This window comes from Streptomyces sp. A0958, assembly GCF_004795035.1.
Taxonomy (GTDB): domain Bacteria; phylum Actinomycetota; class Actinomycetes; order Streptomycetales; family Streptomycetaceae; genus Streptomyces.
In genome coordinates, this window is sequence record NZ_SSBK01000044.1 from 1 (window position 1) to 45,798 (window position 45,798).

At 72.3% G+C, this 45,798-nt stretch carries 43 protein-coding genes, 2 rRNA genes and 2 pseudogenes; 10 read left to right on the forward strand and 37 right to left on the reverse strand.

The features are described 5' to 3' along the window. Positions 1–177: 177 nt before the first annotated feature. Positions 178–393, reverse strand: coding sequence for an I78 family peptidase inhibitor (locus E6P78_RS28775; RefSeq protein ID WP_136206573.1), 216 nt, complete (start codon positions 391–393; stop codon positions 178–180). 680 nt (positions 394–1,073) lie between these two features. Between E6P78_RS28775 and E6P78_RS28780 the strand changes: the two genes are divergently transcribed. Next, positions 1,074–1,856: a hypothetical protein gene (locus E6P78_RS28780; protein ID WP_136206574.1), complete on the forward strand. Its 783-nt coding sequence runs from the start codon at positions 1,074–1,076 to the stop codon at positions 1,854–1,856. Between the two features lie 152 nt (positions 1,857–2,008). After that, positions 2,009–2,359 carry a hypothetical protein gene (locus tag E6P78_RS28785; RefSeq protein WP_136206575.1) on the forward strand — a complete coding sequence of 117 codons (351 nt, stop codon included), beginning with the start codon at positions 2,009–2,011 and terminating at the stop codon, positions 2,357–2,359. A gap of 125 nt (positions 2,360–2,484) precedes the next feature. On the opposite strand, the gene der is transcribed toward E6P78_RS28785, so the two are convergent. The 5 genes from der to aroH form a co-directional block, all read right to left on the reverse strand. Beyond that, positions 2,485–3,954 (reverse strand): ribosome biogenesis GTPase Der, encoded by a 1,470-nt coding sequence (der, locus tag E6P78_RS28790; RefSeq protein WP_136206576.1) that lies wholly within the window; start codon positions 3,952–3,954, stop codon positions 2,485–2,487. A 64-nt stretch (positions 3,955–4,018) separates the two neighbouring features. Next, positions 4,019–4,681: a lysophospholipid acyltransferase family protein gene (locus E6P78_RS28795; RefSeq protein ID WP_136206577.1), complete on the reverse strand. Its 663-nt coding sequence runs from the start codon at positions 4,679–4,681 to the stop codon at positions 4,019–4,021. Further along, complete coding sequence (gene cmk, locus E6P78_RS28800) at positions 4,678–5,394, reverse strand: (d)CMP kinase (protein WP_136206578.1); 717 nt, start codon at positions 5,392–5,394, stop codon at positions 4,678–4,680. The genes E6P78_RS28795 and cmk overlap by 4 nt, the downstream gene beginning before the upstream one ends. Before the next feature lie 109 nt (positions 5,395–5,503). Next, complete coding sequence (locus tag E6P78_RS28805) at positions 5,504–6,589, reverse strand: prephenate dehydrogenase (RefSeq protein ID WP_136206579.1); 1,086 nt, start codon at positions 6,587–6,589, stop codon at positions 5,504–5,506. Beyond that, a complete protein-coding gene (gene aroH / locus E6P78_RS28810; RefSeq protein ID WP_136206580.1) occupies positions 6,586–6,948 on the reverse strand; it encodes a chorismate mutase in 363 nt (120 codons plus the stop codon). Before aroH ends, E6P78_RS28805 begins: the two co-directional genes overlap by 4 nt. Before the next feature lie 127 nt (positions 6,949–7,075). On the opposite strand from aroH, the gene E6P78_RS28815 reads away from it, so the two are divergent. Then, positions 7,076–7,792, forward strand: a complete 717-nt coding sequence (locus tag E6P78_RS28815) for a nucleotidyltransferase domain-containing protein (RefSeq protein ID WP_136206581.1) — start codon at positions 7,076–7,078, stop codon at positions 7,790–7,792. On the opposite strand, the gene E6P78_RS28820 is transcribed toward E6P78_RS28815, so the two are convergent. The 14 genes from E6P78_RS28820 to E6P78_RS28885 form a co-directional block, all read right to left on the reverse strand. Then, a complete protein-coding gene (locus E6P78_RS28820) occupies positions 7,781–8,572 on the reverse strand; it encodes a nucleotidyltransferase domain-containing protein (protein ID WP_136206582.1) in 792 nt (263 codons plus the stop codon). The two genes, E6P78_RS28815 and E6P78_RS28820, sit on opposite strands and share 12 nt — an antisense overlap. 3 nt (positions 8,573–8,575) lie before the next feature. Continuing rightward, the gene (locus E6P78_RS28825) at positions 8,576–9,592 is read right to left on the reverse strand and encodes an ADP-ribosylglycohydrolase family protein (protein WP_136206583.1); all 1,017 of its coding nucleotides are present in this window, start codon (positions 9,590–9,592) and stop codon (positions 8,576–8,578) included. Continuing rightward, on the reverse strand, positions 9,589–10,323 hold the full coding sequence (locus E6P78_RS28830) for an NUDIX domain-containing protein (protein WP_136206584.1): 735 nt from the start codon (positions 10,321–10,323) through the stop codon (positions 9,589–9,591). Before E6P78_RS28830 ends, E6P78_RS28825 begins: the two co-directional genes overlap by 4 nt. Continuing rightward, positions 10,320–11,399, reverse strand: coding sequence for an AAA family ATPase (locus E6P78_RS28835; protein ID WP_136206585.1), 1,080 nt, complete (start codon positions 11,397–11,399; stop codon positions 10,320–10,322). The genes E6P78_RS28830 and E6P78_RS28835 overlap by 4 nt, the downstream gene beginning before the upstream one ends. Continuing rightward, complete coding sequence (pnuC, locus tag E6P78_RS28840) at positions 11,396–12,049, reverse strand: nicotinamide riboside transporter PnuC (RefSeq protein WP_136206586.1); 654 nt, start codon at positions 12,047–12,049, stop codon at positions 11,396–11,398. Before pnuC ends, E6P78_RS28835 begins: the two co-directional genes overlap by 4 nt. Before the next feature lie 161 nt (positions 12,050–12,210). Beyond that, positions 12,211–13,371 (reverse strand): pseudouridine synthase, encoded by a 1,161-nt coding sequence (locus E6P78_RS28845; RefSeq protein WP_136206587.1) that lies wholly within the window; start codon positions 13,369–13,371, stop codon positions 12,211–12,213. Continuing rightward, positions 13,371–14,018 carry an SMC-Scp complex subunit ScpB gene (gene scpB / locus E6P78_RS28850; protein WP_136206588.1) on the reverse strand — a complete coding sequence of 216 codons (648 nt, stop codon included), beginning with the start codon at positions 14,016–14,018 and terminating at the stop codon, positions 13,371–13,373. Before scpB ends, E6P78_RS28845 begins: the two co-directional genes overlap by 1 nt. After that, positions 14,015–15,157 (reverse strand): ScpA family protein, encoded by a 1,143-nt coding sequence (locus E6P78_RS28855; protein WP_240799407.1) that lies wholly within the window; start codon positions 15,155–15,157, stop codon positions 14,015–14,017. Before E6P78_RS28855 ends, scpB begins: the two co-directional genes overlap by 4 nt. Positions 15,158–15,263: 106 nt before the next feature. Then, the gene (locus tag E6P78_RS28860; protein ID WP_136206589.1) at positions 15,264–15,848 is read right to left on the reverse strand and encodes a hypothetical protein; all 585 of its coding nucleotides are present in this window, start codon (positions 15,846–15,848) and stop codon (positions 15,264–15,266) included. Further along, positions 15,845–16,963 (reverse strand): ParA family protein, encoded by a 1,119-nt coding sequence (locus tag E6P78_RS33930; protein ID WP_136206590.1) that lies wholly within the window; start codon positions 16,961–16,963, stop codon positions 15,845–15,847. The genes E6P78_RS28860 and E6P78_RS33930 overlap by 4 nt, the downstream gene beginning before the upstream one ends. 367 nt (positions 16,964–17,330) lie before the next feature. After that, entirely contained in the window at positions 17,331–18,446 is a 1,116-nt protein-coding gene (gene ald, locus E6P78_RS28870; RefSeq protein ID WP_136206606.1) for an alanine dehydrogenase, read from the reverse strand. Positions 18,447–18,588: 142 nt separating this feature from the next. Beyond that, entirely contained in the window at positions 18,589–20,652 is a 2,064-nt protein-coding gene (locus tag E6P78_RS28875; protein WP_136206591.1) for a tetratricopeptide repeat protein, read from the reverse strand. A 183-nt stretch (positions 20,653–20,835) separates the two neighbouring features. Then, complete coding sequence (locus E6P78_RS28880) at positions 20,836–21,456, reverse strand: NUDIX hydrolase (RefSeq protein ID WP_136206592.1); 621 nt, start codon at positions 21,454–21,456, stop codon at positions 20,836–20,838. A 91-nt stretch (positions 21,457–21,547) separates the two neighbouring features. Beyond that, entirely contained in the window at positions 21,548–23,221 is a 1,674-nt protein-coding gene (locus tag E6P78_RS28885; protein WP_136206593.1) for a CTP synthase, read from the reverse strand. A gap of 403 nt (positions 23,222–23,624) precedes the next feature. Between E6P78_RS28885 and E6P78_RS28890 the strand changes: the two genes are divergently transcribed. The 4 genes from E6P78_RS28890 to E6P78_RS28900 all read left to right on the forward strand — a co-directional run bounded on the left by E6P78_RS28890 (position 23,625) and on the right by E6P78_RS28900 (position 26,772). Continuing rightward, positions 23,625–25,427 (forward strand): glycoside hydrolase family 15 protein, encoded by a 1,803-nt coding sequence (locus tag E6P78_RS28890; RefSeq protein WP_168712730.1) that lies wholly within the window; start codon positions 23,625–23,627, stop codon positions 25,425–25,427. Positions 25,428–25,688: 261 nt separating this feature from the next. Beyond that, positions 25,689–26,066, forward strand: a complete 378-nt coding sequence (locus E6P78_RS33675; RefSeq protein WP_240799408.1) for a TnsA-like heteromeric transposase endonuclease subunit — start codon at positions 25,689–25,691, stop codon at positions 26,064–26,066. After that, complete coding sequence (locus E6P78_RS33680; RefSeq protein ID WP_240799409.1) at positions 26,063–26,359, forward strand: hypothetical protein; 297 nt, start codon at positions 26,063–26,065, stop codon at positions 26,357–26,359. The genes E6P78_RS33675 and E6P78_RS33680 overlap by 4 nt, the downstream gene beginning before the upstream one ends. After that, positions 26,356–26,772: a hypothetical protein gene (locus E6P78_RS28900; RefSeq protein WP_136206594.1), complete on the forward strand. Its 417-nt coding sequence runs from the start codon at positions 26,356–26,358 to the stop codon at positions 26,770–26,772. Before E6P78_RS33680 ends, E6P78_RS28900 begins: the two co-directional genes overlap by 4 nt. Positions 26,773–26,783: 11 nt before the next feature. On the opposite strand, the gene E6P78_RS28905 is transcribed toward E6P78_RS28900, so the two are convergent. Genes E6P78_RS28905 through E6P78_RS28915 form a run of 3 tightly spaced genes read right to left on the reverse strand, consistent with a single transcriptional unit; the run spans position 26,784 to position 29,124 of the window. Then, positions 26,784–27,698 (reverse strand): NADP-dependent oxidoreductase, encoded by a 915-nt coding sequence (locus tag E6P78_RS28905; RefSeq protein WP_240799410.1) that lies wholly within the window; start codon positions 27,696–27,698, stop codon positions 26,784–26,786. Further along, on the reverse strand, positions 27,695–28,156 hold the full coding sequence (locus tag E6P78_RS28910; protein ID WP_024494953.1) for a cupin domain-containing protein: 462 nt from the start codon (positions 28,154–28,156) through the stop codon (positions 27,695–27,697). The genes E6P78_RS28905 and E6P78_RS28910 overlap by 4 nt, the downstream gene beginning before the upstream one ends. Before the next feature lie 14 nt (positions 28,157–28,170). Beyond that, positions 28,171–29,124 (reverse strand): helix-turn-helix domain-containing protein, encoded by a 954-nt coding sequence (locus tag E6P78_RS28915; RefSeq protein ID WP_024494954.1) that lies wholly within the window; start codon positions 29,122–29,124, stop codon positions 28,171–28,173. A gap of 645 nt (positions 29,125–29,769) precedes the next feature. On the opposite strand from E6P78_RS28915, the pseudogene E6P78_RS28920 reads away from it, so the two are divergent. Beyond that, positions 29,770–30,021 (forward strand): annotated as a pseudogene (locus tag E6P78_RS28920) (IS5/IS1182 family transposase); the annotation flags it as partial. 465 nt (positions 30,022–30,486) lie between these two features. Here E6P78_RS28920 and E6P78_RS28930 read toward each other — a convergent pair. The 6 genes from E6P78_RS28930 to E6P78_RS28955 form a co-directional block, all read right to left on the reverse strand. Continuing rightward, entirely contained in the window at positions 30,487–31,368 is an 882-nt protein-coding gene (locus tag E6P78_RS28930; RefSeq protein ID WP_136206596.1) for a sulfurtransferase, read from the reverse strand. 109 nt (positions 31,369–31,477) lie between these two features. Beyond that, positions 31,478–32,563 (reverse strand): glycosyltransferase family 4 protein, encoded by a 1,086-nt coding sequence (locus tag E6P78_RS28935; RefSeq protein WP_136206597.1) that lies wholly within the window; start codon positions 32,561–32,563, stop codon positions 31,478–31,480. 414 nt (positions 32,564–32,977) lie between these two features. Further along, positions 32,978–34,723 (reverse strand): DNA repair protein RecN, encoded by a 1,746-nt coding sequence (recN, locus tag E6P78_RS28940; RefSeq protein WP_206307943.1) that lies wholly within the window; start codon positions 34,721–34,723, stop codon positions 32,978–32,980. A 74-nt stretch (positions 34,724–34,797) separates the two neighbouring features. Beyond that, positions 34,798–35,703 carry an NAD kinase gene (locus tag E6P78_RS28945; protein WP_136206599.1) on the reverse strand — a complete coding sequence of 302 codons (906 nt, stop codon included), beginning with the start codon at positions 35,701–35,703 and terminating at the stop codon, positions 34,798–34,800. Continuing rightward, positions 35,700–36,515 (reverse strand): TlyA family RNA methyltransferase, encoded by an 816-nt coding sequence (locus E6P78_RS28950; RefSeq protein ID WP_136206600.1) that lies wholly within the window; start codon positions 36,513–36,515, stop codon positions 35,700–35,702. The genes E6P78_RS28945 and E6P78_RS28950 overlap by 4 nt, the downstream gene beginning before the upstream one ends. Before the next feature lie 7 nt (positions 36,516–36,522). After that, positions 36,523–36,780: a hypothetical protein gene (locus E6P78_RS28955; protein WP_136206609.1), complete on the reverse strand. Its 258-nt coding sequence runs from the start codon at positions 36,778–36,780 to the stop codon at positions 36,523–36,525. Positions 36,781–36,835: 55 nt separating this feature from the next. Here E6P78_RS28955 and E6P78_RS28960 point away from each other — a divergent pair, with 55 nt between their 5' ends. Next, the gene (locus tag E6P78_RS28960) at positions 36,836–37,183 is read left to right on the forward strand and encodes an SCP2 sterol-binding domain-containing protein (RefSeq protein WP_136206601.1); all 348 of its coding nucleotides are present in this window, start codon (positions 36,836–36,838) and stop codon (positions 37,181–37,183) included. A 155-nt stretch (positions 37,184–37,338) separates the two neighbouring features. On the opposite strand, the gene E6P78_RS28965 is transcribed toward E6P78_RS28960, so the two are convergent. The 4 genes from E6P78_RS28965 to E6P78_RS28980 form a co-directional block, all read right to left on the reverse strand. After that, positions 37,339–38,148: an ABC transporter ATP-binding protein gene (locus E6P78_RS28965; protein ID WP_136206610.1), complete on the reverse strand. Its 810-nt coding sequence runs from the start codon at positions 38,146–38,148 to the stop codon at positions 37,339–37,341. 47 nt (positions 38,149–38,195) lie between these two features. Continuing rightward, positions 38,196–39,269: an iron chelate uptake ABC transporter family permease subunit gene (locus E6P78_RS28970; protein WP_136206602.1), complete on the reverse strand. Its 1,074-nt coding sequence runs from the start codon at positions 39,267–39,269 to the stop codon at positions 38,196–38,198. Then, positions 39,266–40,225: an iron chelate uptake ABC transporter family permease subunit gene (locus E6P78_RS28975; protein WP_136206611.1), complete on the reverse strand. Its 960-nt coding sequence runs from the start codon at positions 40,223–40,225 to the stop codon at positions 39,266–39,268. Before E6P78_RS28975 ends, E6P78_RS28970 begins: the two co-directional genes overlap by 4 nt. Positions 40,226–40,544: 319 nt before the next feature. Continuing rightward, the gene (locus E6P78_RS28980) at positions 40,545–41,573 is read right to left on the reverse strand and encodes an HAD-IIA family hydrolase (protein ID WP_136206603.1); all 1,029 of its coding nucleotides are present in this window, start codon (positions 41,571–41,573) and stop codon (positions 40,545–40,547) included. Between the two features lie 71 nt (positions 41,574–41,644). Between E6P78_RS28980 and E6P78_RS28985 the strand changes: the two genes are divergently transcribed. After that, positions 41,645–42,925 (forward strand): DUF1015 domain-containing protein, encoded by a 1,281-nt coding sequence (locus E6P78_RS28985; protein ID WP_136206604.1) that lies wholly within the window; start codon positions 41,645–41,647, stop codon positions 42,923–42,925. Positions 42,926–42,991: 66 nt separating this feature from the next. On the opposite strand, the gene E6P78_RS33090 is transcribed toward E6P78_RS28985, so the two are convergent. From E6P78_RS33090 to E6P78_RS29000, 4 genes and pseudogenes are all read right to left on the reverse strand, one after another. After that, entirely contained in the window at positions 42,992–43,825 is an 834-nt protein-coding gene (locus E6P78_RS33090; RefSeq protein WP_240799412.1) for a tetratricopeptide repeat protein, read from the reverse strand. Between the two features lie 615 nt (positions 43,826–44,440). Further along, positions 44,441–45,352 (reverse strand): annotated as a pseudogene (locus E6P78_RS34045) (hypothetical protein); the annotation flags it as partial. 112 nt (positions 45,353–45,464) lie between these two features. After that, positions 45,465–45,581, reverse strand: a 5S ribosomal RNA gene (rrf, locus tag E6P78_RS28995). A gap of 112 nt (positions 45,582–45,693) precedes the next feature. Further along, positions 45,694–45,798 (reverse strand): 23S ribosomal RNA (locus E6P78_RS29000); the annotation flags it as partial.

The following is a 45,798-nucleotide window of genomic DNA, read 5'->3' on the forward strand; positions in this document are numbered from 1 at the left end:
CCGGTCACCCCGGCCGGCAGCCGCCGCCCGCCGCACGCGGACCGCGCGCCGCGCGGGGGTGCGGCTCCGGCCCGGCCGGTCGCCGGCGGCTGACGCCCGTCGTACGTGTGGGGGCCCCGACCTTGCCCGCTTGCCCGGTCGGGGCCCCCACACGTACGACGGGGTTCCGCGGCGCTCTCAGCCGGTCCAGCAGCGTCTGACGACGCCGCCGTCGACCTCGAAGTTGATCCGGCCGGCCTGGAACTCCATGGTGACGACCGTGCCCGGCGCGAGGGCCCGGACGGTGGACCAGCCGCGCTCCCGGGCCCGCTGTTCGGCGGGCTCGGCGGCGAGCCCCACGTAGGCGCCGGTAGCGTCGTCGGGCTGGGCGGGAGGAGTCGGTAGGGGTGCCATACCTCTCACCGTAGGCGCCCGTGCACCGCACCGGTAGCCGGGGCCGCGCCGGGGCGCACGGCATCCTCACGTTCCTCACCGGTCACACTTTTGTCACAGGATCACGACACGTCTTCCGTTCGACCGCCTTCACCCGAACGTGCGATTCACAACCGGACGCACAGTAATCACACAGCCTCGCAAACGATCATCACAGAGGGCCGTAAAAGGCGGTGGCACGAGGGCGGATATACGCCTCGCGACGAGGCCGAATTCCCCGCCGGATAACGTCAAGCAAAGGCGGGCGTCGCCCGTCATTCGCTCTCCCTTATCGCGCCCTTATCCCGCGGGAACGATATCCACACCATCGGACAGGCCGGCCCGCACACGCGGGACCGTATAGCGGACAACCCGCTCCCCCGTTTTCCGGCGCCCGAGCGGGTACCGGTCGCGCCCGGGCGGATGTGCCCGGCCCCGGCCCCGGCCCCGGACCGCACCTCTCCCCCCGCCTCCCCGCCCCGCCCCGCCGAACAGGCCCGCGCGGGCGGCTTTTTCCCGCTTTGTCGGCTGATCCCCTCCCGCTCCGCTCGACCCGGTTCGATTCCGTTCGCCTTCCCGCGTGACCCCGGCAGCGGCTCACCCGTTGTCATCTCATGAGCCGGGAACCGCCCGGCGCACGCACCGAGTTCGAGGAGCCACCCGTGCCGCGCATGCTCGACGTCAGCGAGGACGTACGCGCCGAGATCGGCGACGCCGAAGCCGACCGGCTGCTCGTCGGCGACAACGCCCCGGGCAGTTACGACTGCACCTCCTGCCGCACCCCCGGCGACTCCGAGCAGGAGCGCACCAGCACGGTGCTGTTCGTCGGCGACGAGACCGCGGTCCTCGCCTTCGCGCACGCCAGCTGCATCCCCTCGCAGGTCGTCCAGGTCGCCGAGGAGCAGCTTCAGGGGGCCGTCCGCAGCATCACCGGCGGCGAGCAGGCGGAACCGGCCCGGATCAGCCCCCAGCAGGCCGTCCTCGGGATCACCAGCGGCCTCGTCCTGATCGACGACGAGCTGCACCCCGCCCTGGTGGTCGAGCCGACCGGGGCGATCGCCCGTCCCGGCACGGACGGCAGCGACGGCGACCAGTTCCTCCAGCTGCTCCTGGAACAGGGCTTCCACCCGGTCAACCGCATGGACCAGGCGCCCGAGGTGCTGCACGGCTGGTCGATCCTGCTCGCCATGGGCCAGCTGCACGCCGTGCTCCAGCCGGGTACGGGGGGCGGTGCCCCGGTGGCCTGGTGGCAGGCGCACGCGCCCCTCCAGGTCACCGAGGGCTGGCGGACCGCTGTCAACAAGTCGCAGACCGTGCTGGTCTACGCCGCTCCGGCGGGCTCGATCGGCCAGCAGCCCCGCGAGGACCTGCTGCGCGACGCGCTGGAGAAGGCCTCGGCCGACGGGCTGCTGGTCGCCGCGGCCATGCCGCTGGCCGGGACCTGACCGTGCCCGCGCATCCGGCGCACCGCAGGGGAACAGCTGTTTCCCCGACGGGTGTTTCTCCGGCGGGCCCGCATCCGACGGCCGACGGGGTCGTTGGCACCTACGTGCACTCATACGACCCCTCCCACCAGCGTCCGAGCCCGATCCCTGCCATGCGTCCCTCGCAGGACCCATCGGGCGGCCCGTCCCAGACCCCGATCTACGACGCGCTGTACTCCGAGTACCGCCGGTCGTTCCGGGCGCTGCCGGGCGACCGGACCGGCGAGGAGAGTCTGGATCTCCAGGCCTTCGCCACCGGCCTCTTCGGCTCGCGCGCCCCGCTGCGCGGGCACTCGGGCCACTCCGCGCCCGGCGGTGCGGTCACGACCGGCGCGGGTTCCGCGGGGGGCGACCACAGCGGCGCGGGCGCACGCTCCGGTGGTCTCGGCAGCTGGCAGCGGGTGGGACGGCACGCGGGGCGCGGCCGGCCCGCGGCGCTGCCGCCGGGCTCGCGGGACGCCTGACCGCCCGCACGACGCAGCCCCGGACCGCTCGGTGACCGAGCGGTCCGGGGCTGCGTCGTGCGCGTACGCGGGGCCGGGCCCCCGGCGGCGCGTACGCGGGCCGGGCCCCCGGCGGTGTCCCGCCCCTACTTCTTGCGGCCGCGCTTCTCGCGGACCCGCACCGAGATGTGGATCGGGGTGCCCTCGAAGCCGAACTCCTCGCGCAGGCGGCGCTCCACGAAGCGCCGGTAGCCGTGCTCCAGGAAGCCGGAGGCGAAGAGCACGAAGCGCGGCGGCTTGGTGCCCGCCTGGGTGCCGAAGAGGATGCGGGGCTGCTTGCCGCCGCGGACCGGGTGCGGGTGGGCGGCGACGATCTCGCCGAGGAAGGCGTTCAGCCGGCCCGTCGGAACCCGGGTCTCCCAGCCGTCGAGCGCGGTCTCGATCGCCGGGACCAGCTTCTCCATGTGGCGGCCGGTGAGGGCCGAGACGTTGACCCGCGGGGCCCACTCGACCTGCGCGAGCTCCGTCTCGATCTCGCGCTCCAGGTAGTAGCGGCGCTCCTCGTCCAGTGTGTCCCACTTGTTGAAGGCGAGCACGACGGCGCGGCCCGCCTCCACGGCCATGGTGACGATGCGCTGGTCCTGGACGCTGATCGACTCGCTGGCGTCGATCAGGATCACCGCGACCTCCGCCTTCTCCAGGGCGGCGGCCGTACGCAGCGAGGCGTAGTAGTCGGCGCCCTCCTGGAGGTGGACCCGGCGCCGGATACCGGCCGTGTCGATGAACTTCCAGGTGACACCGCCGAGCTCGATCAGCTCGTCCACCGGGTCGCGGGTGGTGCCCGCCAACTCGTTGACGACGACGCGGTCCTCGTTCGCCACCTTGTTCAGCAGGGAGGACTTGCCGACGTTCGGGCGGCCGATGAGCGCGATGCGCCGGGGGCCGCCGACGGCCGTGCCGAAGGTCTGGGCGGGCGCCTCGGGGAGGGCCTCCAGCACGGCGTCCAGCATGTCGCCGGTGCCGCGGCCGTGCAGCGAGGAAACCGGGTGCGGCTGGCCGAGGCCGAGCGACCACAGCGCGGTGGCGTCGGCCTCGCCGCTCTGTCCGTCGACCTTGTTGGCGCACAGCACGACGGGCTTGCCGGCCCGGCGCAGCAGCTTGACGACGGCCTCGTCGGTGTCGGTGGCGCCGACGGTGGAGTCGACCACGAAGACGACCGCGTCGGCCGTCTCGATCGCGTACTCGGCCTGGGCTGCGACGGAGGCGTCCAGACCGAGGACGTCCTGCTCCCAGCCGCCGGTGTCGACGACCTTGAAGCGGCGTCCGGCCCACTCGGCCTCGTAGGTGACGCGGTCGCGGGTGACGCCCGGCTTGTCCTGGACGACGGCCTCGCGGCGGCCGATGATCCGGTTCACGAGGGTCGACTTGCCGACGTTGGGGCGGCCGACGACGGCGAGGACGGGAAGCGGTCCGTGACCGGCCTCACCGATCGCACCCTCGACGTCCTCGGGGTCGAACCCCTCCTGCGCGGCGAGCTCCATGAACTCCGCGTACTCGGCATCGCCAAGCTCTCCGTGCTCGTGGTCCGAGCCGCCGGAGTGAATCTGGTCGTTCATGAAGTCCGTTCCTCTTTGCATCATCATCGATGGACCACGCAGCGCGCGCTCCACTACTCAAGTCTTACCCGGTGCGCCCGGTGAGGCGCCCGGCGTGCTCCAGGTGGCCGGTCAGCCGGGCCCGGATGCGCAGCGTGGCCTCGTCGAGCGCCTTACGCGTACGCCTGCCGCTGCCGTCGCCCGCCTGGAAGGCTTCGCCGAAGACGACGTCCACCCGGCTGCGCAGCGGCGGTAGTGCCGATATCAACCGTCCGCGGCGCTCGGTGCTTCCCAGTACGGCCACGGGCACGATCGGCGCGCCGCTGCGCACCGCGAAGTACGCGAGCCCGGCGCGCAGCGAGGCGAAGTCTCCGTCGCCCCGGGTGCCCTCGGGGAAGATCCCGAGCACCCCGCCGTCCTCCAGCACGCCGAGCGCGTGGGTGATGGCGGTGCGGTCGGCGGTCGTACGGTCCACCTTCAGCTGCCCGATTCCGCGCAGGAACGGGTCCAGGGGGCCGACGAACGCCTCTTTCTTGATCAGGAAGTGGACGGGCCGGGGCGCGGTGCCCATCAGCATCGGCCCGTCGATGTTGTGCGAGTGGTTCACCGCGAGTATGACGGGTCCGGAGGCGGGGACCCGCCAGGCGCCGAGGACACGGGGCCTGAAGAGGCCGTACATCAGTCCGATCCCGATGCCGCGCCCGACCGCCGCTCCGCGCGGCGAGGGCACGCCCGTGGCGTCGGTCACTTCGCGGCCCGCTTCTCCCCGACGAGGGTGACGACGCACTCGATGACCTGCTGGAGCGTCAGCTCGGTGGTGTCCACCTCGACCGCGTCGTCCGCCTTGGCGAGCGGCGAGGTCTTGCGGCCGGAGTCGGCGGCGTCCCGCTTGATCAGCGCCTCCTTGGTGGCGGCGAGATCGGAGCCCTTGACCTCGCCGCTGCGGCGGGCGGCGCGGGCCTCCGGCGACGCGGTGAGGAAGATCTTGAGGTCGGCGTCGGGCAGCACGGTGGTGCCGATGTCGCGGCCCTCGACCACGATGCCCTTCTCCGCGCCCGCGGCGATGGTGCGCTGGAGCTCCGTGATCCGGGTGCGCACCTCGGGGACGGCGCTGACGGCGCTGACCTTGGAGGTGACCTCCTGGGTGCGGATCGGGCCGGAGGCGTCCTCGCCGTCGACGGTGATCGTCGGGGCGGCGGGGTCGGTGCCGGAGACGATGACCGGCTTGGCGGCGGCGGTCGCCACCTGGGCGGCGTCCTGCACGTCGATGCCGTTGTTCAGCATCCACCAGGTGATGGCGCGGTACTGGGCGCCGGTGTCCAGGTAGCTCAGGCCGAGCTGGGCGGCGACGGCCTTGGAGGTGCTGGACTTGCCGGTGCCGGAGGGGCCGTCGATGGCGACGATCACCGCGGCCGGGGCGGTCCGGACGGCGGCGCTTACGGTTTCCACGGTGGTGGACACCTTCCTGGTGCTCGGGGCGGGCTGGACGGGACGCGTGAACCCGCCCCGCACAAGGTTACCGAGTACCGGGACGGGTCCGACCACCCCTGTGGACAACTGTGCGACGGGGCTACTGCCGGATCGACCAGCCCCGCTCGCTGAGGGCGGCGGCGAGGGCGGGGGCGGCGCTGGGTTCGACCATGAGCTGGACGAGGCCCGCCTGCTGGCCGGTGGCGTGCTCGATGCGCACGTCCTCGATGTTGGTCCCGGACCGTCCCGCGTCGGCGAAGATCGCGGCCAGTTCGCCGGGGCGGTCGCTGATGAGGACGGCCACGACCTCGTACGCGGCGGGGCCGGCGCCGTGCTTGCCGGGCACCCGGACCCGGCCCGCGTTGCCCCGGCGCAGGACGTCCTGGATGCCCTCGGTGCCCGCGCGCCGCTTGTCCTCGTCGGCGGACTGGAGCCCGCGCAGCGCGGCGACGGTCTCGTCCAGGTCGGCGGCGACCCCGGCGAGGACGTCGGCGACGGGTCCGGGATTGGCGGACAGGATCTCGACCCACATCCGGGGGTCGGACGCCGCGATGCGGGTGACGTCCCGGATGCCCTGGCCGCACAGGCGCACGGCGGTCTCGTCGGCGTCCTCCAGCCGGGCGGCGACCATGGACGAGATCAGCTGCGGGGTGTGGGAGACGAGGGCGACGGCCCGGTCGTGGGCGTCGGCGTCCATGACGACCGGGACGGCACGGCAGAGCGCGATCAGTTCGAGCGCGAGGTTGAGCACCTCGGTGTCGGTGTCCGGGGTCGGGGTGAGGACCCAGGGGCGGCCCTCGAAGAGGTCGGCGGTGGCGGCGAGCGGCCCGGAGCGCTCCTTGCCGGCCATGGGGTGGGTGCCGATGTACGGGGCGAGGTCGGCCCCCATCGCCTCCAGTTCGCGGCGCGGGCCGCCCTTGACGCTGGCGACGTCGAGGTAGCCGCGGGCGACGCCGTCCCGCATCGCTGCGGCGAGCACGGTCGCGGTGTGGGCGGGCGGTACGGCGACGATCGCCAGGTCGACGGGGCCCTCGGCGGGCTCGTCCGTACCGGCGCCGAGCGCGGCGGCGGTCCTGGCCGACTCGGGGTCGTGGTCGGCGAGGTGGACCGCGATGCCGCGGCTCGCCAGGGCGAGGGCCGCGGAGGTACCGACGAGGCCGGTTCCGATGACGACGGCGGTCCTCACTGGGCGATGTCCTTGCGCAGGGCGGCGGTGGCGCCGAGGTAGACGTGGTTGATCTCGGCCTTGGACAGGTACGTCTCGACGTGGGCGAGGATGCGGACCACCCGGGGCATGGCGCCCTGGATGTCGAGTTCCTGGGCGCAGATCAGCGGCACGTCGACGATGCCGATGGCGCGTGCGGCGGCGGCCGGGAAGTCGCTGTGCAGGTCGGGGGTGGCCGTGAACCAGATGCTGATCAGGTCGTCCGCGACGAAGTCGTTCCGTTCCAGGACGGCGGTGAGCAGCGCGCTGACCTGCTCGTCCATGTGTCCGGCCTCGTCCCGCTCCAGCTGGACAGCCCCGCGGACCGCTCGTACCGCCACGTTCGTGCTCCTTGCTCGTCCTACCGCTTCGTGCGCTTGTGCTTCAGCGTAGAGGGGCCGCGGGGTCCCCCGCCGGGCCGCTCTGTCCGTGAGACGCGGCCGGCGGCCCTCGCGTACCCTCCCCCGCATGAACACCCCCGCCGACGAGGACCTGGTGCGCGGCCACACCGTGTACTCCTGTGTGATGGGATCGCGCGCCTTCGGTCTCGCGACGGAGGACAGCGACACCGACCGGCGTGGCGTGTACCTGGCTCCGACCCCGCTGTTCTGGCGCTTCGACAAGCCGCCCGCCCATGTCGAGGGCCCGGCCGACGAGCAGTTCTCCTGGGAGCTGGAGCGCTTCTGCGAGCTGGCTCTGCGGGCCAACCCCAATGCGCTGGAGTGCCTGCACTCGCCCCTGGTCGAGCGGATCGACGCGACCGGCCGGGAACTCGTCTCCCTGCGCGGGGCGTTCCTCTCCCGCCGCGCCCAGGAGACGTTCGTACGCTACGCGCTGGGCCAGCGCCGCAAGCTGGAGGCGGACGTCCGCCAGTACGGGGCCCCGCGCTGGAAGCACGCCATGCACCTGCTGCGGCTGCTGGCCAGCAGCCGCGACCTCCTGCGCACCGGCGAGCTCACGATCGAGGTGGGCCCGGCCCGCGAGGACCTGCTCGCGGTCAAGCGGGGCGAGGTGCCCTGGCCCGAGGTGGAACGCCGCATGACCCGCCTGGCCACCCAGAACGACGAGGCGGCCGCCACCACCCCCCTCCCACCCGAACCGGACCGCCCCCGCGTCCAGGACTTCCTGATCCGCGCCCGCCGCGCGTCGGCCCTGGCGGCGGACGGGGGGACGTCAGCCGGCTGAGGCCGCGCCGAGCCGGGCGCGCACCACCAGGTCGTGGAGCGCGTCGAAGCCGCCGGGCCGGTCCGGGAGCGCCGACGACTCCTGCGCCGCGCCGAGGACCCGGTGCAGCGACTCGACGTCCCGGGCCACCGCCGCCTTCTCGACCCCGTCCGCGCCCCGGTGCTCCGCCTCGGCCTTGGCCGCGATCAGACCGGGGAGGTAGGCGGGCGTCGGCACATGGGTGAGGAGCGTCGGCAGATGGGCCAGCACCTCGCCGCTGCGCATCAGGTGGATGCCGGTGAGCAGCGCCCGGAAGGTGTAGAGCAGCGGCTTGAGCTCGCCGGTCCGCTCGAAGAGCCGCCACTGGGTGTTGGCGAAACCCCGGTAATGGTGGGCGTGGTTGCGGGTGAGGACGTCCGGTGCGAGGGAGATCAGTTCGGTGTGCAGCGCGGTCGTGTGCACGACCAGCGGCGAGAGCAACTGCTCCAGCACATAGCCGTTGGGCTTCAGCATCAGCCGGACGAACTTGCGCAGATCATGGGTGACGAGGTCCATCTCCACCCCGTCCCGGTCCCACATCCGCGAGCTGGTCTCCTCGGGCTCATGGAGCCCGAGGAGGTCCTCGGCGGGCAGCAGATGGACCCCGCGCAGGTCCACGTCCGAGTCCCGGGACGGGAACCCGTACAGATGGGCCCCGGAGACCGTGGCGAACGGCAGCGGGTGGCGTTCCCCGGCGAGGACCGGGCCGAGGTCGGTGACCGGCAGACCGGCCTCATGGAGGAGTGTGGCGTGCGAAGGCATGGCTCAAGCGTCCCAGAGGGCCCCGAGCGACAGCAGGTCGCTCCGGTACTCGATCCGCTCCGACCACGCGTCGGGCCATGCCTCGGCCCCCAGGTGCGCGCCGGCCAGCGCGCCGGTCAGGCAGGCGATCGAGTCCGAGTCGCCCCGGGTGCAGGCGGCCCGGCGCAGGGCGGTGACGGGTTCGCCGGGGAAGAGCAGGAAGCAGTGCAGGGCCGTGGCAAGGGCCTCCTCGGCGATCCAGCCGTCCCCGGTCCGCTCGCACGGGTCGGTCTCCGGCGACGGGTCGCGCAGGGCGTCCTGGACGGTGGCCAGCGCGGCCAGGCACTCGTCCCAGCCCCGGCTGATGAACGCTTCGGGCGAGGCGTCGTGGGTGTAGCGCCACAGGTCGCCGAGCCACCGGGTGAGGTAGCGGTCACGGTTCTCGTACGCGTAGGAGCGCAACCGGCCTATCAGGCCGCGTGGTTCGGCGCCGTGGGCGAGCAGGAACACCGCGTGGGCCATCAGGTCGGAGGCGGCCAGGGCCGTCGGATGGCCGTGGGTGAGGGCGGCCTGGAGCTGGGCGGCTCCGGAGCGCTGTTCGTCGCTGAGGCCGGGGACGAGGCCGATGGGCGCGACGCGCATATTGGCGCCGCAGCCCTTGGAGCCGGTTTGGCTCGCCTCCTGCCAGACACGGTCGCCGTCGAGCAGTTCGCAGGCTTCCAGGCAGGTGCGGCCGGGGGCGCGGTTGTTGTCGGGCGAGTGGTACCAGGCGACGAACTCGGCGCGCACCGGGTCCACCAGCCGCTCCGGGGTGAGCAGCCCGCTGTCCATGGCGGTGCGGATGCCGCGGCCCAGCGCGAGGGTCATCTGCGTGTCGTCGGTGACGAAGGCGGGTTCCGGCAGCTCCATCCCGCGCCAGGGCCCGCACTTGGCGAGGATCGACGGCACGTCGTTGAACTCGGTCGGGAAACCGAGTGCGTCGCCGAGCGCGAGCCCGGTCAGCGCGCCGGTGGCCGCCCTCGGTGTGCGGGTCGTGGTCATGTGTTCCGTCCTTCGGGTCGCAGCAGCGGGGGGTGCAGGGCGGTGGCGTCGCCCGCCCGGTAGAGGGCGGCCGGCTTCCCGCGTCCGCCGGTCCGGCGTGGCGCCCCTTCGGCGGGCTGGACGAAGCCGGGGGTGGCGAGGACCTTGCGGCGGAAGTTGGGCCGGTCCAGCTCGACGCCCCAGACCGTCTCGTACACCTGCTGGAGCTCGCCCAGGGTGAAGGCGGGCGGGCAGAAGGCGGTGGCCAGGCAGCTGTATTCGAGCTTGGCCCCGATGCGGTCGCGGGCGTCGGTGAGGATGCGGTCGTGGTCGAAGGCGAGGGGGCCGGTCCGGCCGGTGTCCCACCACCGGGCGCCCGCCGCGTCGCCGCCGCCGCGCGGTTCGGGCAGGTCGGGGACGAGCGCGGTGTAGGCGACGGAGACGACGCGCATCCGGGGGTCGCGGTCCGGGTCGCTGTAGGTGCGCAGCTGTTCCAGGTGGAGGCCCGAGACGGTGTCGCCGCTCAGCCCGGTCTCCTCGGCCAGTTCCCGGCGGGCGGCGACGCCGGCGGACTCGCGGGGCAGGACGAAGCCGCCGGGCAGCGCCCAGTGGCCCTTGTACGGTTCCTCGCCGCGTTCGACGAGCAGGACGTGCAGCCGGGAGTCGCGGACCGTGAAGACGGCCAGGTCGACGGTGACGGCGAACGGTTCGAAGGCGTGCGGATCGTAGCCCTCGGGGGCGGCGGCGCTCACCGGTGCTCCGGGAGGGGCGCGGCGAAGTCCCAGCCCTCGGCGAGCAGTGCGTCGACGGCCTCGACGGCGCGGGCCAGGCGTTCCTCGCGGCTGCCGGTCAGCTCGATGAACGGCCTTCCGGTACGGGTGAGTTCGGCGCGGAACCGGTCGGTCATCCAGGGCCGCAGCTCCTCGCCGTCGCGCAGCCCGTCGTCCTCGAAGGCGACGCCCTCGTGGTCGGTGAGCAGCCACAGGTGGTGGCGGGCCCGGTCCGCGATCCGTTCGACCAGGGGGTTGCGGCCGCCGACGTACCGCTCGTGCCAGACGGTCGTGGCGAAGGAGTCGGTGTCGCAGACCAGCACCGGGGAACCGGCTCCGGCCGCCTCCTCCTCGCGGGCGTTCTGGACCTCGGCGATCAGCGGGAAGTCGTGGGTGGTGAAGGTGACGTCCTCCCACTGGGCGCGGGGCCACCGGGCCCGCAGCGCGGCCAGCTTCTCTTCGCTGAACTCGCGCCCGTACTCGGCCACGTAACCGGTGCGCGCCCAGACCCCGCCGCGTCGCCGGTAGTGGGCGGCCAGCGCGCGGGCCAGCGTGGTCGTGCCGGTGGACTCGGCGCCCAGGACGACGACGCGGCGGGCGAGCGCCGCCCGGACCGGCGCTTCGAGGAAGTCCCAGCAGCCGGCCGGGTCCGCGCGGACGGCTGTGCCGGAGACCGGGTGGGCGGTGCGGTCCGGGTCGACGCAGACGGACTCGGCGCCGAAGCGGCGGGCCAGCTCGTCCCCGTACGACTCCGAGGTGAAGACGGCGTCCACCCGCTCGGGCACCGCCCCGGTGAAGACCGCCATGTGGGCGTCCCAGATCGCCGGGTCGTGGAGATCCATGCGGGTGTCGTCCATGGCCCCGACCACCGTCACGTCCGGGTGCGCCTCCCGCATCCAGGCGACCCGGTCAGCGAGCGGTACGGACTCCACCGAGGCGGCGCAGACCAGTACGGTCAGCCGCTCGCAGCGGGCCCGGGCGGCGCGGACGAGGTGGTGGTGGCCGGCGTGCGGCGGGTAGAACTTGCCGAGCACGAGTCCGTGCGGGAAGCGTTTCATGCCAGGGCCTTCGCGGGTCGCGGGGTGGGGGCGGCGAGGTCGCGCCGCCAGTTGCGCAGGCCGATCAGGCACAGCGTCAGGAAGCCGACGTACAGCAGCGAGGTCAGGTAGAGCTCCTTGTACGCGTACAGCGGGATGTACACGATGTCGGCGGCGATCCACAGCCACCACGACTCGACCAGCTTGCGGCACTGCCCGTAGGTCGCCGCCAGCGACAGCGCGGTGGTCAGGGCGTCCCAGAACGGAACCGTCGAGTCGGTCGCCCGGTCGAGCAGGACGGTAAGCGCGACGGTCCCCACCGCCCCCGCCGCGAGCAGCCCGGTCCACTCGGTGCGCGTCGTGCGCCGCACCGGCAGCCCGTCCGTCCCTGGTCCACCCCCGTGGGTCCAGGTCCACCAGCCGTACGCGGCGAGGGCGATGAAGACGATCTGGAGTCCGGCGTCGGCGTACAGGCCGGACTGGGTGAACAGCAGGATGAAGAAGAGGTTGTTGGCGATGCCGATCGGCCAGTTGGCGAGGTGCTGGCGGGCCACGAGCCAGACGCACAGCGCCCCGCTGCCGAAACCCAGCACCTCGGTCCAGCTGACCGGGGTGTCCAGGACCGTCACCAGGGGTCGCTGCAGGGGATCGAGTATGTCCGCGAGACTCACGCCCGCCTCCTAAATAGTCACTGTGACTATAAAGGGTCACCCGGGCATGCGAAAGGCCCGCGGCCGGTTCCCTTCCGAAAATCCGGAGATCCGGAGATCCGGAGATCCGGAGATCCGGAGTGGGGGAACCGGCCGCGGGCCGTGGACGAGGGGCGGTGCGGCTACAGGCCGACCTCGCGCATCAGCATGCCGACCTCGGTGTTGGTGAGCCGGCGCAGCCAGCCCGACTTCTGGTCGCCCAGCGCGATCGGCCCGAAGCCCGTCCGTACGAGCCGGTCGACGGGGAAGCCCGCCTCGGCCAGCATCCGGCGGACGATGTGCTTGCGGCCCTCGTGCAGGGTCACCTCGACCAGGTAGTTCTTGCCGGTGTTCTCCACGACGCGGAAGTGGTCGGCGCGGGCGTACCCGTCCTCCAGCTGGATGCCGTCCTTGAGCCGCTTGCCCAGGTCGCGCGGGAGCGGGCCCTGGATGGCGGCCAGGTACGTCTTCTTCACGCCGTACCTGGGGTGGGTGAGACGGTGGGCCAGCTCACCGTGGTTGGTGAGCATGATGATGCCCTCGGTCTCGGTGTCGAGACGGCCCACGTGGAACAGCCGCGTCTCGCGGTTGGTGACGTAGTCGCCGAGGCACTGGCGGCCGTCCGGGTCCTCCATCGAGGCGACGACACCGGCCGGCTTGTTCAGCGCGAAGAACAGGTAGGACTGGGTGGCGACGGTCAGCCCGTCGACCTTGATCTCGTCCTTGTGCACGTCGACGCGCATGCCCTGCTCGATGACGATCTCGCCGTTCACCTCGACCCTGGCCTGGTCGATCAGCTCCTCGCAGGCGCGGCGCGAGCCCATGCCGGCGCGGGCGAGGACCTTCTGCAGCCGCTCGCCCTCCTGCTCGGCGCCCGGGTGCGTCTTCGGCGTGCTGATCTCGGGCTTGTTGGCGTACCGGTCGCGGTTGCGCTGCTCGATCTTGGCGTCCAGCTCGCGCGGGCGGGCCGGGGCGCCGTACGGGCCCCGCCGGGCGCCGCCCTTCGAGCCGCCCTGTGCGCTCCTCGGGCCGCCCTTGGCGCCGCCGCGGGCCGCCGCGCCGCGCCCCTTGCGGGCACCGCCCTCGCCGCCGCCGGGCTTGTCGGAGCCCACGTCGTAGCGCCGCTCCTCGGGCCGGGGCCGGCGGGGCCGCTCCTCCTGCCGCTGGTCGTCGCGCTCGGAGCGGGGAGCCCGCGGGTTCGGGTTGCTGTTCCTCCCGGTGCCGCTGTTGTTCCTGCCGCCGCTCCGGCCCCCGCCGCTGCCGCTCCGGCCGCCGCTACCGCTGTTCCTGCCGCTGCTTCGCATCAAAAGTCCGTCTTGTCGTCTGCGTGAGTATCCGGGGTGTCCGGTGCGTCCGGATCGAACGACGGCACACCCTCTGGCATCTCGGCCTCGATCGCGTCCGCCTCGGGGAGGAAGGGCGCGAGCTCCGGGAGCTCATCCAGGCCACGCAGGCCCATCCGCTCCAGAAAGTAGTTCGTCGTCCTGTACAGGATCGCACCTGTTTCGGGTTCCGTGCCCGCCTCCTCCACGAGGCCCCTCTGCAGCAGGGTCCGCATGACCCCGTCGCAGTTCACCCCGCGCACCGCCGAGACCCGCGACCGGCTCACCGGCCGGCGGTACGCGACGACCGCGAGGGTCTCCAGCGCGGCCTGGGTCAGCCGGGCGTGCTGGCCGTCCAGGACGAAGCCCTCGACGGCCGCCGCGTACTCGGGCCGGGTGTAGAACCGCCAGCCGCCCGCGACCAGCCGGAGGTCGAAGCCGCGGCGCTGCACGGTGTACTCGTCGGCCAGCTCCCGCAGTGCGGCGGCGACGGCCCGCCGGGGCCGCTCCAGCACCTTGGCGAGGTGTTCCTCGGTGGCGGGCTCGTCCACGACCATGAGGACGGCCTCCAGCGCGGGCTTGAGGTCGAGACCGGCGACGGCGGAGCCGGTGGGGTCCTGCTCACTCATGGCGTCACATCCTGCGGGGCTTCCGGCACGTCCTGTGCCTCATGGGTTTCCTGTGCCTCGTGGGCCTCCAGCACGTCCGGCGCCGCGTGGGCTTCGTGTGCGGAGTGGGCCTCGTGGGCTTCCCGGGCCTCGTGAGCTTCCCGGGCCTCCTGGTCGAACTCGTCCGTCACGGTGGGCTCGGCCCCCGCCTCCCCCGCCCAGCGCACCATGAGCGCGCCGAGCGCCACGTCCTGGTCCAGGGCGACGGCCTTCTCCCGGTAGAGCTCCAGCAGGGCGAGGAAGCGGGCGACGACGGTGAGGGTGTCCGGTGCGTCCTCGGTCAGCGTCCGGAAGCTGATCTCCCCCGCCTCGCGCACCCGCGCCACCACGATCCCCGCCTGCTCGCGCACGCTGACCAGCGGAGCATGGATGTGGTCGACGTAGACCTGCGGCCGGGGCTTCGGCTGCATCGCCTTCACGGCCAGCCTGGCGAAGCCCTCCGCCCCGATGCTGATGACGACGTCCGGCAGCAGCTCGGCGTGGTGCGGTTCGAGACCGACGGTACGGGGAAAGCGGCGGCCCTCCGCTTCGAGGCGGTCGCTGAAGATGTCGGCGACCCGCTTGTACGCGCGGTACTGGAGGAGCCGCGCGAAGAGCAGGTCCCGGGCCTCCAGGAGCGCGAGGTCCGCCTCGTCCTCCACCTCGGCCGCCGGCAGCAGACGGGCGGCCTTCAGATCGAGCAGGGTCGCGGCGACGACCAGGAACTCGGTCGTCTGGTCCAGGTCCCAGTCCGGGCCCATCGCCCGGATGTGGGCCATGAACTCGTCGGTGACCTTCGAGAGTGCGACCTCGGTCACGTCCAGCTTGTGCTTGGAGATCAGCTGGAGCAGCAGGTCGAAGGGCCCCTCGAAGTTCGCCAGCCGCACGGTGAAACGGCCGTCCTCGGGGGCGGGGGCTCCCCCGGACGCCTCGGGGACCTCCTGGGCCACAAGCGCCTCCTGGGCAACAGGCGCCTCGTAGGCCACAAGCGCCTCCTGGGCAACAGGCGCCTCATCGGGCACCGGAGCCTCGTAAGGCGTCTCCACGGGCGCGGCCCCCGCTCCCGGCCCGCGGCCCAGGGGGCGGCGGGCGGTACGGGCGGGCTCGTCGGGTGTCGGCATGGAGATCCAGGGTGCGGCGGGAACGGGCGGCGGCGGCCCGTACGGGAGGGGCCGGACCGCTCGGCCGGCGGCGGCCCTCCCGGGCAGGCTACCGGCGCCGTATCGGTCAGCGGCCGCGCAGCCGCCGTACGAGGATGCTCGCGTCGCCGCGCGACTCCAGGTCCGCCAGGACGACGGCGACCGCCTCGCGGACGATCCGCCCGCGGTCGACGGCGAGGCCGTGCTCGCCGCGCAGGACGAGCCGCGCGTGTTCGAGGTCCATCAGCTCCTCGGCGGAGACGTAGACCGTGATCTTCTCGTCGTGGCGCTCCCGGCCGCTGGGCCTGCGGTTCGCCCCGCGTCCGCCGCCGCGTCTGCGCTGCTGCTGCACGACGGGGGCCGGGACCGGCTCCTGCCCGGCGGGCTGCGGGCGGCGCCCGGCCCGGGCGGCGACCGCGACCGGGTCGTTCTCGGCGCCCCGGGTGCGCGAGTCGCCCGCGTCGGCGGCGGCCGAGGAGTGCTCCTGGCGCGCGGCCGCGGCGGACTCCGGGGTGGCATCGCCCGGCGTCTCGGTCCCGGGGTCGTTCTCACCGGCCGGAGCCGGCACCCGGGCCTCGCCGTTCGCCTTGCGCCTCCGCTCCGCGGGCGACGAGGACTGCAGCCCCATCCCCCCGGTCGTACGGAACAGTTCGTCGGCCCCGGGCAGACTCACTCGGCGTGACACCGGGCGAGCACCTCCCTGGCGAGCTGGCGATAGGCCGCGGCACCGACCGAGTTGGACGCGTACGTGGTGATGGGCTCACCGGCGACCGTGGTCTCCGGGAAGCGGACCGTGCGCCCGATGACCGTGTGGTAGACGTGGTCGTCGAAGGCCTCGACGACGCGCGCCAGGACCTCACGGCTGTGCACCGTACGGGAGTCGTACATGGTGGCGAGGATGCCGTCGAGCTCCAGCTCGGGGTTGAGCCGTTCCTGGACCTTCTCGATGGTCTCCGTGAGCAGCGCCACACCGCGCAGCGCGAAGAACTCGCACTCGAGCGGCACTATCACCTTGTGCGCGGCGGTCAGCGCGTTCACGGTGAGCAGGCCGAGCGAGGGCTGACAGTCGATCACGATGTAGTCGTAGTCGGCCATCAGCGGCTTCAGTGCGCGCTGGAGCGTGGACTCGCGGGCCACCTCGCTGACGAGCTGCACCTCGGCGGCGGAGAGGTCGATGTTGCTGGGGAGCAGGTCCATGTTGGGGACCGCGGTCTTGAGCAGGACCTCGTCGGCCGCCATGCCCCGCTCCATGAGCAGGTTGTAGACGGTGAGGTCGAGCTCCATCGGGTTGACGCCGAGGCCGACCGAGAGGGCGCCCTGCGGGTCGAAGTCGACGAGCAGGACGCGCCGTCCGTACTCCGCGAGTGCCGCGCCCAGGTTGATGGTCGACGTGGTCTTGCCGACGCCGCCCTTCTGGTTGCACATCGCGATGATCTTCGCGGGGCCGTGGTCGGGCAGCGGGCCCGGGATCGGGAAGTAGGGCAGGGGCCGGCCGGTCGGGCCGATCCGCTCGCGGCGCTGCCGTGCGGCGTCGGGCGCGAGGGTGGCCGCGTACTCCGGGTCGGGCTCGTACTCGGCGTCGGGGTCGTAGAAGTGCCCCTGGGGCGATTCGTCGAAGTCGGCGAGGGGGGCGGTGTCCCGGCCACTCTCGTTGCCGGCCATGGCGTTCACGTGTAGGCCGTCCATCATCTGAGGGGCTGTCGTCATGAGCTGGTGGGTGGCGAAGGTGCGGACAGCGACGGAGCCGACAGCCTCCAGCCCGTTCGGGCTCTGGCCCCGTGCAGGCATCCCTGGTTGAACACCCCCGGGAGTAATTGTCGACTCATTCACAAGTCGTCTTACCTCCTTGGACGTGACCAGGAAACTTATCGATAGGTCAGCGTGGCACCATGCCGACGATTGGCGACTCTATGGCGTGTCACCGGTTCGCAGCAACACAATCCGCCGGACCCGGCCCGTTGTGTCGGCAATCGAACGCCCCGCTGTCAAGGGCGCGCAACCCTCCGGGCGCACTTTTCGCGGGTGTACGAAACGGTTAAAGGGTTACGTTCGAGACGAGTCGCTCGGGGGCGCACGAGGGCCCGGCATGCCTCCGGCCGGACCTTGACGGCAAGGTCCGGCCGGACGCGCGGGGTTGACGGAGGTGATTGACCCGTCAGCCGATGAGAGTGCCCAGTTCGACGTGATCGAGGCCGTGCGCCTCGGCCACCTCGCGGTAAACGACCTGTCCGTCATGGGTGTTGAGGCCCTTGGCGAGCGCCGCATCCCGGCGCAGGGCGTCCGCCCAGCCCCGGTTCGCGAGCTCCACGATGTAGGGCAGCGTCGCGTTGGTGAGGGCGTACGTCGAGGTGTTGGGCACCGCGCCGGGCATGTTCGCGACGCAGTAGAAGACCGAGTCGTGGACCATGAAGGTCGGCTCGGCGTGCGTCGTCGGGTGGGAGTCCTCGAAGCAACCACCCTGATCAATTGCAATGTCGACAAGTACACTTCCGGGCTTCATCCTGGCGACGAGCTCGTTGGTGACCAGCTTCGGGGCCTTGGCGCCGGGGATCAGCACGGCACCGACGACGAGGTCCGCCTCGACGACGGCCTTCTCCAGTTCGAAGGCATTGGAGACGACCGTCTGCACCTTGGTGCCGAAGATGCGGTCGGCCTCGCGGAGCTTGTTGATGTCCTTGTCGAGCAGCGTGACGTGGAAGCCGAGACCGACGGCGATCTGGGTCGCGTTCCAGCCGGAGACGCCGCCGCCGATGACGACGGCGCGGCCGGCCGCCGTACCGGGGACGCCGCCGGGCAGCACGCCTCGGCCGCCGGCCGAGCGCATCAGGTGGTAGGCGCCGACCTGCGGGGCCAGCCGCCCCGCGACCTCGGACATCGGGGCGAGCAGCGGCAGGGCGCGGTTCGCCGTCTCGACGGTCTCGTAGGCGATGGCCGTCGTGCCGGACTCCAGCAGCGCGTCCGTACAGGCGCGGGAGGCGGCGAGGTGCAGGTACGTGAAGAGGGTCTGACCCTTGCGGAGGCGGTGGTACTCCTCGGCGACCGGCTCCTTGACCTTGAGCAGCAGGTCGGCGGCGGCCCAGACCTCGTCGGCCGTGGGCAGGATCTCCGCCCCGGCCGCGACGTACTCCTCGTCCGTGATCGAGGAGCCCGCTCCGGCGCTCCGCTCCACGACGACCTGGTGGCCGTGGCGGACCAGCTCATGCACTCCGGCGGGCGTGATCGCCACGCGGAACTCGTTGTTCTTGACTTCGCGGGGAATGCCGACCTTCACGTCGATCACGGTCCTTGGCTCAGAGGGTAATCCGGGCATAGCGACACATTTAAGGGTAGATGCGTCACTAGGGAGACACCGCGAACTGACGCGGTAGAGCCAGTTTAATGAAGGGTTTCCCGCTGTCTAGCCTTACAAAGCATTAACTTTTAGTCGCTGTGCCACGGGTTTCGTAGGTCGCGCTCTCCTCGCCCAGCAATCTGTCGGCCGCCCCCCTGTGCAGCCTGGCGGCCGCCGGGTCGCCGAGACGGTCGAGGGTGTCGGCGAGCCGGAGCTCCAGCGCGGCCTGCAGCCGTACGTCCTTGGCCCGCCGCGCCCACTCCACCGCCTCCCGGCAGGTCTGCAGCGACTCCTGCGGCCGACCCGCGTACTCCTGGACCCGGGCCATCTCGCTGAGCGCCCGCGCCTGGGCGGGCAGGTCACCGAGCCTGCGGTGGCCGGCCGCGGCGGCCCGCCAGTTGCGCAGCGCCTCCCCGTACCGCCCGGCGTAGGTGTGGACGGTGCCGAGGCGCCCGTAGAGCCGCGCCGCGTCGGCCCGCTCGCCCTGGGTGAGGCGCTGGGCGAGCGCCCGGCCGTACCAGTCTGAGGCCCGGTGGTAGTCCCCCAGCTCGGCATGGGCGCCGCCCACGGATTCCATGGCCCGTCCGGTGGCGTACAGGTCCTTCGCCGCACGCCCGGCGTCCAGCGCCTCGCGGTAGCGGGCCAGCGCCTCCCTGGTCCTGCCGGTCCCGGCGTCCAGGTCGGCGAGGTTGAGCAGGGCCGCCGCCCGCTCGCGGGGCAGGTCGCGCCGCTCGGCGACGGCCAGCACCAGCCCGTGCAAGGCGTAGAGATCGGGCGCGGCGGCGTCGGTGCCCTCGTGCACGGCCAGCGCCCGTACCAGCGCGGCCACCAGCCGGCGCGCGAGTGTGTCGAGCTCGCCGTCCTCGACGGCGATCCGGGCGGACGCCAGCAGCGCGGGCCTGCGGACGCGCAGCCAGGCGGCGGCCGCCTCCGGGTTGGGGAAGCGCAGCGAGCGCGGCAGTCCGGCGAGCTTGCGCCGGGACGGGGAGCCCTCGGGGTCGGTGACCGCCCGGCAGGACTGGAGCAGCCGCACGGTGCGCTCCAGCATCCGGGCGCGGGCGAGCTGGATCTCGGCCGGGCGGTCCCGGTCCTCCAGGAGCGCCCGCAGCAGCGCGGCGAGGCAGCCGGGCACCTCGTACTGCGGCTCGTCGGCGCCGTCGCCGCGCAGCAGGCCCAGCGCCACGAAGTCGTCGAGGGTGGTCCGGGCGGCCGAGACGGAGCAGCCGGCCAGCGCGGAGGCGGTGTGGGCGTCGGCGAGCCCGGCGGGGGCGAGGGAGAGCAGACGCAGTATCCGGGCGGCGGTGGGCGGCAGCGAGTCGTGGACGAGGCGGAAGGCGCGGGTCAGCGGGCGGGAGCCGGCGGGCTGCTCGGCGTCGTTCGGCAGTTCGCGCAACCGCCGCCGGGCGTCGGCCACGGAGGCGGTCGGGCGGGCGGCGAGCCAGCCCCCGATCATGACCAGCGCGGCCGGCTGCCCGCCGCACTCCTCGGCCAGCGTCTGGGCGGTCAGCGGGTCGACGGTGATCCTGACCTGGCCGATGGCGCGGCCGAGGAGCTGGACGGCGGAGCCCGCGTCCAGGCCGCCGATGGTGCAGGGCCGGACGCCGGGGATGCCCGTCAGCGGGCCCTCGGAGGTCGCGACGACCAGGCAGCCCGGGTTGTCCGGGAGCAGCGGGTCGACCTGTTCGGCGTCCGGGGCGTCGTCCAGCAGGAGCAGGACCCGGCGTACGGCGAGGGCCTCGCGGACCATCTCGGACAGTTCGTCCGCGTCGGCGCCGGGCGGTCCCGCCACGTCGAGCCCGGCGAGGAGTTCGCGGGCGGCGCGTTCGGTGGGGACGGGGGTGCCGCCGCTCTCGGTGAGCCGGACGCGCAGCAGCCCGTCGGGGTAGTCGCCGGTTTCGAGGAGCCGGCGGGTGAGTTCCTCCGCCAGCGCGGTGCGTCCGGAGCCGGGGCGGCCGGCGATCAGGAGGACCCGGGCGCGGGCGCTCCCGCGACCGGCCATGGTGTCGAGCCCGGCGCGCTCGATGTCGTCGCGCAGTTCCTTCAACTCGCGTTCGCGGCCGAAGAATCGGGCCGGTTCGCAGGCGGCAGGCTCCTCGGTCCCCGCTGCCTCGGCCGGGCCGCTGGTGTCCACCGCCTGATCCGTCACGGGCCACGCTCCACTTCGCTGCACGCGTCGCCCTGCGGGACTCCGGTCAGGGCATTCAGAGCGTAGTTCAGGCGGGTGGTCGAACCGGGTGGAGCGCGACCCGAACATCCCCCGATCGGATCAGCATTTTTTACGATTGGGGGATGCGTGGGAGTGACCGAGGGGGGAGTTCGAAGACGGGCCCTAGAAGGGCCGGGCCGGCCAGGGGGCGTCGGCGGGACGCAGCGAGTCGACGCCGTCGCCCGCGAGGACCGCGGCGAGCGAGAGCACGCCCACGACCAGGCAGCTGTTGTGCAGGTCCCCGGCGAGCGCCCCCCGCACCAGGTCCGGGAGCGGCACCCGGGCCAGCTCCATGTCGGCCTCCTCGTCGGCGACCTCGAAGCGCTCGCCGACGGCCTCGGAGACGTTCCGGGCGAGGAAGATCCGTACGGCTTCGTCGGAGCCGCCGGGCGAGGTGTAGATGTCGGTCAGCACCCGCCAGTCCTCGGCCTTGACGTACGCCTCCTCGTACAGCTCGCGCTGTGCGGCGTGCAGCGGGTTCTCGCCCGGTACGTCGAGCAGCCCGGCCGGGATCTCCCACAGCTTGTGGCGCACCGGGTGGCGGTACTGGCGCAGGACGAGGACGCGGCCCTCGTCGTCCAGCGCGAGGACGGCGACCGAACCGGGGTGGACCTGGTAGTCGCGGTGCGCGACCGATCCGTCGGGCATCTCGACGTCATCGGTGCGGACGCTGGTCTTCTTGCCCCGGAACGGGGTCGCGGTCGCGCTGACCCGCCATTCCTCGGGCGTGTCCTGGAAACCCATCTGCGTCCTCCCACGAAAAACGGTTGACCGGGGCCCGCGTCCTGCGTTCGGACGCGCGCCCCGGTCAACCGTAACGCCTGCGGACGTGCCGTTACTTGCCCGGCGCCGTCTCGGCGGCGGCGCCCGTCTTGCGGGCGACGGCCGCCTTCACCAGGCCGGCGAAGAGCGGGTGCGGGCGGGTCGGGCGGGAGCGCAGCTCCGGGTGCGCCTGGGTGGCGACCAGGTAGGGGTGGACCTCGCGCGGGTACTCGACGTACTCGACGAGCTTGTTGTCCGGGGAGGTGCCGGAGAAGACCAGTCCGGCCTTCTTCTCCAGCTCGGCGCGGTAGGTGTTGTTGACCTCGTAGCGGTGGCGGTGGCGCTCCTCCACGTACGGCTGGTCGTCGTAGGCCTCGCGGACCAGCGAGCCCTCGGCGAGCTTCGCCGGGTACAGGCCGAGCCGCATGGTGCCGCCCAGGTCGCCCGCGCCCTCGACGTACGCGAGCTGCTCCTCCATGGTCGAGATGACCGGGTGGGAGGTGGCCGCGTCGAACTCGGTGGAGTTGGCGTCGGGGATCTCGGCGAGGTTGCGCGCCGCCTCGATCACGATGCACTGGAGGCCCAGGCAGAGACCGAGCAGCGGGACCTTGTTCTCGCGGGCGTACTGGATGGCGCCGACCTTGCCGATCACGCCGCGCTCGCCGAAGCCGCCGGGGATGCAGATCGCGTCGACACTGGCGAGGGCCTTCTGCGCGCCGGCCGGGGTCTTGCAGTCGTCGGACGCGACCCACTCGACCTTGACGCGGGCCTTGTTGGCGAAGCCGCCGGCCCGGATGGCCTCGGTGACCGAGAGGTAGGCGTCGGGCAGGTCGATGTACTTGCCGACCAGGGCGACGGTGACCTCGTGGTCGGGGTTGTGGACGCGGTCCAGCAGGTCGTCCCAGGTGGTCCAGTCGACGTCGCGGAAGGGCAGGTCGAGCTTGCGCACGACGTAGGCGTCCAGGCCCTCGGTGTGCAGCACCTTGGGGATGTCGTAGATCGACTTGGCGTCCACGCAGGCGACCACGGCGGCCTCGTCCACGTCGCACATCAGCGAGATCTTGCGCTTGATGGCGGTGGGCACGTCGCGGTCGGCGCGCAGCACGATGGCGTCCGGCTGGATACCGATGTTGCGCAGGGCGGCCACGGAGTGCTGGGTGGGCTTCGTCTTCAGCTCGCCGGAGGGGCCGATGTAGGGCAGCAGCGAGATGTGCACGACGAAGACGTTGTCCCGGCCGACCTCGTGGCGGACCTGGCGGACGGTCTCCAGGAACGGCAGCGACTCGATGTCGCCGACCGTGCCGCCGACCTCGGTGATGACCACGTCGACGTCGTCGGTGGCCATCCGGCGGATGCGGTGCTTGATCTCGTTGGTGATGTGCGGGATGACCTGCACGGTGTCACCGAGGTATTCGCCGCGCCGCTCCTTGGCGATGACCTGGGAGTACACCTGGCCGGTGGTGACGTTGGCCGAGCCGTCGAGGTCCACGTCGAGGAAGCGCTCGTAGTGGCCGATGTCGAGGTCCGTCTCCGCGCCGTCGTTGGTCACGAAGACCTCGCCGTGCTGGAACGGGTTCATCGTGCCGGGGTCGACGTTCAGGTACGGGTCGAGCTTCTGCATGGTGACCCGGAGGCCGCGCGCCTTGAGCAGGGCACCGAGGCTGGAGGCAGTCAGACCCTTGCCGAGGGAAGAGGCGACACCCCCGGTGACGAAGATGTGCTTGGTCGTCGTGGATGTGGGCTGCATAGCCAAAGGGGGCTCCCGTGGTCGCGATCGTGAGGTGCGTGCCGGCGTTGCCGTCCGGAGATTCCGGAGATGCCGTCGCTGCGGTTCGGGGGCCTCGTCTGCTCTCGCCGACGACCACCGGTCCACGGGCTACCAGGGTAACAGCGACAGGGGGAGACCGCTTCCGGCCACCCGGTGCGTGAGCGCCCGGCGATCCCCTCGCGTCCCTCGTACCCCACTCGATCGGGTCAGCCCAGTTCGCGAGAGGGGCGCGCGGACCCCCCGGGTGCGTCGTATCCTGCTCGGACACTCGCTCGGGCGAGGTAGGAGCTCGCAGGTTCCCCCACAACAACCCCTTGCAACGACCTCTTGACCCGCAGTAAGCGCCCCACGGGGCGACATGGCCGTTCGACTGGAGATGCACGTGGCCGGGCGCATCGAGGATTACGCACTCATCGGAGACATGCAGACCGCCGCCCTGGTCTGCCGGGACGGCACAGCCGACTGGCTGTGCCTGCCCCGCTTCGATTCACACGCCATTTTCGCGGGGCTGCTGGGCACCGAGGAACACGGATTCTGGCGCCTGGGGCCGGCCCGCCCCGAGGGCGCGGAGCCGCCCTCGGCCGACCGCCGCCGCTACCGCGGGGACTCACTGATCCTCGAATCGGAGTGGGACACGCCACGCGGCACGGTCAGAGTGACCGACTTCATGCCGCCGCGCGACGGCGCGCCGCAGCTGATCCGGATCGTGGAGGGCGTCAGCGGCCGGGTTCCGATGCGCTCGGAGCTGCGGATGCGGTTCAGCTACGGGCGGGTCACCCCCTGGGTGCACAAGGTGGACACCCGTACGGTCGCCGTCGCCGGCCCGGACTCGGTCTGGCTGGACACCACGGCCGACACCTACGGCGAGAACCTGACCACTTACTCGGACTTCACCGTCGCCCCCGGTGACCGGATCGCGTTCACCATCAGCTGGCAGCCCTCGCACCACGAGCCGCCCGCGCTCGCGGACCCGGAGGGTTCGCTGGAGGCGACCGCGGACTTCTGGCGCGAGTGGGTCGAGCAGTGTACGTACCACGGGCCCTACCGCGAGGCCGTGGTCCGCTCGCTGATCACGCTGAAGGCCCTCACGTACGCGCCGACCGGCGGCATCGTCGCCGCGCCGACCACCTCGCTGCCCGAGGACATCGGCGGCTCCCGCAACTGGGACTACCGCTACACCTGGCTGCGCGACGCCGCGATCACCCTGTCCTCGCTGCTGCGCACCGGCTACCGCGAGGAGGCCCGCGCCTGGCGCGAGTGGCTGCTGCGCGCGGTCGCGGGCGACCCGGAGAACCTGCAGATCATGTACGGGATCGCGGGCGAACGGGAGCTGGGCGAGGCCGAGCTGGAGTGGCTGCCGGGCTACGAGAACTCCGCCCCGGTCCGGGTCGGCAACGGGGCCGCGGGCCAGCTACAGCTGGACGTGTACGGCGAGGTCACCGAGGCGCTGCACCTCGCGCACATGACGGGCCTGGCCCGCAACGACTACGCCACCGGGCTCCAGCTCAAGCTGATCGAGTACCTGGAGAAGCACTGGGGCGAGCCGGACGAGGGCATCTGGGAGGTGCGCGGGCCGCGCCGGCACTTCGTGCACTCCAAGGTGATGGCCTGGGTCGCCGTCGACCGGACCATCAAGCTCATCGAGTCCGGCGACGCGGAAGGGCCGCTGGAGCGGTTGCGCGGGCTGCGCGACGACATCCACCGCGACGTCTGCGAGCGGGGTTACGACAAGGAGCGCAACACCTTCACCCAGTCGTACGGGTCGAAGGAGCTGGACGCCTCCCTCCTGCTGATCCCGCAGATGGGCTTCCTGCCCCCCGACGACAAGCGGGTCATCGGCACGATCGAGGCGATCCAGCGGGAGCTGTCCACGGAGGACGGCTTCGTGCTCCGGTATCCCACCGCGGGCGACGACGCGGGTGTGGACGGCCTGGAGGGCGACGAGGGCGCGTTCCTGGCCTGCTCGTTCTGGCTGGCGGACGACCTCGCGATGATCGGCCGGGTCGACGAGGCCCGCCGGCTCTTCGAGAAGCTGCTGTCCCTGCGCAACGACCTGGGCCTGCTGGCCGAGGAGTGGGACGCGCGCCAGCAGCGCCAGGTGGGCAACTTCCCGCAGGCCTTCAGCCACGTGCCGCTGATCGACACGGCCCTGCGGCTGACGGCGAGCGGGGCGTACGTGGGCTGACGGCGGTGTGGGATGATCCCGTTCCCCGTGTCGGAGTCCGCGCGGGGATGTCATAGCCGTGTCGGATGCGACAGGTGAGCGGGATTCATGCCTCTAACTCAAGTAGTTCCACTCTTCGTGTACCGGACCGTCCCTGGCCGGGGCAGGACCCCAGCGTTCGGCGGCTGGCGAGGCTGCCTGGAGAAACGCGGGGTTGGTGGTCCGATGGGTACAGCGGTGGCCGCGCCGGTACGGCTGAGTGTCCGGCGTGGTGACGAGTCCGTGGTGGAGGACCTGGAGTGGCCATCGGTGCCGCTCGGGCTGCTGCGGCAGGCCCGGCCGTGGCGGACGTTCCGCTGGTTCAAGGGGCAGCAGCACTATTCGGGCACGTATTGGTCGGCGACCGTGGGCGATCATGTGATCTACGAGTCGCGGCTGGAGCTGGGGCGGCTGTTGTTCGCCGGCTTCGCTCCCGAGGTGCGGCAAATCGTCGCCCAGCCGTTCCTGCTCAAGGCCGGCGTTGATGGCAAGGTCCGCAAGCACATCCCGGACTATCTGCTGCTGACGGATGACGGTCCGGTGGTCGTGGACGTCAACCGCGGCACCGACTTGAGAAGCCGGAAGTCGCTTTCACCTTCGCCTGGACGCAGGAGGCCGTGACTTCGCGCGGGTGGCAGTACGAGGTGTGGAGCGAGCCGGATCCGCACGTGCTGGAAAACGTCCGGTTCCTGGCCGGCTACCGCCGCGCCTGGCTGTTCGACCCTGACCTGGTGGCCGCGCTGCGGGCGGTGGACCTGGACGGGATGTCGCTGGGCGACGCCTTCCGGCTGCGGCCGGAGTGTCCCCGGCCGCTGGTGAAGTCGGCGGTGCTGTACCTGCTGTGGTCCGGGCATGTGACGACCGCGCTGGACCGGCCGTTGAGCACAGGCCACGTGTTGCGGAGGGCAGCATGAGCGGGGCGGGGACGAAGCTGGGGGTCGGGACGCACTTCCGGCTGGAAGGCGAGACGGTCGAGGTCGTGGAGTTCGCCAGCCTGGCCACGGGCATGGAGGTCGTCCTCAAGGACGGGCGCGACCGGCTGGCCAGGATGTCACTGCGCGAGTTGCTGACTTGCGATCGCGCCGAGCTGATCCACGATAGGTCAGGCCCGTCTGCCGCCGATGACGAGGACCTCGCGGCCCGCACGGCCCTGATCACGAGAGTTGGAAGACTGCGTCGCGAGATCGGACACCCACTTCTCACTCGTACAACCACGGCATCACCGATGAAACTGACCCAGATCGGTGAAGCCGTAGTCGCTGCGATCCACGCCACGGGGCCACGGAACCAAGGATGGCTGCGTGCCGACCTACAGGACACGCCCTAGCTCGGCCCGGCTCAGCTTCCGGCCATGGCGATGACCAGTTTGCCGCCCTTCGGGCGCTGCTCGCGCTCCAGCTCCGTCAGGGCGGGAATCGCCTCGGCCAACGGGACCGAACGGGCGATGGGCAGGCGCAGGGTCCGGGCCACCTCCTCCAGGTCGGCGGTCACGGGTCGGCCCATCATCGCCCGGAACGGGCCGGGCAGTGCGCTTCTGATCATTTTGGCCGGGGTTGGGACGATGTCGACGATGGTTCCGCCGGGCTTCAGCAGCGTTCGGGCCGCGGCGAAGGTAAGCATGCCGGGCGTGTCGAGGACGAGATCGAACCGTTCCGCGAGGGCGGCCGGGTCGAAGCCGAAACCCACGACCGGCTCGACGCCGAGCTCGTGGGCCTCGTCGGCCGCAGGGTTGCGGCAGCTGCCGGCGACCGAGGCTCCCCGCGCCTGGGCGAACTGGGCGGCGGCCCGGCCCACCCCGCCCAGGTACCCGTTGACGAAGACCGCCTGCCCGGGCCGGATTTCCGCCGTGGCCTGGTAGGCGGTCACGCCCACGGTCGGCAGGGCGGCTGCCTGCTCGTACGAAAGGTCCACCGGTTTGAGCACGACCGCCTTCTCCGGGGCCGTCACCATCTCGGCGAACGCCCCCGCCTGCCGGAACCGAGCCCGGCCGAGTACCGCGTCGCCGGCCTTCAGGCGGGTGACGCCGGCGCCGACCGCCTCGACGACTCCGGCGAAGTCGTGCCCCATCGCCCGGGGAAAGGAGCGACCGGTCATCAACTTCATCTCGCCGTTGCGCATCTTCCAGTCCAGCGCGTTGGAAGCCGCCGCTCGGACGCGGACGAGAACCTCGTCCGGACCCGGGCGTGGTGGCTCGAACTCAGCGAGCCGCATCACCTCCGGGCCGCCGTAGCGGTCGTATTGAAGGCGCTTCACGAGGCGTATTCGTTCGAGATCTCGGTGGCGTAGTTCTTCCAGAGCGGTTGCATGGTCTCGGCGTTGACCGGCTGCCCGGAATCGATCATGGCCTTGAAGTCTCGGAAGTACTGCACATACAGGTCCGGCGTGAAGGTGTTCAGCATGACCGCGTTCTCGTCGCCGACGTTGGCGAACGTGTGCGGCGCCCCGGTCGGCACGATGACCCAGGTGCCCGGCCCGGCGTCGTATTGGTCCTCGCCGACGGTGAACCGGAAAGTTCCCGCCAGCACGTAGAAGCCCTCGTCATGCTGGGCGTGGCGATGCTGCAACGGGCTCGGGGTGCCCGGCGGAATGGTGACCTCGGCGAACCCCAGCCGGTGGTCGGTGTGCTCGCCGTTCTCCAGGATGCGGATCTGCTGCGCCCCGCTGCCGAGGATCTCGCCCTCACCGGGGCGGACGATGTTTACCTTCGCCACGACTTCTCCTATTGCTATTGCCTGCCTTGGTCACCACCATCCTTGTCCGGGCCGGCTGTGCGCGTCTTGGTCGTCTGTGCACGGTTGCTGGTTACCAGTGCACGGGCGTTGTAGCCGTACGTCGCCTTGAAGAGCTTGCTGAAATGGGTGGGATCGGAGAATCCCCACCGGGCGGCCACGGCGGTAACCGTACGTCCGCTTCCGGTCAGCTCGGCCCGGCAGCGCTCCAGGCGGCGACGGCGGATCAGGGCCGCGACGGTGAGCGGCTGGTCCTCGAACAGCTTGTGCAGCCGGCGTACGGATATGTTGTGGGTGGCGGCGATGCCAGGCGGGGACAGATCGGGATCGGCCAGCCGGGTCTCGATGTAGCCGGCGATCCGGCTCCGCAGCCACTCGTCCGCGGCCGGTTGTTCGTCGCCGAGCCGGGCCTCCAGTGCGACCGCGATCAGCTCGACGACGGCCGCCGCCGACCGCAGCGCCTCCGCCTCGCGGAACTCGGTCGCCGACCACGCCGACTGCCGGGCCAGCACGGAGACGAGAGCGCCCGGGCCGTGGCTGCCGTCGATGCGTACGCCGATGAGCCGGTCGATCTGCGCGGGCCGGATCCGAAGCTCCCGGCGCGGAACCAGGATGGTGACGTGCGCCGAGGCGGTGCTCTCGAACCGGAGCGTACGCGTGGGATCGAGCAGTACCAGGTCGGTCGGCCCGAGTTCGGCGTCGCCGCGCCCTTGCTCGATCCGCGTCCGGCCCCGGGTCATCACCTTGACCGCCAGGTTCTCGCCGTCGGAGGCGTCGCGCTCCCGCCCGATGCAGGCGCTCTCGGGCGTGTCGAGGGAGACCAGCCGCAGCGGCCCGAGGTCACGGGTGGCGATCCCGCCCCGGAAGCCGGCCCCGGCCAGCTTGTTGATCAGCGGCGGAAACCCGCTGGCGGCCAGCTCGTCCTGGAACGACTCAAGGTTGCCGATCACCGGTCAATGATAACGGCGACACTTCTACTCAGGCACGGTGTTCGGCGGGGGGTTACAGCGGCGCCGGCCCGCATCTGCTCTACCAGGCTCTGGTGCACGCGGTGGACGGATCAGTCGCGCCGGCGACCGACGGCCGAACGGTGAGCGCAGCACCGATATCGGAATCGGTGGTAACCGCCGCGATGGACTTCGAGATGTGTTCACGCTCGTTGGCGATCAACTGGAGTCCGCTGGTGGACGCGGCTGTGACGGCCGGCCTGCCGACACCCATAACCGCCGGCCGGGTACCGGGTTGCGAAGCCCCGTCGTCTTGAGCGCCGGCCGGTAACGTCTGGTGAGCACCACCGCAGTCACCGCCGCAAAGAACGCGGCAGCGAGGATCGCGCGTGGTCTTCGTGATCGCATGAACGAGTGTCTCTTTTGCCGGTCAGCCCAGCGTTATGCGCGCACGACGCCGGGAAGCCGGGAATGGGAACGGCACCGACGCTCGGACCGATCGGACCTGCCGATCTGCGGTCGGCGGCATCGTTTCGACGTTCGAGGCCGATCACTCGGTGTAACCCCGCGCGGTCTGGCGAGGTGGGTGAAATCGGGACTCTGTTCAAACGGCGTGGATGTCGATCAGCGGAGCCTGTCGATTGTTGAGCTCGCGGGATCGCTTTCACCAGCCCGGAACGCAGCGACCAGATCGCCCGCCGCAAAGCCAAGGGCTCCCGCGGCGGACGCCCACCCGCCTTCGATCCCGAGCGCTACACCGGCCGCAACGTCGTCGAGCGCTGCTTCAATCGACTCAAACAGTTCCGCGCGATCGCCACCCGCGTCACCTACTACCGCTCAGAAATCATCATTGCCGCCATCGTGTTATGGCTGCGTGCCGACCTACAGGACACGCCCTAGTCCATACCAACCGTCGCCTCAATGGGGCCTGGACCCAGCGCTACGAACACGGCGTTCCCGTCAGTGACCTTGAACCCGTCGAGGTCGATGGCACGACCGGGACGCCGGCCCATTTCGAGCCGGACGAGTCGCTGGGTTCGGTGCCCCTGCCGGAGGATGCCGATCTTTCGCGCCTGGCCACAGCCTGGCCTCATCTAGAGGTTCAGGTCAATGACCAGCGGCTGCGGCGTCACGGGCCGAGGTCCGCCGACTGGAGCCGCCATCAGTGAGCGGCCGTTGGCTCTTCCGTTCGCTGAGGAAAATGACACGAAAGCGGGACTGTGTCACTGGCACGACCGCGGAATCCGGCCTGAAAGTGCAGGTCACTGCAGCTCCAGAGGACACGGCTTGCCGGAACCTACAGGCGGGGCCGGTCGGGGCGCCGGACTCCGGCGCCCAGTCCGGCCCGTCCCAGTCCGGCCCGTCTCAGTCCTGCCCGGGGCCCGTCACGACCGGGCGGCCCGCCGAGGGCAGTCCCCACTCGCTCCAGGACCCGTCGTACACGGCCGACTCGCGGTAGCCGGCCAGCTCGGCCCCCAGCGCCAGCACGCAGGCGGTCACGCCCGACCCGCAGCTGAAGTACAGCCGCTCCCGGTCGCCGGCCAGGGCGGAGAAGGCGGCGCGCAGTTCGGCCGGCCTCCGCATCCGGCCCTCGTCCTGGATCTCGCCGAAGGGCAGGTTGACGGCCCCCGGCATATGGCCGCCGCGCAGCCCGGCCCGCGGCTCGGGCTCCGTACCCTCGAACCGGCCCCGGGTCCTGGCGTCGAACACCGCGGCGCCCGGGTCGCCCAGGGCGTCCACCACCGTATCGGCGCCGACGACGAGCCCGGGGCGGGGCCTTGCCGTGAAGTCGCCGGGCGCTGCGGCGGCGGGCGGGCCCTCGTCCACGGGCAGTCCGGCGGCGGTCCAGGCGGGCAGGCCGCCGTCGAGGACGGCGGCCCGGTCGAAGCCCATCGCCCGGAGCATCCACCAGGCCCGGGCGCTGGAGTAGATGCCGACGGCGTCGTAGACGACGACGGTGTCCCCGTCGTGGAGGCCCAGCGCGCGCAGCTCATCGGTGAACCGGCCGGCGTCCGGCATGGTGTGCGGGAGCGGGCCGGTGGGGTCGGAGAGCGCGCCGTCGATGTCGAAGGGCCGGGCGCCCGCGATCCGCCGGCCGGCGCCCCGGTGCGCGCCGACCGAGGCGTCGAACACCAGCAGCCCGGGAGCGCCGAGGTGCGCGGCGAGCCAGTCGGTGGTCACCAGTGGTCCGGGCAGCGCGCTCACGGCTGCGCCCCGGTCCCCGTACGGCTGAACGTCCTCGGCCACATGTCCTCCCAGCTGCCCCGAAGCCGGCCGGCCCGGTCCGTCCGGCACGGATTTTCAAGATCGCAGCCGGTGCCGGCGCTGTCAACGGCCCAACGGCCCCCTTGGCCGCTCAGCGGCCGAGCGGCTGGACCAACTCGTCGTAGACGCAGAGCACCTGGGCGATCGTGTCGTCCTCGCTCGGCCAACCCGCCGCCTGCCGGGGGCCTTCGGCGGCCAGCCGTGCCCGTTCGGCCGGATCGCCGAGCAGCCGGGCCACGGCACCGGACAGCGCGTCGGCGTCCGCGTACGGCACGAGAACCGCCGCGTCGCCCACGAGTTCGGGCGTGCCGCCGACCGCGGTGGCGACCAGCGGCACCCCGGCCCGCAGCGCCTCCTGGGCCACCGTCGAGCGGGACTCCCAGCGGCTGGGCAGGACGGCCACGTCGGCGGCGGCCAGGAGTGCCGTGGCGTCGGACCGGCTGCCGAGCAGCTCGACGGGCAGGTCCTCGGTCGTGATCCGCCGCCGCAGGGCCGCCCGCTCCCGCCCCTCACCGGCGACGACCAGCAGGGGTACGGGGTCGAGCCCGCGCCACGCGGCTGCCGCGTCGAGCAGGGTGCCGTACCCGTGGTGCGGGACGAGGCTGCCCACCGCGACGATCAACGGCCGCCCCACTGCGCCCAGTTCGGCCCGCAGCTTGTCGGCGGGCGGCCCGGCGGCGAGGCGCGGCAGCGGTGCGGACACGGGCGCGAGCCGGGCGTCGCGGGCGCCCCGGCTACGCGCCCGGTCGACCAAATCGGAGGAGGTGGCGAGCACAACGGCCGCCGTGCGCACGGCTTTTCGCTCCAGCAGGTGCAGCAGCCGGCGGCGGGCCCCTTCGGCGTGGGCCCGGGTGTGCCAGGTGACGACCAGCGGGACGTGCCGCCCGCCGAGCGCGAGGGCCGCCCGCACGGCGGCGTGCAGGCCGTGCGCGTGGACGACGTCCGCACCGGCGCAGGCTGCGCGCAGCGCGGCGACGGCGACGGGGTCGCTGCGCCGGGGCACGGGCGCGAAATGGGCTCCCGCGGCGGAGAAGACGTGGGCGCGGTCCAGTGCGGCCGGCGCGCAGACCGTGACCCGCACCCCTCGGGCGACCAGCCCGGCGACCAGCGAGCCGACATGGGCGCTGCTGCCGGCACTGCCGCCGCCGAGCACTTGGACCGCACGCAGCTGTGACACGTGAATGGCTCCCGGGGCTCCCGAGTCGGGGGTACGAACACGGCCAAGGATGCCAGCCCGTACGCACGTTCCGGCACGACGGAACCGCTACTCCGGTGCTCATCGCGACAAACCGGGCAGGGCACACCACCCGCACGGGTGAAAGTGTGTGCGGCGCCGCGACAGCCGTACGCCGGGTGTGACATCCGTACGCGCGACGCGACATCCGTACGCGCGACGCGACATCCGTACGCGCGACGCGACATCCGTACGCGCGACGCGACATCCGTACGCCGGGTGCGACGGCCGTACGCCGGGTGTGACATCCGTACGCGCGACGCGACATCCGTACGCCGGGTGCGACGGCCGTACGCCGGGTGCGGCGGCCGGGGTCGCGGTGCGGCCCCGGCCGGACACGCCCGGCCGGGACGCGCCCTACCCGTCGGCGCGGGCCGTCGCGAGCAGTTCCTCCGCGTGGGCGCGGGCCGTCTCGGAGTCCTCCTGGCCCGCGAGCATCCGGGAGAGTTCCCGTACCCGGTCCTCGCCCTCCAGGACCGTGACCCCGCTGCTGGTCACCGAGCCGTCCACGGTCTTCTCGACCAGCAGCTGCCGGTCGGCGAACGCGGCCACCTGGGGCAGGTGGGTGACGACCACGACCTGGGCCGACCTGGCGAGCTTCGCGAGGCGCCGCCCGACCTCGACGGCCGCCTTGCCGCCGACACCCGCGTCGACCTCGTCGAAGAGGTAGGTGGGCACGGGGTCGGAGCCCGCGAAGACCACCTCCACGGCGAGCATCACCCGGGACAGCTCACCGCCCGACGCGCCCTTGGCGATCGGCCGGGGCTGGGCGCCGGGGTGCGGGGCCAGCAGCAGTTCGACCTCGTCGGCGCCGGACGGCCCGTAGGCCACGTTGCGCCCGCCGATCTCGATGCCGGACGCCTCGTCCGCCGCGTCGGTCTGCCCGATGGCGAAGGACACCCGGGCGTGCGGCATGGCGAGCGAGGCCAGCTCCTCGGTCACCGCTTCGGCGAAGGACGCGGCGGCCGCCGTCCGGGCGTCGGTCAAGGCCTGCCCGAGGCCGGAGAGTTCGGTGCGCAGCGCGTCCCGCTCCGCGGTGAGCTCACCGATCCGGTCGTCGTCGCCCTCCAGCTCGGTCAGCCGGTCCGCGCCCTCCTGCGCCCAGGCCAGCACGGCGGTGATGTCCGCGCCGTACTTGCGGGTGAGGCCGGTGAGCGCGGCGCGCCGCTCCTCGACCGCGGCGAGCCGCAGCGGGTCGGCGTCCAGCTGGTCCGCGTACCCGGACAGTTCACCCGAGACGTCGGCGAGCAGGATGGAGATCTCCCCGACCCGGTCGGCGAGCGCGGCGAGCGCCGGATCGTGCGAGCGCACCCCGTCGAGGGCCTGCCCGGCGGCGGCCACGACGGTCGTCGCGTCGACGGCCTCCGGGTCCTCCGGATTGCCGGCCAGCGCGATGTGCGCGAGGGCGGCGGCGGAGGCCAGGGCGTCGGCGTGGCCGAGCCGCTGTGCTTCGGCGGCCAGCTCCGTGTCCTCGCCGGGCAGCGGTTCGACGGCGGCGATCTCGTTCAGCCCGAAGCGCAGCAGGTCGGCTTCCTGGGCGCGTTCACGGGCCCGGGTGGTCAGCTCGTCCAGCTCGCCGGCGACGTCCCGCAGCCGCCGGTAGGCCGCCGCGTACTTCGCCAGCGGCACGGCGACGCCGTCACCCGCGTACCGGTCGAGGGCCTGACGCTGCCGGGCCGGCTTGAGGAGGCCCTGCTGATCGGTCTGGCCGTGCACGGCGACGAGTTCGTCGGCGAGCTCGGCCAGCACGCCCACCGGCACGGATCTGCCGCCGAGATGCGCCCGGGAGCGCCCTTCCGCGGAGACGGTACGGCTGATGAGCAGGGCACCGTCCTCGATCTCGGCCCCGGCCTCCTCGGCCCGGACCGCCACCGCGTCGCCCTCGTCCACCGTGATCCGGCCCTCGACGACCGCGGCCTTGGCACCGATCCGCACCAGGGCGGGGTCGGCGCGTCCGCCGAGCAGCAGCCCCAGGCTGGTGACGACCATGGTCTTGCCGGCGCCGGTCTCGCCCGTCACCGCGGTGAAACCGGGTGACAGCTCCACCACCGCGTCGTCGATGACCCCGAGCGACCGTATCCGCATCTCCTCCAACACGGACATGACCATACGAGGTTTCCCGGCCCGCGCGCACACGGGCCACGGCCGGGGCGCCGGATCGTCCGGCCCGCCCGGGGTCAGTGGGGCGCACCCCGCCACCCCGACACCGGCAGGGCGAACTTGGCCACCAGCCGGTCCGTGAACGACGCCTGGTGCAGCCGGGCCAGCCGTACGGGTACGGCACCGCGCCGCACCTCGACCCGCGCCCCGGAGGGCAGCTCGACGGTCCTGCGCCCGTCGCACCACAGCACCCCGTGCGGGGTGTGCGGCTGGACCTCGACGGCGAGCACCGAGGACGGCGAGGTCACCAGCGGCTTGGCGAACAGCGCGTGGGCGCTGATCGGGACCATGAGCAGCGCCTCGACCTCGGGCCAGACGACGGGGCCGCCGGCCGAGAAGGCGTACGCGGTCGAGCCGGTGGGCGTCGCGCACACGATGCCGTCGCAGCCGAAGCCGGTCACCGGGCGGCCGTCGATCTCCAGGACGACCTCGAGCATCCGCTCGGGCGACACCTTCTGCACCGCCGCCTCGTTGAGCGCCCAGTCGGTGTGGACGACGTCGCCGTTGCTGTGCACCAGGACGTCGATCGTCATGCGTTCCTCGACCGTGTACGCCCGGGTCACGACCCGGTCGACGACCTTGTCGAGGTCGTCGCGTTCGGCCTCGGCGAGGAAGCCGACCCGGCCGAGGTTGACACCGAGCATCGGCACCCCGGAGGCGCGTGAGAGCTCGGCGCCGCGCAGCAGGGTTCCGTCGCCGCCGAGGACGACCAGGAGCTCACAGCCGTTCAGCACCTCGGGCGTGGCATCGGTGACGGTCTCGACGGACGACGGCAGCGGCAGGTCGGCCGCCTCCGTCGCCAGGACCCGTACGCTCAGGCCGCTGCGGAGCAGCCCCTGCACGACGAGTTCGGCGCTGCGGATCGCGGCCGGGCGGCCGGTGTGCGCCAAAAGGAAGACTGTACGTGCCGCATTCGTCGTCAACGAGGCCCCTCCGCCACTGCACGGTCGACATCCGCGGGCTCCAGTTCAGGTGCTCCGGCCCGCAGCCACAGAAAGTACTCGACGTTCCCCGACGGGCCGGGCAGCGGGCTCGCCGTCACGCCCCGGACCCCGAGGCCCAGCGCCCACGCCCGGCGGGCCACCTCGCGTACCGCCTCGGCGCGCAGTTCGGGGCTGCGCACCACGCCGCCGCTGCCGAGCCGTTCCTTGCCGACCTCGAACTGCGGCTTGACCATGAGGACCAGGTCGGCGTCGGGGGCGGCGCAGCGGACCAGGGCCGGCAGGACGAGCCCGAGCGGGATGAACGACAGGTCGCCCACCACCAGGTCCACCGGCTCGCCGTCGATCGCCTCCAGGGTCAGTTCCCGCACGTTGGTGCGGTCCTTGACGGTGACGCGTGCGTCGGACTGGAGCGACCAGGCGAGCTGCCCGTATCCGACGTCCACGGCGAGGACGCGGGCGGCTCCGGCGCGCAGCAGCACATCGGTGAACCCGCCGGTCGACGCTCCGGCGTCCAGCGCCCGCCGCCCCTCGACCTCAAGGCCGAGCGGGACGAAGGCGGCGAGGGCTCCCGCCAGCTTGTGGCCGCCGCGCGAGACGTACTCGGGGTCGTTGTCGTCCTTGGTGACGACGACGGCGGCGCTGGTCTCGACCTGGGTGGCCGGTTTGGTCGCGGTGTTGCCGCCGACGGTCACCCGGCCCGCCGCGATCAGCTGGCTCGCGTGCTCGCGCGAGCGGGCCAGCTTTCGGCGTACCAGCTCGGCGTCCAGACGGCGACGGGCGACTCCTGCCACGTTCGGTTCAGCTCCTGTGGTTGTACGAGGGCATCGGTGCGGGTGCGGGCCCGGCGTCCAGCGCGCTCAGCGCCTCGCGCAGGCCACGGTGTACATCCTCGTACACCTCGGTGTGTCCGTCCGCCGACAGGTGGTCGGCATCGGCCAGGCGCTCCAGCAGGACGTCCACCCCGGCGTTGCCGGTCGGGGCCCGTACGACACCGAGGGGCGCGGGCCCCGCGGGGTCGGCCGGCTCCGGCGGGGCGTCCGTCTCGGGCTCGGGCATCGGGTCGCTCATGCGGGAAACGCTACCGCGTGGGGCTGGGGTACCGTCGATCACGATGGCGACCATGGCGGAGTGCCGCAGCGCACTCGACAGACTTTCCGACAACCTCGCGGGGGCGGACGGCGACGTGCGCCGCGCGGCCGACCTGGACCGCTCGCTCAGCTGCCACATCAAGGACCTGGACATCACGTTCACCGGACGCCTGTCCGGCGGCCGCATCCAGGTCCTGGACACGCTGGAGGGCCCGCCCCGCGAAAAGGCCGAGATCCGCCTCGCGATGACCGGCGACGACCTGGTGGCCATGGTGAACGGCGACCTCGACTTCGCCAAGGCCTGGGCCGCGGGCCGAGTCCGCCTGGAGGCAGGCTTCCGAGACCTCCTGAAACTGAGATCCCTCCTTTAGCCCCAGCAGCCCGAGCCGCCCGCCCGCAAGCCCGTCCGGCGCTTGAGGGCGCCTTTCCAGCCCGTCGCACCACACCAAGCCCGTCCGGCGCTTGAGGACATCTTTTCCAGCCCGTCCGGCGCTTGAGGTCAAGATCCGGGGCCCCGGGGGCCAGGTCACACCGCCACAACCCCGCGCGCCCCGCGCACCCGCGCCGCCGGCACCACCAACGGCGTCCCCGTCTCCGGATCGGAGATCACCTGGCACCGCAGCCCGAACACCCGCTCCACCAGCTCCGCGGTGACGATCTCCCCGGGCGCCCCCTCCGCGACGACCTCCCCGTCCCGCATCGCGATGAGATGCGTGGCGTAGCGCGCCGCGTGGTTCAGGTCGTGCAGGACGGCCACCAGCGTGCGCCCCTGCGTCTCGTGCAGTTCGGCGCACAGGTCCAGGACGTCGATCTGGTGCTGGATGTCGAGGTACGTCGTCGGCTCGTCCAGGAGCAGCAGCGGCGTCTGCTGGGCGAGGGCCATCGCGATCCAGACCCGCTGGCGCTGACCGCCGGACAATTCGTCGACATAGCGATCGGCGAGCTCACCGATGCCGGTCGACGCCATCGATTCCTCGACAACACGTTCGTCCTCGGGCGACCACTGCCGCAGCAGCCCCTGGTGCGGGTAGCGTCCCCGCGCCACGAGGTCCGCGACGGTGATGCCCTCCGGCGCGATCGAGGACTGGGGCAGCAGGCCCAGGGTCTTCGCGACCTTCTTGGCGGGCAGGCCGTGGATCGACTGCCCGTCCAGCAGCACCTGCCCGCGGCTCGGCTTCAGCATCCGCGAGAGCGCCCGCAGCAATGTCGACTTGCCGCAGGCGTTGGGGCCGACGATCACGGTGAACGAGTGGTCGGGTATCTCGACCGAGAGGTTCTCCGCGATGACCCGCTGGTCGTATCCGAGGGTCACCGAGTCCGCGGTGAGGCGCTGCATGGTCGTACTCCGGGGGTCGGACGGTTCGATGGGGTCGGCGGCGGGATTCATATGCGGCCCGCCTTGCGCTCGGTCACCAGCAGCCACACCAGGTAGCAGCCGCCCAGCACCCCGGTGACGACGCCGACGGGCAGCTGCCGGTCGCCGAACGCGTCGAGCGCGATCCAGTCGGCGACGAGCAGGAGCGCCGCGCCCATGAAGGTCGCGGCCACCAGGTTGGGGCCCGTGGAGCGGGTCAGCCGGCGCGCCAGCTGCGGGGCGCTCAGCGAGACGAACGCGATGGGTCCGGCGGCGGCCGTGGCGACGGCGACGAGCAGGACGGCGGAGCCCATGAGGAGGAGGCGGGTGCGTTCGACCCGTACCCCGAGCGCGTACGCGGCGTCGTCGCCCATCTCCATGACCCGCAGGGCCGGCCCGTGCCCGTACACCAGCGGGAGCAGCACGGCGCAGACGGCGAGCAGGGGCCAGACCTGCGTCCAGTCCCGGCCGTCGAGGGAGCCGGTCATCCAGACGACGGCACGCGTCGCGTCGACGAGGTCGGCCTTGGTCATCAGGTACTGGGCCACGGCGGTCAGCATGGCGGCGGCGCCGATGCCGACCAGGACGAGCCGGAAGCCGTGCACGCCGCGTTTCCAGGCGAGCAGGTAGACGGCGACACCGGTCAGCAGGCCGCCGGTGATCGCACCCGCCGAGACCGCCGCCGCACCGCCCTGGAAGAGGACGATCACGGTGAGCGCGCCGACCGTGGCGCCCTGGCCGAAGCCGAGGACGTCGGGGCTGCCGAGCGGGTTGCGGGAGATGGTCTGGAAGACGGCGCCGCCGGCCCCGAGCGCCGCGCCGACGAGGAGTCCGACGAGCACCCGCGGCAGCCGCAGATCCGTGACGATGAACTCCTGCTGGAAGGTGCCGTGGCCGAAGAGCGTGGTGACGACCTCGCCGGGCGTCATCGAGAAGTCGCCGCTGCCGATGAGGACGACCGCCGCCCCGGCCGCCACGACGGCCAGGAGCAGGATCACCAGGGCCGCCCGGACGTTCATCCGGAACGAGTAACCGCCGGGTGTGCGCACGGCCCGCACCGGACGGCCGCCGCGTGCCGCCCCCTTCGTGGTCGTGGCCTTCACAGCTGGGACATCCTCTTGCGTCGTACGAGGTGGATGAAGACGGGCCCGCCGATCAGCGCGGTGACGATGCCGACCTGGAGTTCGGACGGGCGGGCGATGACCCGGCCGACCACGTCGGCGCCGAGCAGGAGCACCGGGGAGAGCACGGCCGCGTACGGCAGAATCCACCGCAGGTCGGGCCCGGTGAGGGTGCGCACCAGGTGCGGGATCATCAGCCCGATGAAGACGATCGGCCCGCACGCGGCGGTGGCCGCCCCGCACAGCAGGGTGACGGCGAGCATCGCGAGGACCCGGGTCCGGGTCAGGTGGGCGCCGAGGGCGCGTGCGGTGTCGTCGCCCATCTCCAAGGCGTTGAGCGGGCGGGCGATGAAGGCGGTCAGCAGTACGCCCAGCGCGATGAACGGCCACACCTTGCCGACCGTCTCGGAGTTCGCGGAGGCCAGCGAGCCGACCGTCCAGAACCGCAGCCGGTCCAGCGCCGCCGAGTCCAGCAGCTGTACGGCGTTGACGTACCCGTACAGCGCGGCGGTGACGGCCGTCCCGGCGAGCGCGAGGCGCACGGGGGTGGCGGAGCGGCTGCCGCCGAGGAAGTACACGGCCACCGACACGATCGCGGCACCGGCGAAGGCGAACCAGACGTAACCGGTCAGCGAGGTCACACCGAAGAAGCTGATGGCCGAGACGACGGCGGCCGACGCACCGGCGTTGACGCCGAGGATGCCGGGCTCCGCGAGGGGGTTGCGGGTCAGCGCCTGCATCACCGCCCCGGCGAGCCCGAGCGCGGCGCCGACAATCAGCCCGAGCAGGGTGCGCGGAATCCGCACCTTGCGTACGAGGACGTCGTCGCCGCTGCCCGCGTAGTGGAACAGGCCGTGCCAGACGTCGGAGAGGGGCATCGCCTTGGCGCCGATCGCGATGCTCGCGAAGCACACCAGCACGAGGACGGCCACGGCCACCAGGAGCCCCGCCGCTCGCGCCGCGTGACGCCTGCGGGGGGCGGCGGCCTTGTCCGGCGCGGCTATCGGGCCGGGACGGGAATCCGGGGGACTTTCAACCAACACTCGGTTAGGTTAGCCTACCCAGCCCCCGCCACCCCCGGCCCGGCCCTCCGCCGGCCCCTGCGCTCTCGGCCGGCCTCCTGCGCCTCCGGCCCGTATGCCGGCCCCTCACACGCTTCCGGCCCCGCCGGCCTTCTACGCGCCTCCGGCCCGCCCGCCGGCCTCTTACGCGCTTCCGGCCCGTCCTTCGCCGCCCGCCCTTCGCGCGGGGCGGCTCCTACAGCCCGAGCCGGCCAACGGCCTCCTCCGCGTCCAGTTCGCACACCCCGTCACCGGCGTGCGACCAGGCCGCCGCGCACAGCGCCCGCAGTCCGTCGAGCGCGTCCCCGTCGCCGTCCAGCACGAGCCGGTCGTCCCGGGCGGACGCCGTCCAGCCACCGCAGCCGAAGCCCTCGCCGTCCCGCACCACCTCGGGCTGCCCGGTGAGCAGGCCGCGCAGGTCCGCGTCGATGTACGTGGGCCGGTGCTCGGGCGCGGCGGCCACCAACTGCGCCGCGTCCGTGACCCCGGTGAGGACGAGCAGCGAGTCGACGCCGCCGTTGAACGCCCCCTCGATGTCCGTGTCGAGCCGGTCGCCGACCACCAGCGGCCGTTCGGCCCCGGTCCGCAGCACGGTCTCGCGGTGCATCGGCGGGAGCGGCTTCCCGGCCACCTGCGGCTCGGCACCGGTCGCGATCCGGACGACCTCGACGGCCGCCCCGTTGCCCGGCGCGATCCCCCGGGCACCCGGAATCGTCAGGTCGGTGTTGGAGGCGAACCACGGCAGCCCGCGGTTGATCGCGTACGACGCCTCGGCGAACCGGCCCCACGCCAGGTCCGGCCCGCCGTATCCCTGCACCACCGCGACCGGGTCGTCGTCCGCCGACTCCACCGGCTCCAGACCGCGCTCACGCAGCGCGACCCGCAGTCCCTCGCCTCCGATCACCAGTACCCGCGCCCCGGCCGGCATCTGGTCGGCGACCAGCCGGGCCACGGCCTGCGCCGAGGTGATCACGTCGGTGGGTCCGGCCGGGACGCCGAGTTCGGTCAGGTGCTGCGCCACGGCGGCCGGGGTGCGCAGCGCGTTGTTGGTGACGTACGCCAGGTGCATCCCCCCGTCCCGCGCCGTGCCGAGCGCCTCGACCGCGTGCGCGATCGCCAGCCCGCCCGCGTACACCACCCCGTCGAGGTCGAGCAGCGCCGTGTCGTACGCCTCGCTCAACGCGGTACTGCTGCCGCTCGGACTGGTCCTGCTCGCCTGACTCATATCGCGCGCTCCTCATCGCCTGCTTCTCCCCCGATCATCGCGCATCCCCGTACCGCACATACGATGCAGAAATGAACACACGAGGCACGGCGGAGCAGGGGCTGCGTCTGATTCCGTTCCGTGGACTGCGCTACGTCCCCGAGCGGGTCGGCAGTCTCGCCGCGGTGACCTCGCCCCCGTACGACGTCGTGGTACGGCCCGACGGGCTGCTCCACCTGGAATCGGCGGACCCGCACAACATCGTGCGGCTGATCCTGCCGCAGGCCGACACCGTCGCCGCCCGCAACGAACAGGCCGCCGCCACCCTGGACAGCTGGCTCGCCGAGGGCATACTCGCCCCCGACGCGGAGCCCGCCCTGTACGTGTACGAGCAGCGCAACGACGAGATCCTGCAACGGGGCGTCGTCGGCGCCCTCGCGCTCTCCGGTCCCGCCGAGGGCGTGGTGCTCCCGCACGAGGACGTGATGGCGCATGTCGTCGAGGACCGGGCCGACCTGATGCGCACCACCGCGGCCCATCTGGAGCCGCTGCTGCTGACGTACCGCAGCGACGGGGACACGGCCACGGGGGCGACCGCCGTCATCGAGCGGACCGTCGACCGCCCGCCGCTGCTGGCCACGACCACGGAGGACGGCTACTGCCACCGGCTCTGGGCGGTCACCGATCCCGCCGACCGGGCGGAGATCGAGGCGGACCTGATCCGGCACCAGGCGCTGATCGCGGACGGCCACCACCGCTGGGCCACCTATCTCCGGCTCCAGCGGGAGCACGCCGATCCCGGCCCCTGGGACTTCGGCCTGGTCCTCCTGGTCGACACGGCCCGCTACCCGCTCCGGGTCCGTTCCATCCACCGTCTGCTGCACGGCCTGCCCGTCGCGGACGCGCTGGCCGCGTTGAACGGCCTGTTCCGCGTACGCGAGGTCGAGGGGCCGCTCCCCCGTGCCCTGGACGCCCTGGCCGACGCGGCCGCCGAGGGCAACGCCTTCCTGCTCGCCGGCGACGGCGCCTTCCATCTGGTCGACCGGCCCGACGAGGCGCTGCTGGCCCGCACGGTTCCGGCGGACCGGCCGACCGCCTGGCGCACCCTGGACGCGACGGTCCTGCACGCGGCGCTGCTCGACCACGTCTGGCAGATCCCGGACGACCCGGCGCACATCGCCTACATCCACGACACGGCGGCCGCCGTCGAACAGGCCGAGCGGAACGGCTCGACGGCGGTGCTGATGCATCCGGTACGGGAGGAACTGGTCCGGGACCTGGCCCGGCAGGGCGTCACCATGCCCCGCAAGTCGACATCCTTCGGCCCGAAACCGGCCACGGGCCTGGTCCTGCGCAGCCTCGCCCTCGGCTGAGCGCACACATGGAAGAGGAGGGCGGCACCCCGGGGGTGCCGCCCTCCTCTTCTTCTACGTCAAGCGTTACGCCTTGGAGGAGCCGTCCTCGTCGGTGTCATCGCCGTCCTCGTCGGTGTCATCGCCGTCCTCGTCGATGCCGTCGCTGTCCGCGTCGGCCACAGCGGGAGACTCGCTGACGGGAGAGCCGCTGACGGGAGAGCCGGTGACGTCCTCGTCCTCGTCGAGGGCGTCAACGAACTCGACGCCGTCCAGCTCGGCGAGGCGGTCCGACGCGTCCGTGGCGCCGTCCTTGTCGGCCTCCAGCGCCTTGCCGAACCACTCGCGCGCCTCGTCCTCGCGGCCCGCCGCGAGCAGCGCGTCGGCGTACGCGTAGCGCAGGCGCGGCGTCCACGAGTGCACGGCGCTCGACGCCAGCTCGGGGCTCTGCAGCGTCACGATGGCGGCGTCGATCTGGCCCATGTCCCGGCGGGCACCGGCGGCCACGAGCCGCATCTCGACCTGTCCGGCCTTGTCCAGCTTCTGCACCTCGGGCTCACCGGCCATCGCCATGGCCTTCTCGGGCCGGCCGAGGCCGCGCTCGCAGTCGGCCATGACCGGCCACAGCTCCACGGACCCGGTCATCCGCCGGGAGGCCCGGAACTCCGCCAGCGCCTCCGCGTACTTCTGGGTGGCATAGGCGGCGAAGCCGGCGGCCTCACGGACGGCGGCGACGCGCGAGGCCAGCCGAAGGGCGATGCGCGAGTACGCGTACGCCTGCTCGGGGTCCTCGTCGATGAGCCGGGCCACCATGACCAGGTTCCTCGCCACGTCCTCGGCCAGCGTCTTCGGCAGGCTCAGCAGCTCCTGACGGACGTCCTGGTCGATCTCGTGACCGGTGACGTCGTCGGGGATGGGCAGCCGCTTGATGGGCTCGCGGTCCCGGTCGTCCCGGCGCTCGTACCCGCCCGGACGGCCACCCCGGTCGTCCCGGCCCCGGTAACCGCCGCGGTCCCGGTCGTCCCGCCCGCGGAAGCCGCCGCCACGGTTGTCGTCGCGACGCGGCGCACGGTCACGGTCGCGGTCGTCACGGCGGAAGCCGCCACCGCCACCGCCACCGGTCGGCCGGCTGTCGTCACGACGGGGGCCACGGGGGCGGTCGTCGCGCCGGTCGTCCCTGCGGTCGTCGCGCCGCTCGTAGCCGCCCGGACGACCACCACGGTCGTCCTCGCGACGCGGGGCCCGGTCACGGTCGCGGTCACGGTCGTCACGGCGGAAGCCACCGCCGCCGAAGTTGCTCCCACGGTCATCGCGGCGGAAGCCGCCACCGGAGGAGGAGCCGCCGCCACGGTCGTCACGGCGGAAGCCACCGCCGGAGTTGCCGCCACGGTCGTCGCGGCGGAAGCCGGCACCACGGTTGTCATCATCCCGACGAGGACCACGCGGCCGGTCGTCCCGGCGATCGTCACGCCGGTCATCCCTACGGTCGTCGCGCCGCTCGAACCCGCCCGGACGACCACCACGGTCGTCCTCACGACGCGGCGCGCGGTCGTCACGCCGGAAACCGCCACCGCCGCCGCCGGAGTTGCCCCCACGGTCATCACGGCGGAAGCCGCCACCGCCGCCACCGGAGGAGTTGCCCCCGCGGTCATCACGACGGAAGCCGCCACCGGAGGAGTTGCCCCCACGGTCATCACGACGGAACCCACCGCCGCCGGAGTTGCTCCCACGGTCATCGCGGCGGAAGCCGCCACCGGAGGAGGAGCCGCCGCCACGGTTGTCCCGGTTGTCGTCACGGCGGAACCCGCCCTGACGGTCGTCGCGGCGGAAGCCGGCACCACGGTTGTCATCATCCCGACGAGGACCACGCGGCCGGTCGTCCCGGCGGTCGTCACGCCGGTCATCCCTACGGTCGTCGCGCCGCTCGAACCCGCCCGGACGACCACCGCGGTCGTCCTCACGACGCGGCGCGCGGTCGTCACGCCGGAACCCACCACCGGAACCGCCGTAACCACCACCACGGTCATCACGACGGAAACCGCCACCGCCGGAGTTGCCCCCACGGTCATCACGACGGAAACCACCACCGCCACCGCCGGAGTTGCCCCCACGGTCATCACGACGGAAACCACCACCGCCGCCGCCGGAGTTGCCCCCACGGTCATCACGACGGAACCCACCACCGGAGGAGGGGCCGCCGCCACGGTTGTCGTCACGACGCGGCGCACGGTCACGGTCGCGGTCGTCGCGGCGGAAGCCGCCACCGCCACCAGTCGGCCGGCTGTCGTCACGACGGGGGCCACCGCGGTCATTGTCCCGGCGCGGACCGCGCGAACGGTCGTCACGGCCGCCGCCGAAGCCGCCCCGGTCACCGCCGTCCCGGCGACGCGGCTCGCGCTCCGAACGATCGTCGGGAGAGTTGGTGGACATCGGTGGTGCTCCTGTCATCGGGTACTACAGACATTCTTGCGCAGCCGGACATCCGACGCGCTTCGGCAAAACAAAAAAAGGACCCTTGGTCCCAGCGTTGAACGCTGGGACCAAGGGTCCTTCAAAGATTGTTCGGCGGCGTCCTACTCTCCCACAGGGTCCCCCCTGCAGTACCATCGGCGCTGAAAGGCTTAGCTTCCGGGTTCGGAATGTAACCGGGCGTTTCCCTAACGCAATGACCACCGAAACCCTATTGGGTTCTAGCGAACAAGCACACTTTTCAATTAAGTTAGTGAAGCTGTTCAGCCGGTGCGATAACTGTTCGCAACCCGGGAACAACACAGTGGACGCGAGCAACTGAGGACAAGCCCTCGGCCTATTAGTACCAGTCAGCTCCACCCGTTACCAGGCTTCCACATCTGGCCTATCAACCCAGTCGTCTACTGGGAGCCTTAACCAATCAA

What these genes read in the sequence shown, in the direction of transcription:
- E6P78_RS28775 (WP_136206573.1), bottom strand. Translation starts at nt 393, where the DNA reads ATGGCACCCCTACCGACTCCTCCCGCCCAGCCCGACGACGCTACCGGC.
- E6P78_RS28785 (WP_136206575.1), top strand. Translation starts at nt 2,009, where the DNA reads ATGCGTCCCTCGCAGGACCCATCGGGCGGCCCGTCCCAGACCCCGATC.
- der (WP_136206576.1), bottom strand. Translation starts at nt 3,954, where the DNA reads ATGAACGACCAGATTCACTCCGGCGGCTCGGACCACGAGCACGGAGAG.
- E6P78_RS28815 (WP_136206581.1), top strand. Translation starts at nt 7,076, where the DNA reads ATGAACACCCCCGCCGACGAGGACCTGGTGCGCGGCCACACCGTGTAC.
- E6P78_RS28820 (WP_136206582.1), bottom strand. Translation starts at nt 8,572, where the DNA reads ATGCCTTCGCACGCCACACTCCTCCATGAGGCCGGTCTGCCGGTCACC.
- E6P78_RS28825 (WP_136206583.1), bottom strand. Translation starts at nt 9,592, where the DNA reads ATGACCACGACCCGCACACCGAGGGCGGCCACCGGCGCGCTGACCGGG.
- E6P78_RS28835 (WP_136206585.1), bottom strand. Translation starts at nt 11,399, where the DNA reads ATGAAACGCTTCCCGCACGGACTCGTGCTCGGCAAGTTCTACCCGCCG.
- E6P78_RS28845 (WP_136206587.1), bottom strand. Translation starts at nt 13,371, where the DNA reads ATGCGAAGCAGCGGCAGGAACAGCGGTAGCGGCGGCCGGAGCGGCAGC.
- scpB (WP_136206588.1), bottom strand. Translation starts at nt 14,018, where the DNA reads ATGAGTGAGCAGGACCCCACCGGCTCCGCCGTCGCCGGTCTCGACCTC.
- E6P78_RS28855 (WP_240799407.1), bottom strand. Translation starts at nt 15,157, where the DNA reads ATGCCGACACCCGACGAGCCCGCCCGTACCGCCCGCCGCCCCCTGGGC.
- E6P78_RS33930 (WP_136206590.1), bottom strand. Translation starts at nt 16,963, where the DNA reads ATGCCTGCACGGGGCCAGAGCCCGAACGGGCTGGAGGCTGTCGGCTCC.
- E6P78_RS28880 (WP_136206592.1), bottom strand. Translation starts at nt 21,456, where the DNA reads ATGGGTTTCCAGGACACGCCCGAGGAATGGCGGGTCAGCGCGACCGCG.
- E6P78_RS28885 (WP_136206593.1), bottom strand. Translation starts at nt 23,221, where the DNA reads ATGCAGCCCACATCCACGACGACCAAGCACATCTTCGTCACCGGGGGT.
- E6P78_RS28900 (WP_136206594.1), top strand. Translation starts at nt 26,356, where the DNA reads ATGAGCGGGGCGGGGACGAAGCTGGGGGTCGGGACGCACTTCCGGCTG.
- recN (WP_206307943.1), bottom strand. Translation starts at nt 34,723, where the DNA reads ATGTCCGTGTTGGAGGAGATGCGGATACGGTCGCTCGGGGTCATCGAC.
- E6P78_RS28955 (WP_136206609.1), bottom strand. Translation starts at nt 36,780, where the DNA reads ATGCCCGAGCCCGAGACGGACGCCCCGCCGGAGCCGGCCGACCCCGCG.
- E6P78_RS28960 (WP_136206601.1), top strand. Translation starts at nt 36,836, where the DNA reads ATGGCGACCATGGCGGAGTGCCGCAGCGCACTCGACAGACTTTCCGAC.
- E6P78_RS28965 (WP_136206610.1), bottom strand. Translation starts at nt 38,148, where the DNA reads ATGCAGCGCCTCACCGCGGACTCGGTGACCCTCGGATACGACCAGCGG.
- E6P78_RS28980 (WP_136206603.1), bottom strand. Translation starts at nt 41,573, where the DNA reads ATGAGTCAGGCGAGCAGGACCAGTCCGAGCGGCAGCAGTACCGCGTTG.
- E6P78_RS28985 (WP_136206604.1), top strand. Translation starts at nt 41,645, where the DNA reads ATGAACACACGAGGCACGGCGGAGCAGGGGCTGCGTCTGATTCCGTTC.